Source organism: Bacillus sp. LBA3-1-1.1 (assembly GCF_040676495.1).
Classification (GTDB): domain Bacteria; phylum Bacillota; class Bacilli; order Bacillales; family Bacillaceae_G; genus Bacillus_A; species Bacillus_A nitratireducens.
Genome location: NZ_JBEGIB010000024.1, coordinates 57,672 through 115,342, shown reverse-complemented (window position 1 = coordinate 115,342; position 57,671 = coordinate 57,672). Strand labels below are relative to the sequence as shown.

Sequence of the window (57,671 nt, the reverse complement as noted above, 5' to 3'; positions counted from 1 at the left end):
GTGACGATGCAATCTTTGCTGCAACAGGTGTAACAGACGGAGAACTATTACGCGGCGTTCAATTTAAAGGTAGCGTAGGAACAACACACTCCCTTGTTATGCGTGCGAAGTCAGGTACAGTACGCTTCGTAGACGGACGTCATAGCTTAAATAAAAAACCGAATTTGGTTATTAAATAAAAAGTGCAAGCGGCTCGTTCAGAATCGCAGGACACTTCCAGCTCTCGACCTTGAAGCGTTTTTTGCTTCGAGTGAGAGAGTGAAATGACCGGAGATTCTAGCCGCTGGAACTGGATTAAGTAAAAGCAGAAATGCCTTATCTATTCTGCCTTAAAATCAGGTGAATAGAAAAAAGTAAGAAATATAAAAGGCGAAGACAAATTTTCTTGTCTTCGCTTCTTGTATTTGTGTTTCAACGTATTGATTAAAACTAGATAAAAGGGTTACAATAGTGAATATTATCCTACTTGAACTTATTGCCTTTCATTATTATTTATTTGCCTTCCGTATTTTTTCCCTTTACCCATGTGAAAAGAGAATAAAGTTAAAGTGTGGTGTCTGAATGAATTTGTCAATTGCAGCATTAGAAAACATGAAATTAAAAGAGTTATACGAGCTTGCGAAAGAATTTAAGATTTCGTATTACAGCAAGTTAACGAAAAAAGAGCTGATTTTCGCCATCTTAAAAGCTCGAGCAGAAAAAGAAGGTTTCTTTTTCATGGAAGGCGTATTAGAAATTATTCAATCAGAAGGATTTGGATTCCTACGTCCTATCAACTACTCTCCAAGCTCAGAAGATATTTATATCTCGGCTTCGCAAATTCGTCGTTTCGATTTACGTAATGGAGATAAGGTTTCTGGTAAAGTACGACCTCCGAAAGAAAATGAACGCTATTTTGGATTATTACAAGTTGAAGCTGTAAACGGAGATGATCCAGACTCAGCAAAAGAGCGTGTGCATTTCCCTGCATTAACACCGTTATACCCAGATCGCCAAATGAAATTGGAAACGGAAACGAAAAAGCTACCGACACGCATCATGGATTTAATCGCACCAGTTGGATTTGGACAACGTGGTTTAATTGTCGCGCCTCCAAAGGCTGGTAAAACAAGTCTGTTAAAAGAAATTGCGCATAGTGTCACAACAAATCATCCGGAAGCAGAATTAATTGTACTTTTAATTGATGAGCGTCCAGAGGAAGTAACAGATATTGAACGTTCTGTTAAAGGTGATGTTGTAAGTTCTACTTTTGATGAAGTACCAGAAAATCATATTAAAGTAGCTGAGCTTGTATTAGAGCGTGCAATGCGTCTTGTAGAGCATAAAAAAGACGTTGTCATTTTAATGGATAGTATTACCCGTTTAGCGCGTGCTTACAACCTTGTTATTCCGCCAAGTGGTAGAACTCTATCAGGTGGTATTGATCCAGCTGCTTTTCATAGACCGAAGCGTTTCTTTGGGGCTGCGCGTAATATCGAAGAGGGCGGTAGCTTAACGATTTTAGCAACAGCACTTGTTGATACAGGATCCCGTATGGATGATGTAATTTATGAGGAGTTTAAAGGAACTGGAAACATGGAACTTCACTTAGATCGCTCATTAGCTGAACGCCGTATCTTCCCAGCGATTGATATTCGTCGCTCTGGTACGCGTAAAGAAGACCTATTAATTCCGAAAGAACATTTAGACAAGCTGTGGGGTATTCGCAAAACAATGCGTGATACGCCAGACTTTGTTGAAGGCTTCTTACGTAAACTTCGTCAAACAAAGACAAATGAAGAGTTTTTACAAAACATTGTTGCAGACTCAAAAAGGTATGTAACAACTAAGTAAAGGGAAAAGATTGGGACTCGCTTATTTCGTAGTAAGCGAGTTTTTTATGTTTTTTAAGGGAATATTAGAGAGAGTAATATATGGAAAAATTTGTTTTTTGAGATGGAAATCATATTTTGTGTTAGAGCTGGGCGAGTCACCTCCACTTTCAAGGTAATATCCAGCTCCAGCGACTAGAATCTCCGGTCATTTCGCTCTCTCGCTCGAAGCAAAAAGCGCTTCAAGGTCGAGAGCTGGAAGTGTCCTGGATTCTGAGCGAGCCGCTTGCACTTTTAATTTTTAAAAAGACAAAAACAGGTAGTTGCAAAATGGAGTTAGCCTTGTTATAATTTCATCATATGTGTTTCATCAATATAGTTGTGTAAGCAGCTGAAGATGAAAAACTCTGTTTCGAAAATGATTCAGGGCGGAAGGAGATGAAAAGAATGAAAGCAGGAATCCATCCAAATTACAATAAAGTTGTATTTATGGACACGAACACAGGCTTCAAATTCTTAAGCGGGTCTACTAAAGGCTCTAGCGAAACTGTTGAGTGGGAAGATGGTAACACTTATCCATTACTAAAAATTGAGATCAGTTCTGATTCTCACCCATTCTACACTGGACGTCAGAAGTTTGCTACTGCAGACGGACGTGTTGACCGCTTCAATAAGAAATACGGCATCAAGTAATAAAGAACATAAAACAGGCAAGTGTATGTATTCGCTTGTCTGTTTTTTTTGCAAAAATATTAAACCTTTACCCTACTTTGGATTAGGAAAGTAGATGAAAGGAGAGCTCAATGTACTTAATGAATCAAAATGGTTGGATTGAAGTGATTTGCGGGAGTATGTTTTCTGGAAAATCAGAAGAGCTCATCCGCCGTATACGCCGTACGCAATTTGCGAAACAAAATGCGATTGTATTTAAACCATGTATTGATAATCGTTATAGTGAAGAAGATGTTGTATCACATAATGGATTAAAGGTTAAAGCAGTTCCTGTTTCAGCTTCAAAAGATATATTTAACCATGTAACAGAAGAAATGGATGTTATTGCAATCGATGAGGTACAATTTTTTGATGGGGACATTGTGGAAGTGGTGCAAGTATTGGCAAATCGTGGCTATCGTGTCATTGTAGCTGGATTAGACCAAGATTTCCGAGGTCTACCATTTGGACAAGTTCCTCAGCTGATGGCGATTGCTGAACATGTAACTAAATTGCAGGCAGTTTGTTCTGCATGTGGGTCTCCTGCAAGTCGTACGCAACGTTTAATCGATGGAGAACCAGCGGCATTTGATGATCCAATTATTTTAGTTGGGGCTTCAGAATCGTATGAACCACGTTGTCGTCATTGTCATGCAGTACCTACAAAACAAAGATAAATGAAACTCGCTATGTAGAGCGGGTTTTTTTCAAAAATAGATGAAGATTGGTGGCCAGCTCTTCGCACAGCTAAGAACCTTAGCCAGTCAGAGCTGAACGAGCCGCCTCCACTTTTAAATATATTATCTAGCTCCAGCGGCTAGAATCTCCGGCCATTTCACTCTCTCGCTCGAAGCAAAAAGCGCTTCAAGGTCGAGAGTTCCAATGTCCTGCGATTCTGAACAAGCCACCTGCGCTTTTAAATATAATTTGCGTTTTTTTGATTAAGTACCATATACTATTTGTATTAGATACTAGGATGTAGAGGTGAATGGTGTGTTAGATCGTTTGCAAGCTGTAGAAGATCGTTATGAGAAGTTAAATGAATTGTTAAGTGATCCAGAGGTTATTAGCGATACAAATAAGCTTCGTGAGTATTCAAAAGAACAATCTGATATGCAGGAAACGGTAGAGGTGTACCGTGAGTATAAAGATGTTCGTGAGCAATTACGAGATGCAAAAGCAATGTTAGAAGATAAGTTAGACGCTGAGATGCGTGAAATGGTTAAGGAAGAAGTTTCTGAATTAGAAGGACAAGAGAAAACATTATCAGAACGCCTGAAAATTTTACTTGTTCCAAAAGACCCTAATGATGATAAAAACGTTATCGTTGAGGTTCGTGGTGCTGCTGGTGGTGACGAGGCAGCTTTATTTGCTGGTGATTTATATCGTATGTATAGCCGTTATGCTGAGGTGCAAGGTTGGAAAACTGAAATTATCGAAGCTAGCTATACAGAATTAGGTGGATATAAAGAGATTATCTTTATGATCAACGGTAAAGGTGCTTTCGCGAAACTGAAATTCGAGAATGGTGCTCACCGTGTACAACGTGTTCCTGAAACGGAATCTGGTGGACGTATTCATACATCTACAGCAACGGTAGCTGTGTTACCAGAGGCGGAAGAAGTAGAAATTAATATTCATGAAAAAGATGTTCGTGTTGATACGTTCGCTTCTAGTGGTCCTGGTGGACAAAGCGTTAATACAACGATGTCAGCGGTACGTTTAACGCATTTACCGACTGGTGTAGTTGTATCTTGTCAGGATGAGAAATCACAGATTAAGAATAAAGAAAAAGCAATGAAAGTATTACGTGCACGTGTTTATGATAAATTCAGACAAGAAGCACAAGCTGAGTACGATCAAAACCGTAAACAAGCTGTTGGTACGGGAGACCGTTCAGAGCGTATTCGTACGTATAACTTCCCGCAAAACCGTGTTACTGACCATCGAATCGGTTTAACGATTCAAAAGCTAGATCAAATCCTACAAGGTAAGTTAGATGATTTCATCAATGCCTTAGTGATGGAAGATCAGGCGCAAAAGATGGAGGCAGCTGAGTAATGCGTGTCTATGAAGCCCTGAAATGGGCTTCTTCTTTTTTACAAGAAAATGGACGAGATGAGAATGCGGGAGAAATTGTCCTTTGTCATGTATTAAAGACGAACAGAACAGGAATGCTCATGAATATGCGTGAAGAAATAACTGCGGAACAAGAGACAAGCTTTACGGAGTTTATCCACAAGCATGTAGAAGGTATTCCTATTCAATATATGATGGGTTATGAAATGTTTTATGGACGATCGTTCTTTGTGAATGAAGAAGTATTAATACCAAGGCCAGAAACAGAGGAACTTATAGTTGGAGTCCTAGAGAGAATTGAGCGCCATTTCGGTAATGAGGAGCTTCATGTAGCGGATATTGGCACAGGTAGTGGAGCGATTTCTATTACGCTCGCTTTAGAAAATAAAAATCTTCATGTGTATACGGTAGATATTGCACAGGAGTCGATTGAAGTTGCAAAAGAAAATGCAAAGGCTTTAGGAGCGGAAGTAACTTTCTATCACGGTGATTTACTGTCGCCGTTTTATGAAACTGGCCAGAAGTTAGATGTTGTTGTTTCAAATCCTCCGTATATACCGGAGGAAGATTGGCGTGGTCTTTCTACTGTTGTGAAAGAGCATGAGCCAAAAAGGGCGCTTGTTGGCGGTGAAGATGGACTAGATTTCTATCGTCGTTTTATGGAGGAATTGCCGAACGTATTAAAGAAAAAGGCGATTGTGGCGTTTGAAATTGGTGTAGGGCAAGGTGAAGATGTAAAAGCATTATTACAGCAAACTTTCCCTCACGCTCACGTTGAAGTTGTCTTTGATATTAATGGAAAAGATCGCATGGTATTTGCAGAGATGGAGTAAGGTTAAAACCTTACTCTATTTTTTTTGAAAAAATTTATATAGATTTTGAATTTAATAGTTTAGAAAGAAGTAACTCTGTCCACACTGTTTCTAGAGGGGACGGTGGAGGAAATGAAAAAACAAGTTATTGCTTATCTTCTTCTATTATTAATTGGTGCACAGTTACTTGTGCAGTTTGGATATATGAAAGCTGATGCGAAAGGGCCTTCTGTTATTCCGAAAGAGGCCGTTCGATTACGAATTTTAGCAAATAGTGATTCAGATAAAGATCAGGCGTTAAAGCGTAAAGTACGCGATGAAGTAAAAGCGCAAATTGATGGATGGGTAGCTGATTTAACGTCATTTGAAGAAGCTCGAAAAGTAATTCAAAATCATATTCCTGAAATTGAAAAGACAGTGGCGAATACGCTGAAAAGGGAAGGAAGTAAAGAGACTTTTCAAGTGAAATTCGGTAAAAATGTGAAGTTTCCTACAAAGGTATATGGGAATTTTATTTATCCAGCAGGAGAATATGAAGCGGTACTTATTACAATTGGAAAAGGTGAAGGTGCAAACTGGTGGTGTGTACTATTTCCACCGATGTGTTTCTTAGATTTTTCGAGTGGTACAGCTGTAAGGAAAGAAGAACATGTTGTGAAAGCTGAATCTCCTGAAGAAGAGCAGGTGAAACAATCAGATGAGGAAGTAATGGATGTACCGGAGAAGAAAGAGGATAAGGTGGAAGAAAAGAAAGTAGTAAAGCCGGAAAAAGCTGAAAAAGTAACAGCACCTGAAAAGAAAGTAGTGAAAAATGAAACGCAAGTAGAAGAACAGTCTGTAAAAAAAGTAGAAACAAAACCTGTGGAAAAAGTGGAGAAATCTGTGGAGCAAAAACAAGAAAAGCAAAATGAGTATGTAAAAGTAGAAGAGGAAGAAGAAAAACCAGAGGTTAAATTATTTATCGTCGAAGCTTTTACATCTTTATTCTCTAAATAGTACTATTAGTAAATCCCTCCTCATATATAAAAATGAGGAGGGATTTACTATGAAGAACGTGTATTTTGCTACGAAAGCAGATGTAGAAAGATTGCATTCTTTTTTCGGACAAGCTAATAAAAAAGATGATAAAATAAATGAGTTGTACGCACAATTTATGGTTTTGGAAGAGGCGGGAGAAATACGAGCTGTAATTGGATATGAACAAAGTGAAGAAGATGCACTTATTCGTTCTTGTTTATTCACACCTAATGTGGATAAGCAGACTTTCTTATATTTTTTTGAAATGTTTTTGCAGTATATGAAAGAAAAAAATATTCGACAATTGTACTTACTCACAAATCATCCACAATCTGCGACAATCTTTCAATTTTTTGACTTTGTCATTATAGAGAAAGAGAAAGTTCCAGAGGGAATTCGACAGTTAGAACACTTTTGTAAAAATATAAAAGAGCCAAATGCAATAATACTAAATTGTCAGCTATTCACAAAGTTATCCACGGATTAACAAGGTTTATCCACATTTTGTGGATAAACCTTGTTTGTCTTTTGGATAAATCTCATAGTAAACTAAAAATAGACAAGTATTTCATGGTAGAAAAGGACGTGGAAAAAAATGCATACAAATATGTGGGTTGTGGATAATGTTGTGGAAAGGAAAAAATATTATCCACAATTAAAAGAAGCAGCGAGATTATTAAGAGAAAATGAAGCGGTGGCCTTCCCGACAGAAACGGTATATGGGTTAGGAGCAAACGCAATGGACGATGAAGCGATAGCGAAAATTTTTGCAGCGAAAGGGAGACCGAGTGATAATCCACTGATTGTCCACATAGGAACAAAATCTCAGTTAGATGGTATTGTAAGAGAAATTCCACCGGTTGCAGAAAAGTTAATGGAGCATTTTTGGCCAGGGCCATTAACAATCATTTTACCGAGGAAAGAAGGGATTTCAGAGAGGGTTACGGCGGGACTTAATACAGTCGGAGTAAGGATGCCAGATCATCCAGTAGCGCTCGCTCTTATTGAAGAAGCAAACGTGCCTGTTGCAGCACCGAGTGCGAATCGTTCTGGACGCCCAAGTCCAACATTAGCTTCGCATGTGTATGAAGATTTAAACGGGAAAATTGCTGGTATCGTTGATGGCGGGGCGACAGGAGTAGGTGTTGAATCAACTGTAATTGATTGTACGAGCGAAGTTCCGACGATTTTACGTCCTGGTGGGATTACGAAGGAACAATTGGAAGCAGTAATAGGAAATGTTTCTTTAGATCCAGCTTTAAAGGATGAGAAAGAAAAACCGAAATCGCCTGGAATGAAATATACACATTATGCACCGAAAGCACCACTTAGTATTGTTGAAGGATCCCGTGAGTTTATTCAGCGTATTGTGGATGAGAAAAAGAAAGAAGGATTTAAAGTAGGTGTATTAACGACCGAAGAGTATCAACATGTATATAGTGCTGATGTTGTATTATCTTGTGGTATGCGAAATGATTTAGCTAGCGTTGCGACTAAATTATATGATGTGCTTAGAACGTTTGATGCAAGTGAAGTAGATGTTATCTTTAGTGAATCATTCCCGAATGAAGGAATAGGGAATGCAATTATGAATCGTTTAACAAAAGCAGCGGGACATCATATTATCACTGAATGATAATGTACCTTTAGCAAACAGAATATTTCTCCTCGGATAAGCATATTGTGAAGTAGCACGTCCGAGGGGGGACATGAATGACGCTTGAACAGCTAATACCTTTAATAATTATGGCATTCGCCCTAGGGATGGATGCATTTTCAGTGAGCCTCGGTATGGGGATGGTAACATTAAAGTTAAGACAAATCCTTTATATTGGTATGACGATAGGGATATTTCATATTATTATGCCGTTTATCGGAATGGTACTAGGGCGTTTTTTATCAGAGAGGTATGGGGATGTCGCGAATTTTGCGGGAGCTATTTTATTAATTGGATTAGGGTTCTATATTGTATATTCGTCTATTTTAGAAGGTGAAGAGACTAGAACTGCTCCAATTGGAATCAGTTTATTTGTATTTGCATTTGGTGTCAGTATAGATAGTTTTTCAGTAGGTCTTAGTCTTGGGATTTACGGAGCTGAGACAATTATTACGATATTACTGTTCGGACTAATAAGTATGTTACTGGCGTGGATGGGTTTATTGCTCGGTAGGCATGCCAAAAATATGCTTGGTACATATGGTGAAATAGTAGGTGGTATCATTCTGGTTGGATTTGGATTATATCTCCTTTTTCCTATATAATTTTATATAGGAGGGAATTATGAACAAGTTATTGGAATGGTATGTTAAGTTTTTAACCTTCCTTCCTAGATGGCTAAGAAGGCTAATAATCTGGGGTATTATTTTGCAAATTTCGATGTTAGGTTGGATTAAGTTAATTTGTGAATGGTGAGATCGTTCCTTTCTGTGCATAGTTTTGTTTGTACTATATTGATCGCGCTAAAAAATTACAAATATAGAAAGGATGAGATGGATGACGAGATTGAAGCAAGTTTTTGGTATTATTATTAGTTTTTTTGTTTTTTGGTTTAGTATGCTCGGTGTACAAATGTTTGCTGAGTTTTTAGATATTGAGTCATTGAAATTTGTTGCGGGGAAAACGGAGGCAGCGCGTACTTTTTATTCTCCGTACCCGTTTTTAATTGTTTTCCTTATTACATTGCTTTCTTTATATTTCTTTGTAATAAAGCTTAGTAAATCTAAAAAAGAGAAATTACCTGCATTAGAAGAGAAGAAGGAAGAATTACAGTGAAAAAATCCCCCGCTTTTAGCGGGGGATTTTATGTTTGAGTGCAGGAGCTGAGCGAGCCGCTTGCGCTTTTAAAGTGGCCTTACTAATTCAAATTGTTCTCCTAGTTTTGCGTAGTTGTGTCCTGCTAGACGGCTTACTGGTTTTAGTTCTTCTGCGTGAATTCGGCCGTTTTCGTATAAGTGTTCTGCAACGTGGAAGCGAACGACGCGGCCTATTAGTAGGTCGCAAGCGGGTGCGTTTTCAGTTCCGCCGAGCGGGATAGCACGTTCTAATACACATTCCATTCGAATATTTGCTTCTTTCACCCCTGGTACTGAAATGGCATCACTGGCGATTGGGGTTAGTTTTGCTAGTTCAATTTCACTCTCATTTGGCGGGAGGTTAGCTGCCGTTTCGTTAATTGCTGCTACATATGATTCGTCAGAAATATGTACGACAAATTCACCCTTTTCAATTGCATTTCGGGAAGTGTCCTTTGGTTTTCCTTCTTTTCGTTGTACAGAAACCGAGATAAGTGGTGGATTGGCTGCGACGATATTGAAGTAGCTATATGGTGCGCCGTTTAATACGCCATCTTTCGTTATAGAAGTGACAAAAGCGACGGGACGAGGAATAATACTTCCTGTTAATAATTTATAGTTTTCTTTTTCTGTCTGTTCATTTGGATTAATTGATAACATAATTGCAATCCCCTTTCTTAATATGACGACTTATTGTTTGTTTACAAGATACTAGTGGGAAACTCCTGCTGAAAAAATATTTTTTTGACGTTTTTTGTATTGCTACGTAAAAAAGGCCTACTTCAAATTTTACTGAAGTAAGCCTTTTTTGAATAGGTATCTCAAATCCGAGATAAATGATTAAAGTAAAACGTAAGCGCCAGGGCCAATTAAAGCTACACCAACAGCAACAGCGATTAACATTAAATTGTACTCAAATCCGTTTTGTGTGATCCAGTAACCATTTTTTCCGTGAACAGTGAAGATTGCCATTAACATTGTTCCAACGATAAATAATGAACCAATTGTAATGAAAATACCTGATGCAAATAAGAAACCACCTAATAATTCAGTTGCGCCAGCCATAAATGCCATGAATACACCAGGGCGTAACCCGATTGATTCCATCCAGCCACCTGTTCCTTTTAAGCCATAACCGCCGAACCAACCGAATAATTTTTGAGCACCATGACCCATGAATGTAATACCTATAATAAGGCGAATAATAAGAAGACCGATATCCATCATTAAAAAAACCTCCTAAAAGTTATTAACTTATCTTATGTAAGTAATAATAAAATAGTTACTTACTTTAGTCAAGTGGGTTTCAACAAAAATTTGAAAGAAATTTTACAAATTAACAACAAAAAATAAAATGTAGTAAAGACCTCTAGACAAGTAAGTGAAAAAAGGAGAAAATATAAGTAGAAGTTAACTTCTTATTGTTATTCAGACAATCAGAATTGACTGGAATTTTGTGAGGCGCTACAATAAGAGTCTAGTAGTAATGGCATAATTTATTTCGAAAGCGTTTTTACAGTATAACATTCGAAGTATGAAGTCTTACGTGTATTTCGATCTTGAATAGAGATTGCCCTATAAACTTTTAGGTAAATTATAAGGAGGACTATCCTATGTTTAAAAAATTATTCGGTTTTGGTTCAAAAACAAATGAAGAAACAATCGTAGCTCCATTAACTGGAGCAGTGAAAAATATTGAAGAAGTACCAGATCCAGTATTCGCTGGTCGTATGATGGGTGACGGTGTTGCAATCGATCCTACTGAAGGTGTAGTTGTATCTCCAGTTGATGGTGAAATCGTACAATTATTCCACACGAAACATGCTATTGGAATTAAAGCGAAAAACGGTACAGAAATTTTAATCCACGTCGGATTAGAAACTGTAAAAATGGAAGGTGAAGGTTTCGAAGCTCACGTTTCTGAAGGACAAGCTGTAAAAGCTGGAGATAAATTAATCTCATTCGACTTAGAATTAATTCGTGAAAAAGCAAAAAGCACAATTACTCCAATCGTTATTACAAACACAGATGCAGCTGAGTCTATTAAGACAACTGTAGGTGTAACAGCTACAAAAGGTTCAACAGAAGTAATGAAAGTTACAATGAAATAATTATTGTATGAAAGGAATCTGTTTCGTATGAAATGGATTCCTTATTTTGTTTTGTAGTGTGTTCATCATGTATGGTAAAATACTTTGGGCACTTGGAAATAGGGTTTCACATATATGTGGATAAGGCGCATTTTTCTTAGAAAAAATATAAGAGAAATGCGCCTTTCGTATATTCACATTTCTTTTTTTCTATTCTAATGTACGCTATGATAAAGTGAAACTTTAATCAGTCGAGGGGGCTGTTCATCCCAGCTGATTATTAGCCTTCACCAATCGGGGATAAATGGTAGGAAACAGAAAAAAAGGGGTGGGTTTAGATGAAACGAGTGTTATTTGTTTGCACTGGCAATACATGTCGTAGTCCGATGGCTGAGGCGTTGCTTCGTCATCATGGAGGAGATAAGTTTGAAGTGCAATCTGCTGGTGTTTTCGCCTATCCTGGAAGCGATGCATCGATATATGCGAAGGAAGCTTTAGCTGAAAAAGGAATTTCAATCGATCATGCCGCGCAGCAGGTAAACGAAGCTTTGCTTGATTGGGCTGATATTGTCGTAACGATGACAGAAAATCATAAGCAAATTGTACTTGGTCACTATCCGAGTGTTGAAAAGAAGTTGAATACATTATATGGACTAACTGAAGGTATAGGTAAAGACATTTCAGATCCCTTTGGAGGATCGCTTTCTCTTTATAAAGAAACGTTAGATGAGATGGAAAAACTTGTACAAACTTTACTGAAAAAACATTCAGAGGGTTGATGTTTCGTGTATAATACGATATTGGAGATCACTTCGTCCCATTGAGGTAGCGAGTGTGAAATGAAGATAATTGATTGAAACTTTGGAGGGGTAAAAATGAAAGTAGTAATAGCATCTGATCACGGCGGTATGAATATCCGTAAAGAACTTGTAAGTTTATTAGAAGAATTAAATATTGAATATATTGATTTAGGTTGTGAATGTGAAGCTGGTTCTGTTGATTACCCTGATTTTGCGTTTCCAGCAGCAGAAATGGTCGCAAATGGGGAAGTAGATCGTGGTATTTTAGTTTGCGGGACAGGCATTGGTATGTCAATCGCGGCAAACAAAGTAAACGGTATTCGTTGTGCGTTAGTTCATGATACTTTCAGTGCGAAAGCGACGAGAGAGCATAATGACACTAACATGCTAGCGATGGGCGAGCGTGTAATTGGGGCTGGTCTAGCGCGTGATATCGCAAAAATTTGGTTAACAACTGACTATGAAGGTGGCCGTCACGAAAACCGCGTAGGGAAAATTAAAACGTACGAAACAAAGTAATGGATTCTAACTATAAGTAGTATGAAATATAATTTGGTGAACCAACCTGTGAAAGGAAGAGGCGTAATGACAGAAATCGTAAAGGTAAGAGAACAGCTACAAATTTCGCTTTCTGATTTCCAAGAACAAGCTTCATTACAAAGTGGTCAAATTTTTGTAGTGGGGTGTAGCACGAGCGAAGTGCTGGGTGAAAGAATTGGAACGTCAGGAACGATGGAAGTGGCAGAGGCGATTTTTTCTGAATTAAAGCAATTTCAAGAGCGAACAGGTATTGAATTGGCGTTTCAATGTTGCGAGCATTTAAATCGTGCTTTAGTAGTTGAGAGAGATGTAGCGATGAAATATCAATTTGAAATTGTAACAGTTACGCCTGTTAGATCAGCAGGTGGTGCATTAGCGACGTATGCGTATCACAATTTTAAAGATCCGGTAGTAATTGAGTTTATTAAAGCAGATGCAGGAATGGATATCGGCGATACATTTATCGGTATGCATTTAAAACATGTAGCTGTTCCGGTTCGCACAAGTGTGAAGGAAATAGGAAGTGCGCATGTAACGATGGCGAAAACACGTGGAAAACTAATAGGTGGAGCACGTGCTGTTTATGCGGCAAATGAAGAAGTTATTCCTTGCCGTTAAACGTGAAAAATTATAAAGTCGCATAATAGCTTTATATCGAAAGATAAAAGGTATGTAGTCTGACCTTATAATAGAAGAAAGAAAAGACCGATTTCGGTCTTTTTTTTTCTTTTATGATATAGAAAGTCATGTTAGAATGTAGTTGAAAACATGAAGGTTCGAAAGAATTACAACCTGAATTTTCGTTTTTTCTGAATAAATGAGAAAAAACTATTGGGAATCGATGTAATTCGTTCAGAAAAGGGGGATTTTGGTGGATCATTTAAAACGTCAAGATGAAAAGGTATTTGCTGCAATTGAGGCAGAACTAGGAAGACAGCGTTCAAAGATTGAGTTAATTGCTTCGGAAAACTTCGTAAGTGAAGCGGTAATGGAAGCGCAAGGTTCTGTTTTAACGAATAAGTATGCTGAAGGATATCCTGGAAAACGTTACTATGGTGGTTGTGAGCACGTAGACGTAGTAGAAGATATCGCACGTGATCGCGCGAAAGAAATTTTTGGTGCAGAGCATGTAAATGTTCAACCACATTCTGGTGCACAAGCGAACATGGCAGTATACTTCACAATTTTAGAGCAAGGCGATACAGTACTTGGTATGAATTTATCCCATGGTGGTCACTTAACACACGGAAGCCCTGTTAACTTCAGTGGAGTACAATATAATTTCGTAGAATATGGCGTGGATGCTGAATCTCACCGTATTAATTACGATGATGTATTAGCAAAAGCGAAAGAACATAAACCAAAATTAATCGTTGCAGGTGCAAGTGCATATCCTCGTGTTATCGATTTCAAACGATTCCGTGAGATTGCAGATGAAGTGGGTGCATACTTTATGGTTGATATGGCACATATCGCTGGTTTAGTAGCTGCTGGTTTACATCCAAACCCAGTACCACATGCACATTTCGTTACAACGACAACACATAAAACATTACGTGGTCCACGTGGCGGTATGATTTTATGTGAAGAGCAATTTGCAAAGCAAATTGATAAATCAATCTTCCCTGGTATCCAAGGTGGTCCACTTATGCACGTAATTGCTGCAAAAGCTGTTGCATTTGGTGAGACACTACAAGATGAGTTTAAAACATATGCACAAAATATCATTAATAATGCGAACCGCTTAGCTGAAGGTCTTCAAAAAGAAGGACTTACACTTGTTTCTGGCGGAACAGACAATCATTTAATCTTGATTGATGTTCGTAACTTAGAAATTACAGGTAAAGTAGCAGAGCACGTATTAGATGAAGTTGGTATTACAGTGAACAAAAATACAATTCCATTTGAAACAGCAAGCCCATTTGTAACAAGCGGCGTACGTATCGGTACGGCAGCTGTAACATCTCGTGGTTTCGGCTTAGAAGAAATGGATGAAATTGCATCACTTATTGCTTATACATTAAAAAATCATGAGAATGAATCTGCATTAGAAGAAGCAAGTAAGCGTGTAGAAGCGTTAACGAGCAAATTCCCAATGTATACAAATCTATAATAGATTGAAAAAGACTGCTAAAACGTAATTGTTTTAGTAGTCTTTTTTTTGGACATATATTGTTTTTAAAGTATGTATACAAATGATGAATAAATTTTGGCGATATAATGAAGGATACACCTCCCATAATTGGTAAAGATACTAGATAGATTCATCACAAAATCATGATTTTTCCAAATTTGCCCTTGAATATTAGTAGCGTTTTCTTTACAATCGTAAATAGTGTAAAAAAGCGTGTAAACGCATGAATATCATCTAAAGGAGAGATTCACATGGGAAAACTGTATGTATTTGATCACCCGTTAATTCAACATAAGATTACATATATTCGCGATAAGAATACAGGTACGAAAGATTTTCGTGAATTAGTGGACGAAGTAGCAAGCTTAATGGCTTTCGAAATTACTCGCGATCTTCCACTTAAAGACATTGAAATTGAAACGCCTGTAAGCAAAGCGACAACAAAAGTGATCGCTGGTAAAAAACTTGGTTTAATTCCGATTTTACGTGCAGGTTTAGGAATGGTTGATGGAATTCTGAAATTAATTCCAGCAGCAAAAGTAGGACACGTTGGTTTATACCGTGACCCTGAAACATTGCAACCGGTAGAATACTATGTGAAACTTCCAACGGATGTAGAAGAGCGTGACTTTATCGTACTAGATCCAATGCTAGCAACAGGTGGTTCTGCAGCTGAAGCAATTAATTCTCTGAAAAAGCGCGGTGCAAAGCAAATTAAATTAATGTGTATCGTAGCTGCTCCAGAAGGAGTAAAAGTAGTACAAGAAGAGCATCCTGATGTTGATATTTATGTAGCAGCATTAGATGAGAAGCTAAATGACCATGGTTATGTAGTTCCAGGTCTTGGTGATGCTGGTGACCGTTTATTCGGAACGAAGTAAGACAACAGACGAGAGGGGAGTCCCCTCTCGTCTTTTTTTCGCCCTGAGCGTGCGGGGGAGGGGGAGATAAATATACAGGGTGTATACAACATATGTTGTATACACATCACATATAATATAGAAGTCTTACGTCTTGGGAACACTATATTATGGAAGGAAGGCGCTATATCTTAAAAATATAATAGTGACAAACTTGTGAACATTTTCTTCTATTATAAAGAGAAAACTGTTAGAAATTGCATATCTCTAACCAGTATTTAGAAGGGGAACGTTTTCATTTTTGGGAGGAAATGACTAATACTCAAATTTTTTGATTTTTTACGATTTCTCGTTGACACTGTTAATACCCTATTGTATGCTAACAACGGGGATAGATGGTAGGGCTTTCAGTGACAAAAATACATCTATTCCGTGACGAAAATGTAAACTTTTTATTTTGTATAGAATTTATGCAGAAAAATGAGTTATTATTAACACATCGTGAATGAGGGTTACATATTGGAGGGATGAATCCTTGCAAAAAAACGATCGCAGCCATATAAAAGCATATGCTTTAATGTCAGGAATTCTTGCTCAGTTAGTCGGTTCTATTCTTATTGGAATCTTTGGTGGGCAATGGATTGATAATAAGGTTGGAACGTTTCCATTGTTTCTTATTATAGGGTTATTACTCGGTTTAGGAACAGGGATATACGCAATGATTCGACTCATTCGACATTACTATTCGGGAGAGCAATGATGATAGACGTACATGGACTTGTCCAAAGACAAAAGAAATATATGTACTACTTGCTTGCGCTTCTAGTGCTAGGATGGGGATTTACCTCTTACAAGGATGTATTTCTTGGGCTGATTATCGGAACGATTTTCAGTTTTCTTAGTTTGCGCATCATTGCACGTAGAACAGACAAGCTATTAGATCGTGTAACAAATGGAGAAAACGTGAAGTTTAAGGCGACAGCGGTAAGTACATATTCAAGATTTGCCACGATTGGGTTATTAATTTTATTTGCAGCCAAATATCAAGAGTTAATTGCGATGTGGGGCCTAGGTGTAGGATTGCTGACAGGATACCTTGTCATGATCATAGATTTTCTTTATTTAGAGTATAAGAGCAGGGAAGAGAGGTGAATTACTAGTGGAACACGGTAAATTAGTTGAATTTCTAGGTTTAACGTTCGATTTGTCATCAGTTATGATGGTTACTGTAGCAGCAGTTATTGTTTTCTTAATCGCAGTTATAGGAACTCGCGGCTTAGCTCTTCGCCCAACAGGAATGCAAAATTTCATGGAATGGGTGTTTGACTTCGTGAAAGGGATTATCAATAGTACGATGGACTGGAAAACAGGTGGACGTTTCTTAACGCTTGGCGTTACGCTTATCATGTTTATCATCGTATCGAACTTCCTTGGTTTACCATTCATGTATTCAACAGTTGAGGCTGGCGAACATATTGCATGGTGGAGATCACCAACGTCTGATCCAGCAGTTACATTAACATTAGCCGTGATGGTAGTTACCCTCACCCATTATTATGGAATTAAGATGAAGGGTACGAAAGAATACGTTAAAGGTTATTTCCAACCAATGAAATTCTTATTCCCATTAAAGGTTATTGAGGAGTTTGCTAACACATTAACGTTAGGTCTTCGTTTATTCGGTAACATTTATGCAGGTGAGATCTTATTAGGATTACTTGCTAAGTTAGGCGGGGCATCATTCCTTGGAGCATTAGGTGCGCTTGTACCAATGTTAGCATGGATGGGATTCAGCGTATTCGTTGGATCAATCCAGTCATTTATTTTTGTTATGTTAACGATGGTTTATATGGCTCATAAAGTAAGTCATGACCATTAATATAATTTAAGTAAGAAAAAATTTATTTTTTTATAATACAAAGGAGGACAAATTAAATGAGTTTAGGTGTAATCGCAGCTGCAATTGCAATTGGTTTATCAGCATTAGGTGCAGGTATTGGTAACGGTCTTATCGTATCACGTACAATCGAAGGTGTTGCTCGTCAACCAGAATTAAAAGGCGCACTTCAAACAATTATGTTCATCGGGGTTGCTTTAGTTGAGGCACTTCCAATCATCGGTGTAGTTATTGCTTTCATCGTAATGAACAAATAAGGGAGACTCCCCTTACATAGATGGCGAAGAGTGTTTTTCCGAACTTTCTTCGCCATTGCTTTATGAATGAAACGTATGTCTTTTTTTTTCATATGATCAATTTAGATATTTTGAAGGGAGTGAATCCTTGTGCCAACTTTATTATTAGGGGCTGCCATTCCATTTGGAACGATTGCTTATACATTGTTCATTTTCTTACTTCTATTAGTAATGCTACGCAAATTTGCGTGGGGTCCTTTAATGGGAATTATGAAAGAACGTGAAGAGCATGTTACTAATGAAATCGACGCTGCAGAAAGAAGTAACACTGAAGCGAAGAAATTAGTAGAAGAACAACGTGAAATGTTAAAACAATCGCGTGTTGAAGCACAAGAGTTAATCGAAAGAGCGAAAAAACAAGCTGTAGATCAAAAAGATGTTATTGTTGCTGCTGCGAAAGAAGAAGCAGAATCAATTAAAGCATCTGCTGTACAAGAAATTCAACGCGAAAAAGAGCAAGCGATTGCTGCTTTACAAGAACAAGTCGCTTCTTTATCTGTTCAAATTGCTTCTAAAGTAATTGAAAAAGAATTAAAAGAAGAAGATCAAGTGAAGTTAATTCGCGATTATATTAAAGAAGTAGGAGAAGCGCGATGAGCAATGGGATTGTAGCAAAACGTTATGCTGTCGCTCTTTTTAAAATTGCAAAAGAAAAACACGTATTAGAAATGTTTGAAGAGGAATTACGCCTTGTACAAAACGTTTATGTAAAGAACGGAGAACTACATAGCTTTTTAACGCAACCGAACATTTCAAAAGAGCAGAAGAAAACGTTTCTTGCAAACGTATTCGGATCTGTTTCTGAGTCTATTTTAAATACGTTATATATTTTAATTGATAACAAACGCATTGATATCTTACCTGAAATTGCAGATGAATATGTTGTTCTTGCTAATGAAGAACGTAACGTAGCGGACGCAACTGTATATTCTACTCGTCTTCTATCAGAAGAAGAGAAGCTTAACGTTGCAGAAGCATTTGCAAAGAGAACAGGAAAAGATGCAATTCGCGTGAAAAATGTTGTAGATGAAGATTTACTAGGCGGAATTAAAGTACGTATTGGAAATCGCATTTATGACGGAAGTTTACAAGGAAAATTAGCACGTATTCAACGTGAATTAATGAAGAATAGATAGGGGTGAAGCACATGAGCATCAGAGCTGAAGAAATTAGCGCACTGATAAAGCAACAAATCGAGAACTATCAGTCTGAAATCGAAGTTAGTGATGTTGGTACAGTTATCCAAGTCGGTGACGGTATCGCGCGTGCTCATGGTCTTGATAACGTTATGGCTGGTGAACTTGTAGAGTTCTCTAACGGCGTTATGGGGCTAGCACAAAACTTAGAAGAAAACAACGTAGGTATCATTATCTTAGGACCTTACACAGAAATCCGTGAAGGTGACGAAGTTCGTCGTACTGGTCGCATCATGCAAGTACCAGTAGGAAAAGAACTAATCGGTCGTGTTGTAAACCCATTAGGTCAACCAGTTGATGGTTTAGGCCCAATCAATACAACAAACACTCGTCCAATCGAAAGTCCAGCACCAGGTGTAATGGATCGTAAATCTGTTCATGAGCCACTTCAAACAGGTATTAAAGCGATCGATGCTCTTGTACCAATTGGCCGTGGTCAACGTGAGTTAATCATTGGTGACCGCCAAACAGGTAAAACAGCAGTTGCACTTGATACAATCATTAACCAAAAAGATGAAGATATGATTTGTATCTATGTAGCTATCGGACAAAAAGAATCAACTGTACGTAACGTAGTAGAAACACTACGTAAGCACGGTGCATTAGATTACACAATTGTTGTAACTGCATCAGCTTCTCAACCAGCTCCATTATTATACTTAGCTGCTTATGCTGGTGTAACAATGGGTGAAGAGTTCATGTACAATGGTAAACACGTATTAGTAGTATATGATGACTTATCAAAACAAGCAGCGGCTTACCGTGAGCTTTCATTACTATTACGTCGTCCTCCAGGTCGTGAAGCATATCCAGGGGATGTATTCTACCTACATTCTCGCTTATTAGAGCGTGCAGCAAAATTAAGTGATGCAAGAGGCGGCGGTTCTTTAACTGCACTACCTTTCATCGAAACACAAGCAGGGGACGTATCAGCTTACATCCCAACAAACGTAATCTCGATTACGGATGGACAAATCTTCTTACAATCTGACCTATTCTTCTCTGGCGTACGTCCAGCGATCGATGCGGGTACTTCTGTATCTCGTGTAGGTGGATCTGCTCAGATTAAAGCGATGAGTAAAGTATCAGGTACACTTCGTCTTGACCTTGCATCTTACCGTGAGTTAGAAGCGTTCGCTCAGTTCGGTTCTGACCTTGATAAAGCAACACAAGCGAAATTAAACCGTGGTGCTCGTACAGTTGAGGTATTAAAACAAGGATTACACAAACCGTTACGTGTAGAGAAACAAGTTATCATTCTTTACGCTTTAACACGTGGATTCCTAGACGATATCCCAGTAGCAGATATCACTCGTTTCGAAGAAGAATTCCATGCTTGGTTAGATTCAAATGCAGCTGACTTATTAAGCGAAATTCGCACAACTAAGAAACTTGCGGATGACGACAAATTTGCAGCAGCAATCAATGGATTTAAAAAAGTATTCGTAGCTTCTGAATAATAATAAAAAGTGAAGTCGACTGTGGCTTAGCTAGATCATATAAAGGCATCTCAGCTTTTGAGATTGCTGACGGTTATGTAAAGGAAAAGAGTAGGTGCACCTATTCTTTTCCTTCAATCATGAGCAAGAATATCTTGCAACCTAGATTAGGAAGAGGATTCTTACTAATCGTGCCAACTTCCGGAAAAAAGGTGGTGAAAACCTGTGGCATCTTTACGCGATATAAAAGCGAAGATTACCTCGACAAAGAAAACGAGTCAAATTACGAAAGCGATGGAGATGGTATCTGCATCTAAGTTAAACCGTGCAGAGCAAAATGCTAAATCTTTCGTTCCGTATATGGAAAAGATTCAAGAAGTAGTAGCGAGCATTGCGCAAGGAAGTAAAGGAATTAATCATCCAATGCTAAATGCGCGTCCTGTAAAGCGTACAGGATACATCGTTATTACATCTGATCGCGGACTAGCAGGTGGTTATAACAGTAACGTATTACGTACAGTAAGTAACGTAATTCGTGAACGTCATAATATGGATTCAAACCAATATTCAATTATTGTACTTGGACGACTAGGACGTGATTATTTAAAACGTCGCGGCTTTAACATCATTGATGAAGTAGTTGGATTATCTGACCACCCATCATTTACTGATATTAAAGATCTTGCTTCTCGAGCAATTGCGATGTTCGCAGATGGTGCTTATGATGAGCTGTATATTTACTACAACCATTACGTAAGTAAAATTTCACAAGAAGTAACGGAAAATAAAATTTTACCGCTTACTGATGTGGCGTCTGACAAACCGACGACAGCTTATGAATTCGAACCTTCTGAAGAAGAAATTTTAAAAGTATTATTGCCACAATACGCAGAAAGCTTAGTGTACGGTGCATTACTAGACGGTAAAGCAAGTGAGCACGCAGCGCGTATGACAGCAATGAAGAGTGCTACAGACAACGCAATGGAAGTTATCGATTCACTTACACTTTCATTCAACCGTGCGCGTCAGGCAGCGATTACGCAAGAAATTACGGAAATCGTTGGTGGAGCAGCAGCGTTAGAATAGTAATAAAAAGCGTAGGCGGCTCTTTTAGGAGAGTCGCGTAAGCTATAAACTAATAAAAATTAAAAGCCGACTTCTCTTAGAAAGCTGGCTAATTAAAAGAAAGCTAGGAGGGAACCCGATGAATAAAGGGCGCGTTACGCAAATCATGGGTCCGGTTGTAGACGTTAAGTTTGATGGCGGAAAGCTACCAGAAATCTACAACGCCCTTACGGTAAAACAAAGCAACGAAAACGGAGCAGGCATTAACTTAACATTTGAAGTTGCACTTCATTTAGGTGATGACACAGTTCGTACAGTTGCAATGTCTTCCACAGATGGACTTGTTCGTGGCACAGAAGTAGAAGATACTGGTAAAGCAATCTCTGTACCAGTTGGTGATGCAACACTTGGTCGTGTATTCAACGTATTAGGTGATGCAATTGACTTAGATGGTGATGTTCCTGCGGATGTACGTCGTGATCCAATTCACCGTCAAGCACCTGCATTCGAAGAACTATCTACTAAAGTAGAAATTCTTGAAACTGGTATTAAAGTAGTAGACTTACTTGCTCCTTACATTAAGGGTGGTAAGATCGGTCTATTCGGTGGTGCCGGTGTAGGTAAAACAGTATTAATTCAGGAATTAATTAACAACATCGCACAAGAACACGGTGGTATCTCTGTATTCGCTGGTGTAGGTGAGCGTACTCGTGAGGGTAACGACTTATACCATGAAATGAGCGATTCTGGCGTAATTAAGAAAACTGCGATGGTATTCGGACAAATGAATGAGCCACCTGGAGCACGTCAACGTGTTGCATTAACAGGTTTAACAATGGCTGAACATTTCCGTGATGAACAAGGACAAGACGTACTATTGTTCATCGATAACATCTTCCGTTTCACGCAAGCAGGTTCTGAAGTATCTGCCCTTCTTGGTCGTATGCCATCTGCGGTAGGTTACCAGCCAACACTTGCAACAGAAATGGGTCAATTACAAGAGCGTATTACATCTACAAATAAAGGATCTATCACGTCTATCCAAGCGGTATATGTACCAGCCGATGACTATACGGATCCAGCACCAGCTACAACGTTCGCTCACTTAGATGCAACAACAAACTTAGAGCGTCGTTTAACACAAATGGGTATTTACCCAGCCGTAGATCCATTAGCATCTACATCTCGTGCACTTTCTCCAGAAATCGTAGGAGAAGAGCATTATGAAGTAGCTCGTCAAGTACAGCAAACTTTACAGCGTTATAAAGAGCTTCAAGATATCATCGCTATCTTAGGTATGGATGAGTTATCTGAAGAAGATAAGTTAGTTGTACATCGTGCTCGTCGTATTCAATTCTTCTTATCTCAAAACTTCCACGTAGCTGAGCAGTTTACAGGTCAAAAAGGTTCTTACGTACCTGTAAAAAATACAGTTAGTGGTTTCAAAGAAATTCTAGAAGGAAAATATGATGACCTTCCAGAAGATGCATTCCGTCTTGTAGGTGGCATTGAAGAAGTTATTGAAAATGCGAAGAAAATGATGGCGTAAGGCCTTAGGAGGGACGAAGTATGAAGACATTTCCAGTCAGTATTGTAACTCCTGATGGACCGGTTTACGAAAAAGAAGTAGAAATGGTAAGTGTAAAAGCAGAGAGTGGGGAAATGGGGATCTTACCAGGTCACATTCCAACTGTTGCACCATTAAAAATTAGTGCAGTTCGTCTGAAACATGGTGGACACACTGATTATGTAGCAGTAAGCGGTGGCTTTATCGAAGTTCGTCCAGATAAAGTAACTGTATTATCATCATCTGCTGAAGAAGCAAACCATATCGATATCCATCGTGCAAATGAGTCGAAGCGTCGCGCTGAGCAACGTATGCAAGATAAACAAGCTCATGTTGACTTTAGACGTGCAGAAATGGCACTACAACGTGCTGTGAACCGTTTAAACGTTTCTGATATGAAGTAAAAAAAACCGTAAAGGCTTCGCCTTTACGGTTTTTTTTTATAAATGATGGTTCATGAATAATTTTACAAAAATGGTATAATTATATTGGTGTTTGTATAAGTAGAGAATGTACAACAATTTATATTTCATAAAGGAGATGAATCAATGATCGGTGAAATGAAACGAGAAGCATTGTACTCTTTAAAGGGAAATTGGGGACTAGGTGTTGGATCAACGATTTTATATTTTATTTTAAGTTATGTTGTTGCAATGGCTGCAATGCTTATACTTTTAATTCCAGGAATTATTATATTTTTCTTATTTGCTGGTTTAACAGGCTCACTTGAAGAGGAAACAATATCAATCGGGGCAGGTATTACATTTGGGATTTTTTATTGTATAATGATCATTTTGAGTAATGCATCTTACGGTATTACATCGTACGGTTATACGAATGTGTTGCTGCAAATTAGTAAACGAGACGGTGCAAAAGTAGATCACTTATTCGAAGGATTTCGTGGTTTTAAAAGAATGATGAAAACAATGTGGGCAATGCTTGCGATTTTGTTATATACAGGTACATGGATTCCGATGTTGTTACTAGGTTTATTTGCGTTTTTTGGTGAAGAAGGGAATACGTCGTTTGCAATTGCTTTCTTCGTATTATTAGCTATTTCAATTGTCGGCATGATTGTGATGTATTTTTCTTATGCGATGACGTATTATGTGATGATTGGAAATCCAGATTATAGCGTTTCACAGGCGATGAAAGAAAGTAAGAACCTTATGAAGGGGCATAAACTAGATTTATTTCTTTTATGGCTTAGCTTCATAGGATGGGCTATCTTAGCGATTTTTACTCTTGGAATAGGATTTCTTTGGCTTAGTCCATATGTAGGTACAACGACAGCGCATTTTTATCGCTATATTACAAAAGATGAATTGCAGTAGGAATATGCTATACTAATAGAATTGTTACGTATAGGAGGCTAGGTATGATTAGTGATTTAAAAGGAGAAGCGCTGGACTCACTAGAAGGAAAATGGGGATTAGCTGTCGGGGCAACACTACTTATTTCGATTCTTATTTCAGCTTTTAGTTTTAGTATTGATTTCGTTTTCTCTCAGGTTTGGGATTGGAAAGAAGTAAATAGCTCACTTACAGTAGACGTTATTACAATATTGGTGGTAGGTCCATTAACGATAGGTGGTTATTATTTAGCGCTACATTTAATTCGTGAAAAAGAAGCGCGTATTGGGCATATATTCAGATGGTTTACAGAAGGAAGTAAGTTTATAAAGTCATTTTTATTATATATAGTAGTAAACATTTATATTTTCTTATGGTGCTTACTATTTATTATTCCAGGTATTATTAAATCATTTTCTTATGCGATGACGTACTTTATAATAAATGATCATCCGGAGTATTCCATAAATCAAGCTATTACAGAAAGCCGTCGTATGATGGATGGACATAAAATGGAGTATTTCATTTTATGTTTAAGTTTTATTGGTTGGTTTATATTGAGTTGTATTACATTAGGGATTGGATTTTTATGGTTAATTCCATATTTTTATACTACGTCAGCAGCTTTTTACGAAGAGATTGCAGAAGAATATTACGAGAAAAAAATTCCGACACTATAAAGTGAAACTTTAATCAGTGGGGGCCATTCCCCGCAAATAGCGGGATAAAAACACCCAGTGTGAACTATTGGTTCATACTGGGTGTTTTTTGTAGAAATCTTATAAATTCTTTACTTGTTAGAGGTTTACTGAAATAGTAACCTTGCATGTATTTACAGTTATTTTTTTTCAAAAATTTAAGCTGTTTTTCTGTTTCAATTCCTTCAGCAACGACGGAGAGATTTAAAGTATTTGCAAGAGAAAGGATAGTGGAAACGATGGCTCTTTCTTCAGGTCGATGATCGGCTAATTGTGTAAATTCTTTTGGTACTTTTAATGTATCGATAGGGAAAATTGATAAATAAGCAAGAGAAGAATAACCGGTACCGAAGTCATCAATGGACGTTTGGATACCATATTCTTTTAATTGCTTTAGTCTAGATAATGTTTCTTTTTCATCAATCATCGCAATTCGTTCTGTTAGTTCAAGTGTTACATCTTTCGGGTCAATCTCAACGTCCTTTAGTATTCTTGAAATATTTTCGATTAATTGATTTTGTTGAAATTCTCTCGCTGATAAATTGACACTCATTTTTAAGTTTGTGTATCCAAAACTTTGCCATATTTTTAGTTGACGACAAGATTCTCTTAACACCCAATGTCCCAGAGGAACGACTTGTGGTGTTTCTTCTACAATTGGAATGAACTCGCATGGTGAAATGTCACCTAATAGTGGATGCTTCCAACGTATTAATGCTTCAGCACCGATAATTTTATTTGTTGTCGTATCAATTTGTGGTTGATAGACGAGATAAAATTCGTCGTTTATTAAAGCGAGTGGCAAATCTTTTTCGATTCGAGCTTTTCGTTCCATTTTCTTATATAGTTCTTTCGTGTAAAGAGAGCTACGATTTTTCCCTTTATTTTTTGCTTCGTACATGGCCATATCGGCATGTTGCAAAATAGACAGTGGGTCTTCACCTGCTTCAGGGTATATGGCAATCCCGATACTCGGTGAGATGTGTAAATGTTGATTTTCGATTTCGAATGGTTCGTTCATAGCTACTACAATCATATCAGCTATCCTTTTTACATCTGTTCTTTTTTTATAATTTTCGATAAGGATTGTGAACTCATCCCCAGCTAGTCGAGCAAGTTTCATATTCTGTGTCGATATTCGTTCGAGCCTTTTTGCTACTGCAATTAATAGGAGATCCCCTACTCGGTGACCGAGGGTATCATTAATAACTTTAAAGCGATCTAGGTCAATAAACATAACAGCAAAAGGTCTTTTCGATACTTTTGCTCGTGCAATCGCTTTTTCTAAATGTTGATGAAATGAACGGCGATTTGCAAGCTCGGTTAAAGTATCATGATATGCTAGGAAGTTAATTTGTTCTTGTTGTTGTTTACTTTCCGTAATATCTTTAATCATTAAATAGACCCCAGAAATATGCTCCTTTAAAAAGATGGGAACAGCCGTAACATGCAAATAGTAAATATCTCTATTTTTATGATATGCCCGTATTTCTAAAGAAATAGAGTTCCCTTTTTTTACGTGATGAAAGGCATTAATGATTTCTTCCAAATCTTCTTCATACATAAGTGAATAGTATGGTTGGTTTAATAATTCATTCGTTTGATAACCGAGTAAAGTAGTTCCGGCGTTGTTCACATTTAGAAAATTACCATACAAATCTAATGTGAAAATTGGATCTGGATGATGCTCGTATAAAGATTTAAACATTTGTTGGTTATGATATAACTCATTTTTTTGTTCTACTAAATCTTCTGTACGTAGTTCAATTTGTTTCTCGAGTTCCAAGTTGAATTGCATTTGTGCTAGCAATAATATTTTATTTTGTCTTCGGACTAACATATGGCGTATGAGAACGAAGGCGAAAGTTACCATCAGTCCAATTACTACGATAGGTGCAAAAACATTTTCGACCAATATAAAAACAATAAGCATCACTACAGAAATATACGATAATGATAATCGGATTGATTCACCCAATCGAGGTGTTAGTAATACTTGTTCTTGTTTTTCAGGTTCTTTTGTGTGAAGTATACAAGCGATTGCTACCAATACTAAAGTTACTTGATAGAATGGAGCAACTGTGAACATAGAGTACTCAGGCTGGAAGTATTTTATATAAGAATAAATAGCATCCGTAGTAGCATACAAAATTAAAGCACTGCCAAGAAGAGCACCAACTTGTTTTGGTAGTAAGAATAATGGTCTAAATAAAAGATTGATTCCTATTAAAAGAAAGAGTAAATCAGTCATTGGATACGTGAGTTGAACAAACATGTCGATATATGATGTTGTGAAAATATGAATGGTTCTTTCGATAAGCAAATAGTAGCTTAAAGTAAATTGAGCTGTAACAATAATACAAATATCACATATCGTAGAAAGCTGTTCCAATAAGTTTCGGCCATAAATAATTTCATATAGAAAGGCAAATGCAAAGCTAATTAAAAATAATAAGTAAAAAAAGTCGGATGGATCAACGAATGTATAGTAGTCATGCAGAATTAAGCGTTGATAAGCAACTACTATATCACCGATAAAATAAGAGAAGAATCCGATAGTTAATGGTATCCAAAACAAACGAGATAACCCTTGTTTTACATTTGAAAAATAAAATATATAACTGCAAATTGTAATATCAATTAATATGGTACTGATTCCAGTTAATATTTGAAATGGGAGTGCGTACTCATATAAAAAGGACATTGATACGTAATGAATAGCTATATACAACAATGAAATGCTTATAAGAATACTTATGTGTGCTTGTTTTGTCATTTATATCACCCGCTGTATATACATAAGAACCACCTTTTTGTAGTTTATGTTTTTTTAGGATTTCTTGAAAAATATATAGAATTTCTATATTTATTTTACACATTTATAATGAGTTGTAAAAATAGATTTGTTTAGCAAGTATTAATTGTTGTTTCTGTTCCCAATATATCGACATAGGAATTTGAAGTTTGCTATAATGATTAAAATAGTTGCATTATTTAGAAAAATTTAAAAATAATAAATGATGCAAGTAAGACATATTGTTTACTATGTGAACTTGTTCTTAATTCAGGGGGGAGGGTTTCACAATGGCAAGTGTATATGAAAATAGTTACATGATCGTTTTGATTTTCTTGCTATTAGGTATATTGCTGCCGGTAGTGGCTCTTACATTAGGGAAAATGCTGCGTCCAAATAAACCAAGTGCAGCGAAAGCGACGACGTATGAGAGTGGAATTGAGCCTTTTCATGATGCGAATATTCGATTTCATGCTCGTTATTATATTTTCGCTTTATTGTTCGTCATCTTTGATGTAGAAACTTTATTTTTATATCCATGGGCTGTTGCGTATGACAAGCTGGGTTTATTTACACTGATTGAAATGCTCATTTTTGTTGTGATGTTGTTGGTTGGATTAGCGTATGCTTGGAAAAAGAAGGTGTTACAATGGTTATAAATTTCGAGGAATTACACCCACAGGAGCGAGCGGAATTAGAAAGGAATATATTTTTTTCTACACTGGAACAGCTCAAGGGATGGGCGCGGAGCAACTCTTTATGGCCGATGACATTTGGACTGGCATGCTGTGCGATTGAAATGATGGGAGTAGGTTCATCACATTACGATTTAGATCGATTTGGCTCATTTTTTCGGACTTCACCAAGACAATCGGATGTCATGATTGTGTCAGGGACGGTAACGAAGAAAATGGCGCCTATTGTTCGACGCTTATATGATCAAATGCCTGAACCAAAGTGGGTAATTGCGATGGGATCTTGTGCAACAGCCGGTGGTCCGTATGTGAATTCGTATGCAGTTGTGAAAGGCGTAGATCAAATTGTACCAGTTGATGTATATATTCCTGGATGCCCACCAAACCCTGCTGCTTTAATTTATGGAATTAATAAATTAAAAGAAAAAATTCGTTACGAGGCGAAGACAGGGAAGCAGGTGACGAATAAATGAGTGATCCAAATAAAGACTTAGAAAGTATGAAGAGAGAAGCAGCTCGTCATGCGAAAGAGGAAGCACGAAAACGTCTTGCCGCGAAACATGAGACGGAAATGTCTAAACTTGAAGGAGAACATCGAGAAAAAGAGAAAGCGCTACCAAAAGATAAAGAAGTTAATGTAGAAGAAGCAAAACGACTTGCCGCAGCAGCCGCAAAAGCGAAAGCCGCGGCATTAGCGAAGCAAAAGCGAGAAGGAACAGAAGAAGTACCGGATGAAGAAAAAGCAAAAGCGAAGGCGAAAGCCGCAGCAGCTGCAAAGGCAAAAGCGGCGGCACTAGCGAAGCAAAAGCGAGAAGGAACAGAAGAAGTACCGGATGAAGAAAAAGCAAAAGCAGCGGCACTAGCGAAGCAAAAGCGAGAAGGGTCAGAAGAGGTAACGGACGAAGAAAAAGCGAAAGCCGCTGCTGCGGCAAGAGCAAAGGGGGCTGTAAATAAGATAGAAGATGAACCGCAGCAGGAAGAACCATCAGTTAACCAACCATATTTAAATCAGTATGTGGAGGTTGTTAAGGAGAAGTTAGGGGAATATGCATTAGTAGATTCCTATATTAATAAGCTTTCAAAAGATGTCCCAACTCTTGTGGCGGAGCCTTCAAAATATTATGAAGTGATGGAGTTAATGCGATTGCATGGGGGACTTGCTTTTGATTATATGTCAGAGCTACATGCGACGGATTTTGTGACACATATGGAAGTATATGTTCATTTATTTTCATATGGAAAGAAACAGTCAGTAGCAGTGAAGGTAAAGCTGGATAGGGAAGCGCCGCAAGTAGAATCGGTGACGCCGCTTTGGAAAGGGGCAGATTGGCCGGAGCGTGAAGCGTATGATTTGCTAGGTATTGTATTTAAAGGTCATCCTAATTTATCTCGCATTTTAATGCCGGATGATTGGGTAGGGTATCCACTTAGGAAAGATTATGAACCGTATGATGTGGAGGTGTAGCTTGTGATCCGTACGGAAGAGATGCTCTTAAATGTTGGACCGCAGCACCCGAGTACACATGGTGTGTTTCGGCTTGTAATTAAGATTGACGGGGAAATTATTAAAGAGGCTACACCAGTTATCGGGTATTTGCATCGCGGAACAGAAAAGATTGCTGAGAGCTTGCAGTATACGCAAATTATCCCGTATACAGATCGAATGGACTATTTATCAGCGATGACGAATAATTACGTCATTTGTCACGCTGTAGAGACTATGATGGATCTTGAGATTCCGGAGCGTGCTGAATACTTACGTGTGCTTGCGATGGAGCTGGGAAGGGTTGCAAGTCATCTCGTCTGGTGGGGGACGAACCTGCTTGATATAGGAGCGGTTAGTCCATTTTTATACGCGTTTCGTGAACGGGAAATGATTATTAATTTATTAAATGAATTGTGTGGTGCAAGGCTTACTTTCAACTACATGAGAGTCGGCGGTGTGAAGTGGGATGCGCCAGACGGCTGGATTGAAAAGGTGAAAGAGTTTGTTCCGTATATGAGGGAGCAGTTGGAAGGGTATCACGACCTTGTTAGCGGAAATGAAATTTTTTTAAATCGTGTGAAAGGCGTTGGCGTATATAGCGCGGAAGAGGCAATCTCGTATTCTTTAAGCGGCGCAAATTTGCGGTGCGCGGGAGTAAACTGGGATCTTCGCAAAGATGAACCGTATTCTATTTATGATCGTTTTGACTTTGATATTCCTGTTGGGAGCACGGGAGATGCCTGGGATCGCTACGTTTGCCGGATGAAAGAAATTGAGGAGTCATTAAAAATTATTGAGCAAGCAGCTGAGCAGTTCCCAAAAGATGGAGCCGTGCTGGCAAAAGTGCCGAAAATTATTAAAGCACCTAAGGGAGAAGCGTTTGTCCGTATAGAGTCACCGCGGGGAGAGATTGGTTGCTATATTGCTAGTGATGGAAAGAAAGAGCCGTACCGTTTGAAATTTCGCAGACCGTCTTTTTATAATTTGCAAATCTTACCGAAGTTATTGAAAGGTGAGAACATCGCCAATTTAATTACGATTTTAGGTGGGGTTGATATTGTACTTGGGGAGGTTGATGGCTAATGATTGAGACGCTCTTACAATCACCTTCAAGCTGGACGAATTTCTTCATTTTTTTCGGATTAGCGGTGCTTCTATTATTTGCAGTCCTTGGCTTCGTTACATACGGTATTTTGGCAGAACGGAAAGTGATGGGATTTATGCAAGGGCGGATTGGACCAAACCAAGTTGGGGGCCGGTTCGGTTTACTACAAACGGTAGCTGATGTTTTGAAATTATTATTAAAAGAAGATAGTATTCCGAAAGCTGCAGATAAACCGTTGTTCATATTAGCGCCTGTTATTGCATTTGCACCAGCATTTATGGTGCTTGCGGTTATCCCGTTTACTGATAAATTTCAGTTCGCGGATATTGGTGTAGGATTGCTGTATTACATTGCTGTTTCTGGGATTACGACGATTGGCGTTGTAACTGGGGGATGGGCATCAAATAATAAATATTCCCTTTTAGGAGGGATGCGCGCAGCAGCGCAAATGATTTCTTATGAGATTCCACTTGTGATGAGTGTAATTGGCGTCGTTTTGTTAGCAGGTAGCCTTAATTTAAATGAGATTGTAGCGGCGCAGGAGAAGGTATGGTACATTTTCGCACAGCCGATCGGTTTCGTCGTTTTCTTGATTGCGGCAGTTGCAGAGTTAAATAGGACACCGTTTGATTTACCCGAAGCGGAGTCAGAACTTGTTTCTGGATACCATACAGAATACTCAGGGTTTCGCTGGGCGTTTTTCATGCTTTCAGAGTATGTGTATTTCTTCGGGATGGCATCTTTAACTACAGTACTCTTTTTAGGAGGCTGGAATCCAGTTATGTTCCTTGGATTTATTCCAGGAGCCGTATGGTTTGCTTTGAAATTTAGCAGTGTGGTCTTTCTGTTAATTTGGTTCCGCGTTACGTTCCCGCGTATAAGAGGTGACCAGTTAATGGAGTTTGGCTGGAAAGTATTATTACCAATCGCACTTGCAAATATTTTCTTAACGGCATTGATTAAGGAGCTATTCTTCTAATCTATGAAGGGGGTGCCAGTAAGAGATGAAAGGACTATTTAAAGGGTTAAAATATACGCTTAGTAATTTGAGTAAGAAAAAGGTGACGTATGATTATCCAAATCAACCGTTACCATTACCAGACCGCTTTCGAGGTATTCAAAAGTTTTATCCAGAGAAATGTATTGTTTGTAATCAGTGTTCTAACATTTGTCCGACAGATTGCATTCAATTAACGGGAAAAAAACATCCTGATCCTACGAAAAAAGGAAAAATTATCGACACGTATGATATAAATTTTGAAATTTGTATTCTTTGCGATTTATGTACAGAAGTTTGTCCGACAGAGGCAATTGTAATGACGAATAACTTCGAACTCGCAGAGTATTCACGTGATGATTTATTTAAAAATTTGCAGTGGCTCGACGAAAACGACGAGAACGTCAGGAAGGAGAATAAAGCATGAATGGCGAGTTTGTAGCATTCTTTATCCTATCCTTGTCTGCGATTATCGGCGGAGTACTTATGCTGAACTTAACGAAAGTAATGCATATGATGCTGGCTCTTGTACTTACATTTCTTAGCATTGCAGGCTTGTACTTTCTTTTATCGGCCGAATTTATCGGAGTTGCACAAATTTTACTTTACTCTGGTGCAATCACTATTATTATGATTTTTGGCATTATGTTAACGAAACATAACGCGGAAAATGAATCGCGCCTTACTCTTCGAAAATGGATTATCTTCTTTGCGGTTGTAGCATTTGGAGCAGTTATGTATTTCGCTGTTAATAGTATCGATTTTTCAAATCAAAGCACACAAGGAAGTTTACCTCTCCATGAAAATAACACACTTCAAATCGGTACACTTCTCTATTCAAAATATATTATTCCATTCGAATTAACCTCAGTTATTTTACTTGTAGCACTTGTAGGAGCGATTATCCTTGCGAAGAAGGATGAGGGAGAGGAGGATTCCCATGAGTAGCGTTCCGGCTTCTGCGTATTTAACACTTGCGATTATTTTGTTTTGCATTGGCTTATTTGGAGCTTTAACAAAGCGAAATACAGTAATTGTATTAGTTTGTATCGAATTAATGCTTAACGCGGCCAATTTAAATTTAGTAGCGTTTAGTAAATTAGGCTTGTTTCCGAATTTAACAGGACAAATTTTTTCGCTGTTTACGATGTCTGTAGCGGCAGCGGAGGCAGCGGTAGGTCTTGCAATTTTGATTGCTTTGTACCGTAATCGCCCGACAGTTCATGTAGATGAGATGGATACGCTCAAAGGATAGCATTGTGACCGAAAAGGGGGAAGGAAACAATGATCGATTATGCATGGCTCATACCGCTTTTCCCGCTTGTTTCGTTTTTGTTACTTATTGTGTTCGGGAAGAAAATTAGAGAGGGAAGTAGTGTACTAGGTATTTTCTTTACCTTTCTCTCTTTTATATCCGCGGTAGTGGTACTAATAGAACGGTTTTCATCCGAGGCAGTGAAGCATAAGTGGGTGTGGCTTAGGGTAGGAGATATAGATATATCATTTGGTTTTGAAGTTACCGCATTAGGAGCTTTAATGTTGTTTATCGTTACGCTTGTGAGTTTTCTTGTACATGTGTACTCAAAAGGTTATATGAAAGGCGACGCCAGATTACCAACCTTTTATGCATATTTAGGGCTCTTTACATTTGCGATGCTTGGGCTTGTTATATCGACGAATTTATTACAGCTTTATATATTTTGGGAGTTAGTCGGCCTTGGTTCGTTTTTACTTATCGGTTTTTATTTCTTTAAAGAAGAAGCGAAGGCTGCTGCGAAAAAGGCTTTTATTATGACACGCATTGGGGATGTTGGGCTATTTATTGGGATGATTTTAATTTTTTGGCACGCAGGTAGTTTTGAATATGACGCGATTTTTAAAGCGATTCATACGGGCGACCTCTCTCCTTCTATGATTACAATAACGGCGATATTAATTTTTATCGGTGCAATGGGGAAATCGGGTCAGTTTCCGCTTCATACATGGTTGCCAGATGCAATGGAAGGACCGACGCCTGTTTCGGCGCTTATTCACGCGGCAACGATGGTTGCAGCCGGCGTATATTTAGTAGCGACGATGTTCCCACTATTTTCAGCAAGTGTGGTAGCGATGCAAACTGTTGCAATCGTTGGGGCTTTCACCGCAATCTTTGCGGCCTCTATTGGTCTTGTACAAACGGATATTAAGAGGGTTCTTGCTTATTCTACAGTTAGTCAGCTCGGGTATATGATGCTTGCGCTAGGCTCTGCTGGTTATGTAGCTGGTGTCTTTCACTTAACGACACACGCCTTCTTTAAAGCATTACTGTTCTTGGCGGCAGGAAGTGTAATTCATGCAGTCCATACGCAAAACATTAATAAAATGGGCGGTTTACAGAAAAAGATGAAAGTAACCGGTGCACTATTTTTAATAGGTACACTTGCAATTAGTGGTGTTCCTCTTCTTTCCGGATTTTTTAGTAAAGATGAAATTTTAGCGGCGGCTTGGATGAATGGCAATTACTTTCTATTCGTTTTAGCAGTAATTGCGGCATTTCTAACAGCATTTTATATGTTCCGTCTATACTTTCTTGTCTTTACGGGAGAAACGAAGACGGAGGAAGAAGTGCATGAATCACCTCGCACAATGACGTATCCGATGATTGTCCTTGGTGTTCTTGCGGTAGTGGCAGGCTATATAAATACACCGTGGTTCGGAACGTTTCTTGGGGATTGGCTTACGAAAGATGTAGGATTCAAAGTGCAGGAAGTACATGGACCTGTTTGGATTATGATTGTTGCGACGCTCGTTTCATTTGCGGGAATTGCCCTCGCATATTTCATATATGGTAAGAAATCTATCTCTAGAGATTGGGCAGGCGGAGAAGAGACGCCTCTTTATAACCTTTTGAAAGAAAAATATTATGTGGATGAACTTTACAATGTTACGGTGCTTCCTATTACGAAAGGAATCGCTCATGTGCTTCGCTTATTTGAAGTATACGTTGTAGAAGGAATTGCAGTTTTAATTGCGGGATTGGTTAAAGGTATGAGTGGCCTAGGATCCCGGCTTCAAAACGGGAATGTACAAGTGTACGGAACTGTAACGGCCGTTTCGCTCGCAGTGCTCATAATTATTTTGTTATATACGGGAGGGGATTTACGATGAATGGATTGCTATTAACGTTCTTCATTTTCTCCCCGCTTTTAGGGATTCTCTTGCTTGTGTTAACGCCGAAAAAAGAATCGCGTACAGTGCGAGCGCTTGGTTTATTTGGGACGGCGCTTCCATTTGGTATCGCTATCGTCCTCGCTTGTACATATGTTTCAGGAAAGAGTTTATCGATATTTGATGAGAAAGTGAAATGGATTAAATTTGGGGATTTTGCAGCGGTAGATAAAAAATGGTTTTCCATTTATTACGAGATTGGTATTGATGGTTTATCGCTTGTAATGATGGCGCTGACAGCCCTACTAGCGGTGCTTGCAGCAATTGCGGCATTTTCCATTAAAAGAAATTTAAAAGCATTCTACATGCTATTACTCATGCTAGAAATAGGGATGCTAGGTGTCTTCGCTGCTCAAAATTTAATGCTGTTCTTCATCTTCTTTGAAATTACGTTGCCACCAATGTTTTTATTAATTGGCAAGTGGGGGAAATTGTCGAGTGAAAAGGCTGCATATAGTTATTTAATATATAACGGTATCGGATCAGCTATTTTACTTATCGTTTTCTCGGTTTTATTTGCGAAAACAGGTACAACAAATATTACGGAGCTTAAAGAAATATTAACAAGTGTAGGTGCTGGGGGAGGAACGGCTGTCTCAAGTAGCTTACAGTTCGGCTTGTTTCTTGCCATAATGATTGCCTTTGCGATTAAGCTTCCTGTTTTCCCTTTGCATCGCTGGATGGTCAATGTACACATAGAAGCGCATCCTGCTGTAGTTATGCTTCATGCGGGAGTTTTACTGAAAATTGGAGCGTACGGTATTATTCGCTTCGGGAAAGGATTATTTCCAGAACATTTTCGTGATTTTGCAACGCTAATTGCGATTTTAGGAGTCCTTAATTTATTGTACGGGGCCTTTCTAGCACTCATCCAAACGGACTTTAGAAAGGTGCTTGCTTACTCTAGTATTTCGCATATGGGCATTGTATTAATGGGGCTTGCGGCGTTAAATGCACCAGGTATACAAGGGGCACTGTTCCAGGTTGTGTCTCACGGTTTAATTGCGGCATTGCTCTTCTTCTTACTTGGCATGATTGAAGAGCGTTTTGGGACTTCAGATATTACAGCGCTTGGTGGACTTGCAAAAAGTGTTCCTGTGCTTAGCGGCTTCTTCCTAGCGGGAGGTATGGCATCGCTTGGGATGCCAGGGATGTCTGGATTTATTAGCGAATTCCTTGCCTTTCTCGGTTTATTCCAAGGGCAACCTGTTATCGCTGCCGTAGGTGTACTTGGAATTATTTTAACCGCTGTATACGTATTAAGAGCGACACTTCAAGTGACATTTGGTAACAAAGAATGGGAAGCGAAATCTGATATACACGGATGGGAGTACGTTCCTGTTATATTACTTATCGTTTGTATTATCGCAATTGGAGTAATGCCAGAACTACTAGGGGATCCGCTTCAAAATACGTTGAAAACATTGGGGGTGAAGTAGGATGGATATGAATACGTTACTTAGCTTGTCGTGGCATCTGATGGTGCCGGAATTCATTATTCTTGGGGCAGCCATCCTTCTTTCCATATGTGATTTGTTTTTTAAGCTGAACCATAGGCACGTTGCGATTGGTGCAATCGCAGCCGTCGTATTAGCGGCCGTGTCATTAATTACGCTATATAGTGAACCGGCGGGAGATATTTTAAATGGATCGTTTGTGTTAGATGGATTTTCAAAAGGGTTTAAAACATTGTTATTAATCGGGGCAGCTCTCGTCTTATGTATGGCAATGAGCGATGATGAAAAGGATCCTATTCAAGATAAGGGAGAATATTATTACTTAATGTTAATGGCGCTTCTTGGAGCGATGTTCATGGCTTCGAGCGTTGATTTCATCACACTATTCGTCGGTTTAGAATTGCTGTCGCTTTCTTCCTACATTCTTGTAGGAATCCGAAAAAGAAACCGCGCATCGAATGAGGCGGCAATGAAATACGTCATTAACGGAGGAATTGGAACAGCAATTACGCTCTTTGGAATGAGTTATTTATACGGTATTACAGGATCGACCAACATAGTGGAAATGCAACAGGCATTTACGCAAGGATTGGCCGGGGGTATTCAATTATTGTTAGCTCTCGCATTTCTACTTTTACTTGTTGGACTCTCATTCAAAATTGCAACAGTTCCATTTCATATGTGGGCACCGGATGTGTATGAGGGAGCGGCTACACCTGTCACTGCTTTTCTCGGAACGATTTCTAAAATTGCTGGTTTTCTACTCATTACGCGTTTGTTTCTTATGGTGTTTGCAGGCGTGGCAATCCAAGGGGACGCACAATCTTTGTACGGGCGTATGAGTATATACATTGCTGTGCTAGCTAGTATTACGATGATTATTGGGAATGTAGTAGCATTAAAGCAATACAACGTAAAACGTCTATTTGCCTATTCAGGTATCGCGCATGCTGGGTATTTGCTCGTGCCTCTTGTGGCGCTATCACAGTTCACGATGGATAGTATGTGGTTTTATATGCTTGCATATATGCTTATGAATATAGGAGCATTTGCAATCATCCACGGATTAATCTTACAAAATGATAAGGAAAATATGACGATTTTTACAGGATTATACAAGCGATCTCCATTTACAGCTATAGTGATGACAATCTTTATTTTATCGTTAGCTGGAATACCGGGGACAGCTGGTTTCATCGGGAAAATTAACATCTTTTTAGGGGCACTCCATGTTGAACCTGCTCATTACGTATTAGCTTCTATTATGATGGGGACAACAGTTGTTTCATTCGTATATTACTTTCGGATATTACAGCAAATGTTTTTCCGCACTGGAGAGACAGAAGAGAGGCTTCGGTTACCGTTAAATATAAAGATTGTCATGAGTTTTTGTGCAATTTCGATTGTAATACTAGGGATTATGCCGATGATTGGTTACAATTTCTTTTATGAATATTTTCCATTAATGAAGGATTTCTTCTTCTTGGGTAACGTGGTACAATAGTGAAAATAAAGGGTGTAGAGTCCGTACTCTGCGCTTTTTATTTTGGAGTAACAGCAAACGGAAATGTATATAAGTATATGTTTTTTGAGAGGAACTTACGATTTGAAATGTAAGAAGCCTATTCGCGTTTGAAAAAGTGTGGCTCCTACTTATTATGGTATCGTTTTTACATTTTGCGTAAGTAGTAGCCAAGTAAAAAGGGGTCGATTTTTTGGCACAACTTTTAGGGCAACAAGCACTGATTGCCATTGTTTCGCATTTATTGTTTATTACTATTACGTGGTGGGCCTTGCAAGGTATTCACATTGAGCGTTTAATGAAGTCTGGGAAAGTGATACAGACGAGAGTATTACTCATCCTAGTTACGATTGCGATTGGGACATCTGTCAGTAACTTTTTCCTTGATTATTTAGGCTATTCAAAGAGTTTAACGTATTTAGTAAAGTAAGTGTATAGAACCTCATATCTCCGTTAACAATGGGGATAGGAGGGGATGAAATTGAAGCTTAAAGCCATTCTTATCGTTGTCTTGAGTGTTGTTTTATTTTTGGTTGGATATAGAGAGATGAAACCTATAAGCGATGAACAGAAGATGGAGAGCATGATCGCAACTTTAGAGAAGAATGATGCAAAAGTAGAGCGGTGGTCATGGTTAGCGCGAGAAACAAAAACAATTTCTAATATACATACGTTTCAAAAATTGTTAAACGATGTGAAGGAAAACGCAAATATCGAAAGTTGGGAATTAGAACAATCTCCAGATGGATATAAAGCTACATCCTATAAAAAATCTTCTTCATATGAAGAACGAGTAGTAGTAACTTGGACTAAGGAAAATACTAAAGAAAACACTTTCATTATATTTGAGGTAAGCGGGGCGAAATGGGACCCGAAGTACGTTCAGAAAATGAATAAAATTTTTAACGGAAAACCTACAATTTATACTTGTGTTCAAGGTGTATTGAATGATAAGATTGAAGGTGTTTTGCAAAATAAAACCAATCAGGTTTTGAAAGATCTTTCAGCAAGAGCGATCGAACAGACAGAAGAAAGAGCATTTGTGTCAGTCTCCGCATATAATAAAAAGTGGAATGACGCTCTTTCGATAAATAGAGAGAAAATAAATGTGCAAATAGCAATACGTTCTACAGACAACAAAGATACAATTGTGGTTGGCACACCGATCATAACTTCTGAGTATTGAGTGAATAGATACTGAAAAAAGGACACGGAGGGGAATAATTTGGAAAAGATCATCGTCCGTGGCGGAAAGCGGTTGAACGGCACAGTGCGTGTTGAGGGCGCAAAAAATGCTGTATTACCTATAATCGCTGCAGCCCTATTAGCGAGTGATGGAAAGAATGTACTATCTGAAGTACCAGTTTTGTCTGATGTATACACAATTAACGAGGTATTACGTCATTTAAATGCTGAAGTCGTATTTGAAAATAACCAAGTAACAATCGATTCTTCTAAAGAATTAAACATTGAAGCACCATTTGAGTATGTACGTAAAATGCGTGCATCTGTCCAAGTAATGGGCCCATTATTAGCACGTAACGGTCGTGCTCGTATTGCACTTCCTGGTGGATGTGCAATTGGTTCACGTCCAATCGACCAACATTTAAAAGGCTTCGAAGCAATGGGAGCAAAAGTAAAAGTTGGTAACGGTTTTGTTGAGGCGTACGTAGAGGGAGAACTAAAAGGAGCTAAAATTTATTTAGACTTCCCAAGCGTAGGCGCGACAGAAAACATTATGTCTGCAGCGACATTAGCAAAAGGGACAACAGTCCTTGAAAACGCAGCGAAAGAACCAGAAATCGTTGACTTAGCTAACTTCTTAAATGCGATGGGAGCGAAAGTACGCGGAGCTGGAACTGGAACGATTCGTATCGAAGGCGTTGATAAATTATATGGCGCAAACCACCCTATTATTCCTGACCGTATTGAAGCAGGAACATTCATGGTTGCAGCAGCAATTACTGGTGGAGACGTCTTAATTGAAAATGCTGTACCTGAACATTTACGCTCAATTACAGCGAAAATGGAAGAAATGGGTGTTAAAATTGTTGAGGAAAATGAAGGTATACGTGTTATCGGCCCAGATAAGTTAAAAGCGGTTGATATTAAAACTATGCCTCACCCAGGTTTCCCAACAGACATGCAATCACAAATGATGGCATTATTATTACAAGCTGAAGGAACAAGCATGATTACTGAAACGGTATTCGAAAACCGCTTTATGCACGTTGAAGAATTCCGTCGTATGAATGCTGATATTAAAATTGAAGGTCGTTCTGTAATTATGAACGGTCCAAACAGCTTACAAGGTGCTGAAGTAGGCGCGACTGATTTACGTGCAGCAGCAGCATTAATTTTAGCTGGTTTAGTATCAGAAGGTTATACTCGTGTAACAGAGTTAAAACATCTTGACCGTGGCTATGTAAACTTCCATAAGAAATTAGCTGCATTAGGTGCAACTATTGAACGTGTAAACGAAAAAGTAGAAGAAGTGAAAGAACAAGAAGTTTCTGATCTTCACGCTTAATTGAAATAGTCTCTATGTCTTTTGACATAGGGGCTATTTTTTTTACTATTACTGTTATAGTCAAGAAATTCTATACTTATGCACGTCTCAGTAAAAATATTTAGAAAATTTTCGTTTTATTTCGCTATTTGTGATCAGTACAACTTCACCTCATTAAAGTTTCACTTTATATCGATACCCCCAAGTATGTTCTAAAAGATTCCATAGTTCCATAAGAATGAAAGGAAGCCAACTTTATATTGGGGGAATAGGATGAAATTTTCAAAGCCACTTTTCATTACGGTAGCGCTTTTAATAGCGCTCGTCATCATTGTACCTGCTGCTCTTGTCATTCCGTTTGCGAAAGCAAAAGTAGGGGAAGAAGCAGCTTCTAAAACTCCTCCAGCGATAGAAAGCATACCAGCTCCAGGGAAAGTGGATACAGCGGTTCAGGTTGCTGTATATCGCGATCGACAGAAGAAGGTAGACACATTACCTATGGAGGAGTATGTGACCGGTGTAGTAGCTTCTGAGATGAATGCCAGCTTTGAAATAGAGGCGCTAAAGGCGCAGGCATTAGCAGCGAGAACATTTGTAGTCCAGCGTATGCTAAGCGGAGGTAAGAAAAACAATGCGGACGTGACAGATACGGTGAAAGATCAAGTGTATAAAAGCAAAGAAGAATTGAAGAAACAATGGGGTAATAACTACGAAAATAATTTGAAGAAAATCGAGGAAGCCGTTTCGAAAACCGCAGGACAAGTTTTAACATATGATGGAAAACCAATTTCAGCTTCTTTCTTCTCAACGAGTAATGGCCGGACAGAAAATGCAGCTGATTATTGGGGGAATGATTATCCGTACCTGAAAAGCGTAGATAGTCCGTGGGATCAAGCATCTCCAAAATTTACGAGCGAGCAAACATTTACAGTAGCTGACTTTCAAAAACGTCTCGGTGTGAAAGTACTAGCGGACGGAAAAGTCGGCGATATTAAAGACCTTACAGAAGGCAAACGAGTAAAAGATGTAGCGTTTCAAGGAAAAACATTAACAGGAAAAGAAGTACGTGAAAAATTAGATTTACGCTCGTCTGACTTCACGTGGAAACAACAGGGGGATAAAATCGTCGTTACAACGAAAGGATTCGGTCATGGCGTTGGCATGAGCCAATACGGAGCGAATGGCATGGCAGCGGAAGGTAAGAAATATACAGATATCGTCGCTCATTATTATAAAGGCGTTGAAATAAAGACGATGAATGATTATGAAGGAAAATTGATGGTGAAGAAGTAGGGTGAAAAAGAGGCCGTCCCAAATGGTAGTTGGGACGGTTTTCTTTTGTTGGTAGGTAGGTTATTTTTTTCGTATTTTGCAGTTAAGTCGATGTTCCTTGTCGAAACGTCGATATAATTCAATTTGCGTTGATATAAATTCGATTAGCATTGCAATCGTAACAAAGAAGAAAATAGCTTTAGTCAGAAGTTCAATTTCGGAACGTCCTTTTTGTCATTATTTGTAGAAATAAATGGAAGTTACCCTACATACTGCGTGTTATAATACAGTTATGTGAATATATAAAATATAACAACAGGGGGTAATGAAAAATGATGATGGATGTACCACTTCTCATTCCGTCCATGATGGAACGAGCGGAGAAATATTTTTCGAAAAAGGAAGTTGTTTCACGGACTGCATCGCGTATTCATACATTAACATACGGAGAAATTGCAAAGCGGACGAGAAGGCTTGCTAGTGTATTAACGAAAATGGGAATTGAACAAGGGGATAAAGTAGGGACAATTGCTTGGAACCATCATAGGCATTTGGAAGCATACTTTGCGATTCCAGGAATCGGAGCGGTGCTACATACGATTAATTTAAGGCTTTCCGCTGATCACATTTCATATATTATTAATCATGCAGAAGATAAAATCATTCTTGTCGATGAAGATATGGTACCTATATTAGAGAGTATTCAACACGAAATCCCGCATATAGAAGCCTTTATTATTATGACAGACGATCATAAACTACCTCACACAACACTATCACCAGCATATCATTATGACCAATTACTCGAAGAAGGCGATGAGACATTTCCGTTTGTAAAAGATTTAGATGAAAAAGAACCAGCCGGTATGTGCTACACATCAGCTACAACAGGAAAACCGAAAGGTGTAGTTTACACACACCGTAGTATTGCGCTCCATAGTTATACACTTGGACTTGCAGATGGCGGGAACATATCAGAAGTAGACACTTGTATGCCTGTCGTTCCAATGTTCCATGTTAATGCATGGGGATTACCGTTTGCGAGTACATGGTTTGGGACAAAACTCGTATTACCAGGACCGCATTTCACACCAAAAATTTTAGCGGAGTTAATTGAAAGTGAGAAAGTAACAATTACAGCTGGCGTGCCGACAATTTGGATTGGCTTATTACAAGAACTTGAGAAGCATCCATATGATATTAGTAGCGTAAAAACGATATGGTCAGGTGGATCAGCAGCTCCGCAAAGTATGATTCGTACGTATGAAGAGAAATATGAAATTGCATTTAGACAAATATATGGAATGACAGAAACGAGTCCTGCTGTTGTAATTAATTGTCCGAAATCATATCAACGTGATTTACCGAAAGAAGAATATTATAACTTGCGCTCTCGCCAAGGATATTTATTCCCTGGGCTAGAAATGAAAGTGATTGGACAAGACGGTGAAATTAAGTGGGACGGGGAAGAAATGGGAGAACTTTGCCTAAGAGGCCCATGGATCGCTGGTAGCTATTATAAAGATGAGCGTACAGAGGAATCGATGAAAGATGGTTGGCTCCATACAGGCGATATCGTTACAGTTGATTCGGAAGGATTTATTAAAATTGCTGATCGCACGAAAGACTTAATTAAAAGCGGCGGTGAGTGGATCTCTTCAGTAGATTTAGAAAATGCTTTAATGTCACACGATAGCGTATTAGAAGCATCTGTCGTGGCAGTTCCACATGAAAAATGGCAAGAACGTCCTGTTGCTTGCGTCGTATTAAAAGAAGGACAAGCAGTAGAAAGAGAAGAGCTGTATTCTTTGCTAGAAGCCGAATTCCCGAAATGGTGGATGCCAGATGATATTTTATTCGTAAATGAAATTCCGAAAACATCTGTAGGGAAATTTCTAAAAAGAGCACTTCGTGATCAGCTCAAGACTTATATGGTGGAGCAGAAATAGAGAAGAAGGCTATCCTGATGGATAGCCTTCTTTGTTGATACAGTATAAAAACATTGTATTAAATATCATAATTTTCCATTAATTGTTTGGTATAATAGGATAAAAAAACACTTGGGGGATACAGAATGGCGTTATTGGAGTTGAAACAATTAGGGAAGACGAACCAGTTACCGGCAGTTGAATTGAAGGTTGAAAAAGGACAATGTGTTGTTTTGCAGTGTAATAATCATACAGCTAAAGTGTTGCACCGGATTATTATCGGAGAAGAAGAGGCTTCTTCGGGCAGTGTGTTATTTGAAGAGGAGCCGATTGGAAAGAAAGTATATTCCCGCATCGGTTTTTGTTTTTTGAAAGATGAAGCATACGACCGTTTGAAGGTGAAGGAGTACTTCAAGTTTATATTAGGGCTTTATGAATCACATATGAGTATGGAAGAAGTAGTACAATATGTCGGTCTCCTAGATAAGTTGAACGTTAAAATAGAAAAATTGTCATTTTCAGAGAAACGCCGTCTTCATCTTGGGCGAGTTATGATTCATAATCCGGATTTAGTTATTTTAGAAGAGCCAGAGCAAAATGTAGATACAGAGAGTACGATTATTATTCGAAAAGCGATTATGAAAATGAAAGAACAAGGAAAGGCAATCTTCATTACGTCCTCCTTTTTATCAGATGCACTTTCGCTGACGGAAGATGTATACATATTAAACAACGATGGTGTGAAAAAGGTAGAAATAGAGCAAGAAGAAGCTGAAGAAGTCGATGAAGAAAAAGTAGTTCAAATGATTCCGCAAATGAAACTTGAAAGAATCCCAGCGAAAGTGAACGATAAAATCATTTTACTGGATCCGATGGAGATTCATTTCATTGAAACGCAAAACGGAGTGACACATATTCATGTGCGCGAAGGAGATTTCGTATGCGCATTAACATTAAGTGAACTAGAAGTGAGATTAACAGGATTCGGATTCTTTAGATGTCATCGCTCGTACCTCGTCAATTTACAAAGAGTACGAGAAGTGATTACTTGGACACGCAATAGTTTTAGTTTAATTTTGGATGACGAAAGAAAAAGTTCAATCCCGCTTTCAAAAGGACGAATGGATGAGTTAAAAGGTGTAATTGGGCTATGAAAATACTCCAATAAGCTCAAAATACGATTCATTCACCGGTAAAAATACTCCTTTTACCGGTATTTTACTGCATAAACCCTTTGTTTTTCATATGATTGAGTCAAGAAAAGCGAAACAAACAAACGAAAAGCGCTAAGGCGACTTTCATCTATAAAAAGAAAAACAAAGGGGATGACGAAATGACATTGGCAATTGAAATGAAAGATGTAATGAAAAGTTTTGATGGAAAAACGGCCCTTCGAAATGTAAATATTGAGGTGAAGCAAGGAGAAATCTTTGGATTCCTCGGACCGAGTGGATCTGGGAAAACGACAACAGTAAAAATATTAACATCTCAATTGCTTCATAGCGTTGGAACTGTAAGAGTATTAGGTAAAGACATTACAGGACCAAGCAGCATCGATTACAAACGAATCGGTATTTTAACAGACAATAGCGGCGTATATGAAAGACTTAGCATTTATGATAACTTACTACTATTTTGTGACCTATACGATTGTAAAAAAGAACGAATTGATGAAGTGCTAGCGCAAGTGAACTTATTAGATGATAAAAAAACACAGGTGAAAAAATTATCAAAGGGAATGAAGCAGCGCGTCACATTAGCAAGAGCAATTCTTCATAAACCAGATATCCTTTTCTTAGATGAACCAACATCTGCACTTGATCCAGTAAACGTACAAAACATTCATAAAATCTTAAAAGACTTAAATAAAGAAGGAACAACGATTTTCTTAACAACGCACAACATGGACGAAGCAGAAACACTTTGTAACCGCATTGCCTTTCTGTGCGGCGGAGAAATAGTAGCGCTTGATACACCGGAAAATCTTCGCTTGCAATACGCGAAAGATCAAATACAAGTTGTGTTAACAGATAAGAAGAAAGAAATTGTGAAAAAAGATGAATTAGGAGCAAAACGTATTTCAGAATGGATGAAAAAAGGAGAATTACTATCTATTCATTCACATGAACCAACGTTAGGCGATATCTTTATTGAAGTTACTGGGAGGGGACTATAATGACATTTTCAATGAGACGATTTTCAGCAATTTTTCGGAAAGAGGTACAGGATTTTAAAACGAATTCACAAACTTTAATTATGTTGGTAATGCCACTTGTCTTTTCGGTATTATTTAGTCGCTCAGATAATATGAGAGAAATTGGAGCAAGTACGTTAACTGCGATGGCGCTAGTTATGGTTGGAGGCTTTGTACAGGCGATGCTTATCGCTGAAGAAAAGGAAAAAAATACGCTTCGAGTTCTTATGCTATCACCAGCATCATCTATTGAAGTATTAATTGGTAAAAGTTCATTAACAGGTATGATTACAGTTGCAATTTGTTTTATTAATCTACTTATTTTAGGTAAATTAGAAGGTAATCTTGCATTATTATTACTTATCTTCGTTCTTGGAATGCTAATATTTAACCTCATTGGTACTTGTATTGGATTATTAGCTCAAAATGTTCCGCAAACATCAACAATTGGATTACCAATATTAATGACATTTCTTTTCGGTGATTTAATTGGAATGTTTGTGAAGAATGAAGTCGTTACAAAAATAATCGATTATTTACCAACTCGTCATATCGGTCTTGCGGTTAGTAGTGTTATAAAAGGTGAAGGTTTTAGTGCAATTACTAGTAATTTATTGAACATAACTATTTGGTTAGTTGCAGTACTTGTTATTACGCTCTTCATTTATAGAAAGAAACAAATGGACTAAAAACTGAGCTGAAACGCTCAGTTTTTTCCTTTTTCTATCATTTCCTCGGAAATTTTGCAATTCCTATACATATTTTTACAGATTTTGTCGAAAAGTAATTAGTTATAGGTTGTATAGGATGATTGAATATTGTTCAAAATGATTGCTGAGGTGATGATGGAATGCGAGGAAGAAATAATAAAAAGTCGCAAAAAGTAGTACATTTATTTCAAAGAAGATGGGTGTTTCCGGCACTATATATTGCTTGTGCAGCGGTAATCTTAATGGTTGCGCTATGGTTCCAAGGAGCTAATCCGAAGAAAGCTCCGAACCAAGATCAAGCAACACCGTATACACAAACGGAAGATCCAGCAGTACCAGTAACAAAGTCTTCAGAAGTAGTGAAAATGCCAGCTGCAGCAAATGCAGAAGTAGTAGTACAGAAGAAATTCTATGAAGATGCAGCATCAGAGGCGGAACAAGAAAAAGCACTTGTCTTTTATAACAACACATATTCCCCTAATAAAGGAATCGACATTGCTGCGAAGAACGGAAAAGAATTTGATGTGACAGCTGCTTTAAGTGGTACAGTAACGAAAGCTGAAAAAGATTCACTTCTTGGTTATGTTGTAACAGTAGATAGTGGAAATGGTGTAGCAGCATCTTATCAAAGCTTAGGCAGTGTGAAAGTAGAAAAAGGTGCAAGAGTTGCGCAAGGTGAAGTGTTAGGGAAATCAGGTCTAAGTGCAATGAATAAAGATGCAGGTTCTTACGTTCACTTTGAAGTACGTAAAGACAATGTGGCTGTGAATCCTGAGCGTTATTTAAATAAATCAGTAGCAGAAATTAAAGCTGATGCAGGTGCTGCAAAGGCGACAAATGCTTCTGGTAAAAAAGCTGATGACAAATCTCAAAAAGAAGAAAAGTCAACAAGCACGAAACCAGAAAGTAAAACAGAAGATAAGTCTCAAAAAGAAGAGAAATCAACAAGCGGTTCGACTAGTGATAAAGAAACGAATGGCAAACAAGATGAGAAGTCTCAAAAAGAAGAAAAATCAACGAATGGTTCTACAGAATCATCTAACGGTTCTTCTTCACAAGAATAATAAAGTGAAAAAATCAGTTCTCATTAGGAGAGCTGATTTTTTCACTTTCATATAAAAATAATCAATTTCGAGAAAAAAGTTGCAATAACAAGGAAAAATGACGAGATTCTCGAATATATATTACAAAAGGGAGGGGATACTGTGTCATTTTTATCTGTTCTGTCGATTGCTATTATTTTATTGTTTGTTTTATTCGCTTTATATTATTATATTGCCGGTAAGAAAGAAGTTCCCCACCATCAGTTGTTGAAAGAAGATTGTGACCGAGAAGAGTGACACCTTTTATAAAGAGGTGTCACTTTTTTTCGCTATAATTGTCATCTTTAACGTATTTCTCACAAAAAAACGTAATTTTTCTTAACTTAGTCCGCAAAAATAGTGAACATGTAGCATATATCAGTAGTGCGGGCAATACAATGGTATAAACCAATGCAAAGAGAGTGTTTGAGGTGAGAAATCGTGAATCATTTCATTATAAATCCAAGAATGTTTAACGCTTACAAACAGCACTCACATTTACTTCATAGTCGTATGCAGCGAGTCTCATTTCACACTTCTCACATCCAATTTAGGGAGGCGAGTGGTGTGCACGATTACATCAAAGAGAGAACTATCAAGATTGGCAAGTATATCGTGGAGACAAGAAAGACAGTGCGTGTAATTGCAAAGGAGTTTGGGGTATCAAAGAGTACAGTCCATAAAGATTTAACAGAACGTTTGCCAGAAATTAATCCAGAGCTCGCAAATGAAGTGAAAGAAATTCTTGATTATCATAAGTCTATTCGTCATTTAAGAGGGGGAGAAGCAACAAAGCAGAAGTATAGAAAAGAAGATATAGAAAAGCCTGTACGTCAATAAATGCAAAACAGCAAACATTCCTTACAGATTCGGTAATGTTTTTCAGAAAAATTCTTTTTGCGAATATTACGTTTCTGTTAAATTTATGATAAAATCAGAAATTAGGTGTAAAAGAATTCGGGTGTAACCTGATTTTGAATATCGAGGAGGAAAAGACGGGAATGTTTGCGCGAGATATCGGAATTGACCTAGGTACGGCTAACGTATTAATTCATGTTAAAGGTAAGGGTGTTGTATTAAATGAGCCATCTGTTGTGGCAATTGATCGTAATAGTGGAAAAGTATTAGCAGTAGGTGAAGAAGCAAGAAGTATGGTGGGACGTACACCTGGTAATATTGTGGCAATTCGTCCGCTTAAAGATGGTGTAATCGCAGATTTCGAAATTACAGAAGCAATGTTAAAGTATTTCATTAACAAATTGGACGTGAAGAGCTTCTTTTCAAAACCTCGCATTTTAATTTGCTGTCCAACAAATATCACATCTGTAGAAAAAAAAGCAATTCGTGAGGCTGCTGAACGTTCAGGTGGTAAAACAGTATTTTTAGAAGAAGAACCAAAAGTAGCCGCAGTTGGTGCTGGTATGGAAATCTTCCAGCCAAGCGGAAACATGGTTGTTGATATTGGTGGAGGTACAACAGATATTGCCGTACTTTCTATGGGTGATATTGTTACCTCTTCCTCTATCAAAATGGCTGGCGATAAGTTTGATATGGAGATCTTAAACTACGTTAAACGTAAGTATAAGCTATTGATTGGAGAACGTACTTCAGAAAATATTAAAATTAAAGTTGGTACAGTATTCCCAGGTGCACGTAGTGAAGAGCTTGAAATTCGCGGACGTGACATGGTAACTGGTTTACCACGTACAATTACAGTATGCTCTGAAGAAATTACAGAAGCACTACAAGAAGAAGCGGCTATCATTGTACAAGCTGCAAAAGGCGTACTAGAGCGCACACCACCAGAACTATCTGCGGACATTATTGACCGTGGTGTTATTCTAACAGGCGGTGGAGCTTTATTACACGGTATCGACATGCTTCTAGCAGAAGAGTTAAAATTACCAGTATTAATTGCTGAAAACCCAATGCAATGTGTTGCTGTTGGTACAGGTATCATGTTAGAAAACATCGATAAATTACCACGTCGTGCATTACGATAAGGTTCAAAAACGTATAAAAGTAGTAAAAATCAGGAAGAGGATGTTTTCTTCCTGATTTTTTTGTAGTTGAAGAAGATAAATAGAACTTTGTAGAACTAATGAAGAAAACGTTTCCCTAGAGTGCATATGACAAAAACTGCGTATTAATGGTAATAGTTTGTAAATGAAAAGTATGCGATAATCACTATTGTGAATTTTATGCGAACCTGATGTAAATTATATGTAAATTTGTTTAGGTTTACAGGGGCTTTTATGATTTCATGATGCGGGGAAATCTCTGTTTTAATTTCCTTTCTTTAATCAATTATAAAGGGAATATTTCACAGGGGACAATGAAGTATGAAAAAGGTAATTACATACGGTACATTTGATTTTATTTAAAGGAATCAATATTTAATATAACAAGTGAAATTTTTAATGTGGATTTGAGTCAATATCATGGGGAATTAGATTGTTAACTTGTTTGACAGATTCAGAAATTAATGACTATCAATTACTATTAGAAGGAACTCGGGTAAAGTTATATAAAGCAGAAAATGCTACAGCAATCCCTGAGAAAACAGCTGGATTGGATAAAAAGGTAGTGATTGCTGCAGGTAGATATGTACCTCAGAAAGATTTCGATCTTTTAGTTCCTGTTTTTTCTAAAGTTATAGAGAAATATCCGGATTGGAAGTTGGGAATGTTTGGTTCGTGAGAAGATGAACAACTTCTTCGACAACAGATTTTTGATCATAAAGCTTATAATAATATTTTTCTAATGCCAAAGACGAATGATATTATTGGTGAGATGCTTAATTCATCAATTTATGTTTTAAGTTCCAGATAGGAACCTTTTGGGGGGGTATCATTGAAGCCATGTCAGTAGGGGTTCCTTGTGTAAGTTTTGCTTGTACAGGTCCTGTTGAAATAATTAAAAATAAAGAAGACGGATTGCTTGTAGAAGAAGGAAATATTGATGATCTTGCTAATTCATTAATGACTTTAATAGGATCTGAAGAATTAAGAAAAGAATATGGTCACAAGGCTAAAAAGAATGTTGAGAGGTATACTTTTAATGTCGTTGGTGACAAGTGGGAAAATATTTTAGAAGAGCAAGTACAAAAAAATAAAACAGAATAAGAAGGCATTAACAGAGATATCGATATAATATTTTATTGATGTTGTATTAGTAATATCTTTAGTCATAGAATAATAACGTGTGAAATATGAATAGGTAGACATCATAAAATTAAAACAGAAAATATATAGATAATTTATTTTATATAGGAGTGTAATTAAATTCTCTATTTCTTTTTATTAGTGGTTAGATTTATGATTTATATAAATACGTTTTAGATTACTAGGAGGATTTTCATTGAAAAAGGTAAGAAAAGCCATTATTCCGGCTGCAGGATTAGGAACTCGTTTTTTACCGGCGACAAAGGCTATGCCGAAAGAAATGCTACCAATTGTTGATAAACCAACAATTCAGTATATTGTGGAAGAAGCAATTGAGTCTGGAATTGAAGATATTATTATTGTAACGGGAAAAGGAAAACGCGCAATTGAAGATCATTTTGATCATTCTTTTGAATTAGAACAGAACCTATTATCAAAAGGAAAGCATGAAATTCTTGAGAAGGTACAAGAGTCTTCGAAAATCAATATTCATTATATTCGTCAAAAGGAGCCTAAAGGTCTAGGACATGCTGTATGGTGTGCACGTAAATTCATTGGGAATGAACCATTTGCTGTATTACTTGGCGATGATATTGTTCAAGCTGAAACGCCATGCTTACGTCAATTAATGGATCAATATGAGGTAACAAAATCATCAGTAATCGGTGTTCAAACGGTTCCAGAAAATGAAACACACCGTTATGGCATTATTGATCCATTAGAGAAAAAGGATCGTAGTTATCAAGTGAGTAAATTTGTGGAAAAACCTGCTAAAGGAACAGCACCATCTAATTTAGCAATTATGGGACGGTACGTATTAACGCCAGAAATATTTATGTTCCTAGAAGATCAACAAACTGGAGCAGGTGGAGAAATTCAGTTAACAGATGCAATTCAGCGTTTAAATGAAATCCAACGTGTGTTTGCTTATGACTTTGAAGGGATACGCTATGATGTTGGAGAAAAGCTTGGATTTATTCAAACAACTGTTGAAATGGCACTGCAACATGAAAACCTAAGAAAAGAGCTATTAGACTATATGAAAAAGTTAGTAGAAAGCGAAATGGTTTATAATTAAGTTTTAACGACACAAAAAAGACTTCTATTTCATTAGAAATGAAGTCTTTTTTTAGAAAAGGATGCTAAATTTTTATGAATTAGAGTCAATATACTTGGTAAAAAGTTAAGGAAAATCTGTTTTGGGGATTAACCTTTTAATGATATTTCTTTTTTCGGTCATCATACTTGTAGAACATTATTTAATTCAGTTGTAAATGGTTACTTCTGATACGCCATACTTGCTGCTTAATGCTTTTACAGATTGTCCCGAATGATATAATTCAACCACCATTTTTTAAACTCTTCATTAAATTTCTTGTTTGTCACCCGGACACTGCCTCCTTGAAATCCATTGTAAGGACTTAACTAAGTTGTGTCCATATGACTATACTAACTCCGTTATTTTTGAATTTATATAAGGATAATTGAATTAAATATACTAAGGTAATCGATAGATTTGATGTATAAATTTATATTGACGGGTTCATTATCAAGAACTAAAATGAATATCGAGTATATTAAGATTAATGAAAAAAAGGTATATATTTTCTGAATAAAATATATACTCAGAAAATTCATCCTGTTTATGATTTAGTAAGTTATGTTCCGTATAATCAAAATTAACTTAGGTTATACGATTTAATTTACCTACGATTTGCTTTTTTATTAATCAAATAGACAGTAATGGAGGGGAAACATGGAAAAGGAAATAGACTTAAAAAAATTATTTAATGTTATAAAAAGAAAATTTTGGATTATTGCAGTAATTACGATATTAGCGGCATGTATTGGTGGTATATATAGCATTTTCATGAAAACGCCTTTATATGCGTCTTCTGCAAGAATCCTCATTCCAGCTAATGCCGATGCTATAGCTACACTTAAAGTGATGATAAAGGAACCTATTGTTTTAGAGAAAGTGGCCCAGCAATTAAATTCGCAAAAATCAGCAGATGCATTGAACGGACAGGTCAGTGTTGGAAAGATTGAAGAGTCACAGGTTTTTGTTATTACGGCTGTGGATACTAATCCAGCCCAGGCAGCCAAAATTGCCAATGCTACAGCAAATGTTTATAAAGAAGAAGCCAATGCTATCCTAAATTTTTCGAATGTCCGCATCTTAACAGAAGCAAAAGTACAAGAGCATCCTTTACCGATAAACTTGAATCATGCAAAAGCGATTGAGATGGCCTTGGCTGCCGGTCTTATACTGAGTATCGGAGTAGTCTTTGTATTGGATTCTCTTGATGAAACAATTAAATCGGAACGTAACATTGAAAAATTATTACCGGTTCCCGTTTTAGGAAGTGTTTCTCAAATGAAGAAAAATAATATAGTAGATAAAACAAGTAAGAGAGAAAGTGTAATAGTGGAGGGGAAAACATTTGATTCATAATAAAAAGCAAAGCCGTATCCTTGATAATAGTCATTTAATTGCTCATATCGCTCCGAAATCGAAGATGGCTGAGGAATATCGAACAATTCGTACTAACCTTCAATTTGCAATCGGCACGGACAAAACAAGAACTATAATTATTACTTCTCCTGGATATGGAGAAGGTAAAACCACCACTGTGGCAAATTTGGCGGTTTCTATGGCTCAGCGAGATGAAAAAGTCTTAGTTGTTGATGCGGATTTGCGAACTCCGGAACTACATGCGATTTTTGGGATGGAAAATAAATCTGGATTAACAAATATTTTGGAGGGAAAATCAGCATTAGAAAAAGTGGTAATGCAGACAGAAATCAAAAATGTACATATATTGACAAGTGGTCCCGAAGTTAATAATCCAGCTGAGATGCTTAGTTTACCATCTATGCAAAACTTAATTAGCAAAGCCGTAGAGCAGTATGACATTATTTTATTTGATTCTCCGCCCCTTCTTGAGGTTATAGATACAAATATACTAGCTAGTCAATGTGATGGGGTATTATTGGTGTTAAGTTGCTATCAAACTGCTAGTGAAGCAGTTGTTGAAGCGAATAGGGCCTTAGATTTAACAAAAGGAAAGCTTGTAGGGGCTATTCTAAATAAAAAAGTATAAGAGATTTATTAGAATTGATTATACATAAAATGATAATACAGCGCTTTCCTAATGGGTGACGTAAGGATGAGAAGCTTTTCATATGTTTTATAGTAGAGAATGAAAGACCACCTATAAAAAATTATAGGGTACGGTGATGTCTCCTTACCACTATCAATGGAGACACTCGATCATACTGTGGGTTGAAGAACCTTAGACGTTAGTCGTCAAGAGTGTGGTGTGAGGGAGGGTTAGATGCCCAAACTTATTTGAGGTTCTTGTCTAGAAAGTCTTTCTAAAGGATTTTGTAGATAGGAACTTTGTATTAGTTGGTTATTGATTATTTTCCTTGTCTATATGTTTAGCTAGACATATTCAATATATAAATCTTTTAATTCTAAGATAACAATTATGAGGATTTCCTTTTGTTATATATATAAAATTTAGAGAGGGGGGCCTATTATGACATATCGTCAGAGATTATCCTTATTAATTTTAATTGATTCCTTAATCGTATTAACTACGGTTTTCTTTAGTCGCTTCTTGGTAAGTGCTGATTTCAATGTCATAAAATTTCCCATCGTAGTGAGTGCAATGACGCTGCTACTTAGCCATCATATTTTTTCGTTTATTTATAAGCTTTATAAAAAAGCATGGGAGTATGCAAGTGTAGGGGAATTGCTAATTATTTTAAAAGCAATCACACTTTCTGTTATCACAACAGCAGTAGTACAACAAATATTGGTTCAAGATATTTATTTCCGTCTTCTTGTTGTAACTTGGATGATTCATATTTTACTGATTGGAGGATCACGTTTTCTATGGCGGATGTTCAGAGATGCTTATATTCAAAAAGGGGACGACAAAAAAAGAACACTAATTATTGGTGCGGGTTCTGCAGGTACAATGGTTGTAAGGCAACTTTTGAATAGTAATGATACTGAATTACTGCCTGTGGTATTTATAGATGATAATATAAAGAAACAAGGTTTGGATATTCTTGGAATACCGGTAGTTGGAGGAATTGATCGTATTGAATTTGCTGTTCAGCAATTAGATATCGATAGCATCATAATAGCAATTCCCTCACTTAGCAAGAAAGCATTAAATATGATTTTTCAAGAATGTTCCAAGACAAAAGTAAAAACACAAATTCTTCCAATGCTAGAGGATTTAGTGACTGGAAAAGTTTCAGTGAATGAATTTCGTGATGTCCAAGTAGACGATTTATTAGGACGTGATCCTGTTGAATTGGATATTGAAAGTATTTCAGAATTTATTACTAATAAAATTATTTTAGTAACTGGTGCTGGTGGTTCAATTGGATCTGAAATTTGTCGTCAAATTGCAAAATTCAACCCAAAACAATTGATTTTATTAGGTCATGGTGAAAATAGTATTTATTCTATCGAAATGGAATTGAAAGAGCTATACGGTGACACAGATATTGTCGTTACCACAGAAATTGCTGATGTACAGGATGATCTGAAAATGATGTCAGTAATGAGTCAATATCAGCCTCAAGTTGTTTATCATGCCGCTGCACATAAGCATGTACCATTGATGGAACGTAACCCCGAAGAAGCTATCAAAAACAATTTAATTGGGACAACAAACGTGGCAAAAGCGGCAAGCTGGAATGGGGTCGAGACGTTTGTAATGATTTCTACAGATAAAGCTGTGAATCCGACAAGTGTAATGGGAGCAACAAAAAGGCTTGCTGAAATGGTAATTCAAAACTTGGACAAAACAAGTAATACAAAGTTTGTGGCTGTAAGATTTGGTAATGTATTAGGAAGCCGCGGTAGTGTTATACCGTTGTTTAAAAAACAAATTAAGCAAGGTGGTCCAGTTACGGTTACACATCCAGATATGATTCGTTACTTTATGACAATTCCAGAGGCATCCAAGCTTGTAATACAGGCTGGTGCATTAGCTAAAGGAGGAGAAATATTTGTATTAGATATGGGAGATCCTGTGAAAATAGTAGATCTTGCGAAAAATTTAATTACATTATCAGGAAATTCGCTAGAAGAAATACAAATAGAGTTTACTGGAATAAGACCTGGAGAGAAGCTCTTTGAAGAACTATTGAAAAAAGAAGAAATACATGAACAACAAATTCATCCTAAAATTTATATAGGTAAAACATCGAACCTTTGTATAAACGAAATTGAATCAGTTCTCCAAACTTATAAGAATCTGGAGAAGACGGAATTAAGAAAACGTGTATTGACATTGGCAAATAGTCATATAACTCCACAAAATATGATGTAAATATGGATTTTGATCTGCATATATATGCTTAGACTTATGTTTTACTATGTAGAGAAATGAGAATGAAGTATGAACAGGTGGTTAGTTACAATATAACAATTGTAGGGTGATATATATATGGAAAATAAAGTATTATTTTGTGCGACGGTAGACTTTCACTTTAAAGCATTTCATTTGCCGTATATGAAATGGTTTAAAGAACAAGGCTGGGAAGTCCATGTTGCTGCTGCTGGCAACATAGAACTTCCATATGTGGATAAGAAGTATGACATTTCTATTCAAAGGTCACCTTTGCAATTTAAGAATATTAAGGCTTATAAAGAGCTGAAAGATATTATTGATGAAAATCAATATAAAATTATTCATTGCCATACCCCGATGGGGGGAGCCGTTGCACGTTTGGCAGCAAGAAAGTCTAGAAAGCATGGAACAAAAGTTTTATATACTGCGCATGGATTTCATTTTTGTAAAGGTGCCCCGCTTGCAAATTGGCTGTTATATTATCCAATTGAAAAAATGCTAGCAAATTATACAGATTGCCTCATTACAATTAACCAAGAAGATTATAACTTGGCTGTTCAGCGAAAGTTTAAAGTACCTAAAATTGAACAAATTCATGGGGTGGGAGTGGACACAGAATATTTTAAACCAGTTAGTGAGGCTCAAAAGAATTGTCTAAGGATTGAGATGGGTTATAAACCGGATGATTTTTTAATGTTTTATGCGGCTGAGTTTAATAAAAATAAAAATCAGCAGTTTTTGATTCGTTCATTGGCCTTAATAAAAGATCATGTTCCCAATGCGAGGCTTCTATTGGCTGGGAATGGTCTTTTGATAAATGATTGCAAAAATTTAGCTAAACAAATGGGTGTATTTGAAATGATAGATTTCCTTGGTTATAGGAATGATATTGCAAAAATTTTACCTATTTGTGATATTTCTGTTGCATCCAGTCTACGTGAGGGGTTACCAGTTAATATTATGGAAGCGATGGCTTGCGGATTGCCTGTTATAGCCAGTGAGAACAGGGGC

At 37.6% G+C, this 57,671-nt stretch carries 64 protein-coding genes and 1 pseudogene (2 of these 65 cut by a window edge); 61 read left to right on the top strand and 4 right to left on the bottom strand.

All coding sequences use genetic code 11. From position 1 onward, the window contains the following. The 12 genes from glpX to MRBLBA3_RS19270 form a co-directional block, all read left to right on the top strand. Positions 1-179, top strand: partial view of a class II fructose-bisphosphatase gene (glpX, locus tag MRBLBA3_RS19325; RefSeq protein ID WP_000442343.1) — the end only. Its footprint begins 787 nt before the window's first position; only the last 179 of its 966 coding nucleotides appear in the window; the start codon falls outside the window, past its left edge; it ends in the stop codon at positions 177-179. Between the two features lie 382 nt (positions 180-561). Continuing rightward, the gene (gene rho / locus MRBLBA3_RS19320; RefSeq protein ID WP_002123767.1) at positions 562-1,833 is read left to right on the top strand and encodes a transcription termination factor Rho; all 1,272 of its coding nucleotides are present in this window, start codon (positions 562-564) and stop codon (positions 1,831-1,833) included. A 425-nt stretch (positions 1,834-2,258) separates the two neighbouring features. After that, positions 2,259-2,504, top strand: coding sequence for a type B 50S ribosomal protein L31 (locus tag MRBLBA3_RS19315; RefSeq protein ID WP_000643447.1), 246 nt, complete (start codon positions 2,259-2,261; stop codon positions 2,502-2,504). A 110-nt stretch (positions 2,505-2,614) separates the two neighbouring features. Next, the gene (locus MRBLBA3_RS19310; protein WP_000281088.1) at positions 2,615-3,199 is read left to right on the top strand and encodes a thymidine kinase; all 585 of its coding nucleotides are present in this window, start codon (positions 2,615-2,617) and stop codon (positions 3,197-3,199) included. Positions 3,200-3,515: 316 nt separating this feature from the next. Continuing rightward, the gene (prfA, locus tag MRBLBA3_RS19305) at positions 3,516-4,583 is read left to right on the top strand and encodes a peptide chain release factor 1 (RefSeq protein ID WP_002094338.1); all 1,068 of its coding nucleotides are present in this window, start codon (positions 3,516-3,518) and stop codon (positions 4,581-4,583) included. Continuing rightward, positions 4,583-5,434, top strand: a complete 852-nt coding sequence (prmC, locus tag MRBLBA3_RS19300) for a peptide chain release factor N(5)-glutamine methyltransferase (protein WP_001267049.1) — start codon at positions 4,583-4,585, stop codon at positions 5,432-5,434. Before prfA ends, prmC begins: the two co-directional genes overlap by 1 nt. Before the next feature lie 111 nt (positions 5,435-5,545). Next, positions 5,546-6,409, top strand: coding sequence for a stage II sporulation protein R (gene spoIIR / locus MRBLBA3_RS19295; protein WP_212088661.1), 864 nt, complete (start codon positions 5,546-5,548; stop codon positions 6,407-6,409). Positions 6,410-6,458: 49 nt separating this feature from the next. After that, positions 6,459-6,917: a hypothetical protein gene (locus MRBLBA3_RS19290; protein ID WP_000800343.1), complete on the top strand. Its 459-nt coding sequence runs from the start codon at positions 6,459-6,461 to the stop codon at positions 6,915-6,917. Positions 6,918-7,025: 108 nt separating this feature from the next. Further along, a complete protein-coding gene (locus MRBLBA3_RS19285) occupies positions 7,026-8,066 on the top strand; it encodes an L-threonylcarbamoyladenylate synthase (RefSeq protein WP_000557332.1) in 1,041 nt (346 codons plus the stop codon). Between the two features lie 77 nt (positions 8,067-8,143). Next, positions 8,144-8,692: a manganese efflux pump MntP family protein gene (locus MRBLBA3_RS19280; RefSeq protein ID WP_000171553.1), complete on the top strand. Its 549-nt coding sequence runs from the start codon at positions 8,144-8,146 to the stop codon at positions 8,690-8,692. A gap of 19 nt (positions 8,693-8,711) precedes the next feature. Beyond that, positions 8,712-8,843, top strand: a complete 132-nt coding sequence (locus MRBLBA3_RS19275) for a hypothetical protein (protein ID WP_276519114.1) — start codon at positions 8,712-8,714, stop codon at positions 8,841-8,843. Between the two features lie 81 nt (positions 8,844-8,924). Further along, on the top strand, positions 8,925-9,203 hold the full coding sequence (locus MRBLBA3_RS19270) for a DUF3935 domain-containing protein (protein ID WP_000197480.1): 279 nt from the start codon (positions 8,925-8,927) through the stop codon (positions 9,201-9,203). Between the two features lie 68 nt (positions 9,204-9,271). Here the strand turns inward: MRBLBA3_RS19270 and MRBLBA3_RS19265 are convergent, their stop codons facing one another. Together MRBLBA3_RS19265 and MRBLBA3_RS19260 are read right to left on the bottom strand one after the other, a co-directional pair. Then, a complete protein-coding gene (locus MRBLBA3_RS19265) occupies positions 9,272-9,883 on the bottom strand; it encodes a flavin reductase family protein (protein WP_363383009.1) in 612 nt (203 codons plus the stop codon). 180 nt (positions 9,884-10,063) lie between these two features. Continuing rightward, positions 10,064-10,450: a DoxX family protein gene (locus MRBLBA3_RS19260; RefSeq protein ID WP_044738154.1), complete on the bottom strand. Its 387-nt coding sequence runs from the start codon at positions 10,448-10,450 to the stop codon at positions 10,064-10,066. A 386-nt stretch (positions 10,451-10,836) separates the two neighbouring features. Between MRBLBA3_RS19260 and MRBLBA3_RS19255 the strand changes: the two genes are divergently transcribed. The 19 genes from MRBLBA3_RS19255 (at position 10,837) to MRBLBA3_RS19165 (ending at position 25,139) form a co-directional block, all read left to right on the top strand. Further along, positions 10,837-11,334: a PTS sugar transporter subunit IIA gene (locus tag MRBLBA3_RS19255; protein ID WP_002016294.1), complete on the top strand. Its 498-nt coding sequence runs from the start codon at positions 10,837-10,839 to the stop codon at positions 11,332-11,334. A gap of 317 nt (positions 11,335-11,651) precedes the next feature. Then, a complete protein-coding gene (locus MRBLBA3_RS19250) occupies positions 11,652-12,092 on the top strand; it encodes a low molecular weight protein arginine phosphatase (RefSeq protein WP_328024110.1) in 441 nt (146 codons plus the stop codon). A 96-nt stretch (positions 12,093-12,188) separates the two neighbouring features. Next, positions 12,189-12,632, top strand: a complete 444-nt coding sequence (gene rpiB / locus MRBLBA3_RS19245; RefSeq protein WP_000869542.1) for a ribose 5-phosphate isomerase B — start codon at positions 12,189-12,191, stop codon at positions 12,630-12,632. Positions 12,633-12,698: 66 nt separating this feature from the next. Beyond that, the gene (locus MRBLBA3_RS19240; RefSeq protein ID WP_000136369.1) at positions 12,699-13,271 is read left to right on the top strand and encodes a TIGR01440 family protein; all 573 of its coding nucleotides are present in this window, start codon (positions 12,699-12,701) and stop codon (positions 13,269-13,271) included. A 253-nt stretch (positions 13,272-13,524) separates the two neighbouring features. Next, positions 13,525-14,766: a serine hydroxymethyltransferase gene (gene glyA, locus MRBLBA3_RS19235; RefSeq protein ID WP_000349797.1), complete on the top strand. Its 1,242-nt coding sequence runs from the start codon at positions 13,525-13,527 to the stop codon at positions 14,764-14,766. Between the two features lie 272 nt (positions 14,767-15,038). Continuing rightward, complete coding sequence (upp, locus tag MRBLBA3_RS19230) at positions 15,039-15,668, top strand: uracil phosphoribosyltransferase (protein ID WP_000517536.1); 630 nt, start codon at positions 15,039-15,041, stop codon at positions 15,666-15,668. A gap of 374 nt (positions 15,669-16,042) precedes the next feature. Beyond that, positions 16,043-16,156 carry a DUF4024 domain-containing protein gene (locus MRBLBA3_RS19225; RefSeq protein ID WP_033712414.1) on the top strand — a complete coding sequence of 38 codons (114 nt, stop codon included), beginning with the start codon at positions 16,043-16,045 and terminating at the stop codon, positions 16,154-16,156. Positions 16,157-16,182: 26 nt separating this feature from the next. After that, a complete protein-coding gene (locus tag MRBLBA3_RS19220) occupies positions 16,183-16,407 on the top strand; it encodes an AtpZ/AtpI family protein (protein WP_001171218.1) in 225 nt (74 codons plus the stop codon). Then, positions 16,407-16,799 carry an ATP synthase subunit I gene (locus tag MRBLBA3_RS19215; RefSeq protein WP_000567600.1) on the top strand — a complete coding sequence of 131 codons (393 nt, stop codon included), beginning with the start codon at positions 16,407-16,409 and terminating at the stop codon, positions 16,797-16,799. The genes MRBLBA3_RS19220 and MRBLBA3_RS19215 overlap by 1 nt, the downstream gene beginning before the upstream one ends. 7 nt (positions 16,800-16,806) lie before the next feature. Next, positions 16,807-17,526 (top strand): F0F1 ATP synthase subunit A, encoded by a 720-nt coding sequence (atpB, locus tag MRBLBA3_RS19210; RefSeq protein WP_000399868.1) that lies wholly within the window; start codon positions 16,807-16,809, stop codon positions 17,524-17,526. Positions 17,527-17,582: 56 nt separating this feature from the next. Continuing rightward, positions 17,583-17,801 (top strand): F0F1 ATP synthase subunit C, encoded by a 219-nt coding sequence (gene atpE, locus MRBLBA3_RS19205; RefSeq protein WP_000052064.1) that lies wholly within the window; start codon positions 17,583-17,585, stop codon positions 17,799-17,801. A 129-nt stretch (positions 17,802-17,930) separates the two neighbouring features. Then, positions 17,931-18,437 carry a F0F1 ATP synthase subunit B gene (atpF, locus tag MRBLBA3_RS19200; RefSeq protein ID WP_212088650.1) on the top strand — a complete coding sequence of 169 codons (507 nt, stop codon included), beginning with the start codon at positions 17,931-17,933 and terminating at the stop codon, positions 18,435-18,437. Continuing rightward, positions 18,434-18,976 carry a F0F1 ATP synthase subunit delta gene (atpH, locus tag MRBLBA3_RS19195; RefSeq protein WP_000064684.1) on the top strand — a complete coding sequence of 181 codons (543 nt, stop codon included), beginning with the start codon at positions 18,434-18,436 and terminating at the stop codon, positions 18,974-18,976. The genes atpF and atpH overlap by 4 nt, the downstream gene beginning before the upstream one ends. Before the next feature lie 11 nt (positions 18,977-18,987). Next, the gene (gene atpA / locus MRBLBA3_RS19190) at positions 18,988-20,496 is read left to right on the top strand and encodes a F0F1 ATP synthase subunit alpha (protein WP_071717958.1); all 1,509 of its coding nucleotides are present in this window, start codon (positions 18,988-18,990) and stop codon (positions 20,494-20,496) included. 204 nt (positions 20,497-20,700) lie between these two features. After that, positions 20,701-21,561 (top strand): F0F1 ATP synthase subunit gamma, encoded by an 861-nt coding sequence (atpG, locus tag MRBLBA3_RS19185; RefSeq protein ID WP_000157703.1) that lies wholly within the window; start codon positions 20,701-20,703, stop codon positions 21,559-21,561. 118 nt (positions 21,562-21,679) lie between these two features. Next, positions 21,680-23,089 (top strand): F0F1 ATP synthase subunit beta, encoded by a 1,410-nt coding sequence (gene atpD / locus MRBLBA3_RS19180; RefSeq protein ID WP_016130966.1) that lies wholly within the window; start codon positions 21,680-21,682, stop codon positions 23,087-23,089. 20 nt (positions 23,090-23,109) lie between these two features. After that, positions 23,110-23,511, top strand: coding sequence for a F0F1 ATP synthase subunit epsilon (atpC, locus tag MRBLBA3_RS19175; RefSeq protein WP_000847207.1), 402 nt, complete (start codon positions 23,110-23,112; stop codon positions 23,509-23,511). A 144-nt stretch (positions 23,512-23,655) separates the two neighbouring features. Beyond that, positions 23,656-24,441, top strand: coding sequence for a DUF975 family protein (locus MRBLBA3_RS19170; RefSeq protein WP_363383000.1), 786 nt, complete (start codon positions 23,656-23,658; stop codon positions 24,439-24,441). Positions 24,442-24,485: 44 nt separating this feature from the next. Then, positions 24,486-25,139: a DUF975 family protein gene (locus MRBLBA3_RS19165; RefSeq protein WP_090813719.1), complete on the top strand. Its 654-nt coding sequence runs from the start codon at positions 24,486-24,488 to the stop codon at positions 25,137-25,139. A gap of 64 nt (positions 25,140-25,203) precedes the next feature. Here MRBLBA3_RS19165 and MRBLBA3_RS19160 read toward each other — a convergent pair whose 3' ends face one another. Then, a complete protein-coding gene (locus MRBLBA3_RS19160; protein ID WP_363382996.1) occupies positions 25,204-27,933 on the bottom strand; it encodes a putative bifunctional diguanylate cyclase/phosphodiesterase in 2,730 nt (909 codons plus the stop codon). A 308-nt stretch (positions 27,934-28,241) separates the two neighbouring features. Between MRBLBA3_RS19160 and nuoA the strand changes: the two genes are divergently transcribed. The 26 genes from nuoA (at position 28,242) to galU (ending at position 52,357) form a co-directional block, all read left to right on the top strand. Then, the gene (gene nuoA / locus MRBLBA3_RS19155) at positions 28,242-28,610 is read left to right on the top strand and encodes an NADH-quinone oxidoreductase subunit NuoA (protein ID WP_363382994.1); all 369 of its coding nucleotides are present in this window, start codon (positions 28,242-28,244) and stop codon (positions 28,608-28,610) included. Beyond that, on the top strand, positions 28,601-29,119 hold the full coding sequence (gene nuoB, locus MRBLBA3_RS19150; RefSeq protein WP_000236333.1) for an NADH-quinone oxidoreductase subunit NuoB: 519 nt from the start codon (positions 28,601-28,603) through the stop codon (positions 29,117-29,119). The genes nuoA and nuoB overlap by 10 nt, the downstream gene beginning before the upstream one ends. Next, positions 29,116-30,111, top strand: coding sequence for an NADH-quinone oxidoreductase subunit C (locus MRBLBA3_RS19145; RefSeq protein ID WP_363382991.1), 996 nt, complete (start codon positions 29,116-29,118; stop codon positions 30,109-30,111). The genes nuoB and MRBLBA3_RS19145 overlap by 4 nt, the downstream gene beginning before the upstream one ends. 3 nt (positions 30,112-30,114) lie before the next feature. Then, positions 30,115-31,215 (top strand): NADH-quinone oxidoreductase subunit NuoD, encoded by a 1,101-nt coding sequence (nuoD, locus tag MRBLBA3_RS19140; protein WP_090813721.1) that lies wholly within the window; start codon positions 30,115-30,117, stop codon positions 31,213-31,215. Further along, complete coding sequence (gene nuoH, locus MRBLBA3_RS19135; protein WP_016130961.1) at positions 31,215-32,216, top strand: NADH-quinone oxidoreductase subunit NuoH; 1,002 nt, start codon at positions 31,215-31,217, stop codon at positions 32,214-32,216. Before nuoD ends, nuoH begins: the two co-directional genes overlap by 1 nt. A 25-nt stretch (positions 32,217-32,241) precedes the next feature. After that, positions 32,242-32,661, top strand: a complete 420-nt coding sequence (gene nuoI / locus MRBLBA3_RS19130; protein WP_000677191.1) for an NADH-quinone oxidoreductase subunit NuoI — start codon at positions 32,242-32,244, stop codon at positions 32,659-32,661. After that, complete coding sequence (locus MRBLBA3_RS19125) at positions 32,658-33,182, top strand: NADH-quinone oxidoreductase subunit J (protein WP_001012819.1); 525 nt, start codon at positions 32,658-32,660, stop codon at positions 33,180-33,182. The genes nuoI and MRBLBA3_RS19125 overlap by 4 nt, the downstream gene beginning before the upstream one ends. Next, entirely contained in the window at positions 33,175-33,489 is a 315-nt protein-coding gene (gene nuoK, locus MRBLBA3_RS19120) for an NADH-quinone oxidoreductase subunit NuoK (RefSeq protein WP_000100081.1), read from the top strand. The genes MRBLBA3_RS19125 and nuoK overlap by 8 nt, the downstream gene beginning before the upstream one ends. 29 nt (positions 33,490-33,518) lie before the next feature. Then, the gene (gene nuoL / locus MRBLBA3_RS19115) at positions 33,519-35,381 is read left to right on the top strand and encodes an NADH-quinone oxidoreductase subunit L (RefSeq protein WP_363382985.1); all 1,863 of its coding nucleotides are present in this window, start codon (positions 33,519-33,521) and stop codon (positions 35,379-35,381) included. Then, entirely contained in the window at positions 35,378-36,880 is a 1,503-nt protein-coding gene (locus MRBLBA3_RS19110; protein WP_212088640.1) for an NADH-quinone oxidoreductase subunit M, read from the top strand. Before nuoL ends, MRBLBA3_RS19110 begins: the two co-directional genes overlap by 4 nt. A gap of 7 nt (positions 36,881-36,887) precedes the next feature. Next, positions 36,888-38,402, top strand: coding sequence for an NADH-quinone oxidoreductase subunit NuoN (nuoN, locus tag MRBLBA3_RS19105; RefSeq protein ID WP_338022597.1), 1,515 nt, complete (start codon positions 36,888-36,890; stop codon positions 38,400-38,402). A gap of 211 nt (positions 38,403-38,613) precedes the next feature. Continuing rightward, positions 38,614-38,850: a DUF1146 family protein gene (locus MRBLBA3_RS19100; RefSeq protein ID WP_000057887.1), complete on the top strand. Its 237-nt coding sequence runs from the start codon at positions 38,614-38,616 to the stop codon at positions 38,848-38,850. 51 nt (positions 38,851-38,901) lie between these two features. Beyond that, positions 38,902-39,606 carry a YwmB family TATA-box binding protein gene (locus MRBLBA3_RS19095; RefSeq protein WP_412674934.1) on the top strand — a complete coding sequence of 235 codons (705 nt, stop codon included), beginning with the start codon at positions 38,902-38,904 and terminating at the stop codon, positions 39,604-39,606. A 39-nt stretch (positions 39,607-39,645) separates the two neighbouring features. Then, positions 39,646-40,950 carry a UDP-N-acetylglucosamine 1-carboxyvinyltransferase gene (murA, locus tag MRBLBA3_RS19090; protein ID WP_000411272.1) on the top strand — a complete coding sequence of 435 codons (1,305 nt, stop codon included), beginning with the start codon at positions 39,646-39,648 and terminating at the stop codon, positions 40,948-40,950. A gap of 252 nt (positions 40,951-41,202) precedes the next feature. Further along, complete coding sequence (gene spoIID, locus MRBLBA3_RS19085; protein ID WP_090813728.1) at positions 41,203-42,222, top strand: stage II sporulation protein D; 1,020 nt, start codon at positions 41,203-41,205, stop codon at positions 42,220-42,222. Positions 42,223-42,533: 311 nt separating this feature from the next. After that, the gene (locus tag MRBLBA3_RS19080) at positions 42,534-44,150 is read left to right on the top strand and encodes a long-chain fatty acid--CoA ligase (RefSeq protein ID WP_363382980.1); all 1,617 of its coding nucleotides are present in this window, start codon (positions 42,534-42,536) and stop codon (positions 44,148-44,150) included. 125 nt (positions 44,151-44,275) lie between these two features. Next, the gene (locus tag MRBLBA3_RS19075) at positions 44,276-45,283 is read left to right on the top strand and encodes a LytTR family transcriptional regulator DNA-binding domain-containing protein (protein ID WP_090813730.1); all 1,008 of its coding nucleotides are present in this window, start codon (positions 44,276-44,278) and stop codon (positions 45,281-45,283) included. 179 nt (positions 45,284-45,462) lie between these two features. Then, complete coding sequence (locus tag MRBLBA3_RS19070) at positions 45,463-46,305, top strand: ABC transporter ATP-binding protein (RefSeq protein WP_090813731.1); 843 nt, start codon at positions 45,463-45,465, stop codon at positions 46,303-46,305. After that, the gene (locus MRBLBA3_RS19065) at positions 46,305-47,012 is read left to right on the top strand and encodes an ABC transporter permease (RefSeq protein WP_363382976.1); all 708 of its coding nucleotides are present in this window, start codon (positions 46,305-46,307) and stop codon (positions 47,010-47,012) included. The genes MRBLBA3_RS19070 and MRBLBA3_RS19065 overlap by 1 nt, the downstream gene beginning before the upstream one ends. A 161-nt stretch (positions 47,013-47,173) precedes the next feature. After that, positions 47,174-48,097, top strand: a complete 924-nt coding sequence (locus tag MRBLBA3_RS19060; RefSeq protein WP_363382974.1) for a M23 family metallopeptidase — start codon at positions 47,174-47,176, stop codon at positions 48,095-48,097. Between the two features lie 141 nt (positions 48,098-48,238). Further along, positions 48,239-48,373, top strand: a complete 135-nt coding sequence (locus tag MRBLBA3_RS19055) for a hypothetical protein (RefSeq protein WP_044738197.1) — start codon at positions 48,239-48,241, stop codon at positions 48,371-48,373. Between the two features lie 309 nt (positions 48,374-48,682). Then, entirely contained in the window at positions 48,683-48,955 is a 273-nt protein-coding gene (gene spoIIID, locus MRBLBA3_RS19050; protein WP_000544010.1) for a sporulation transcriptional regulator SpoIIID, read from the top strand. Between the two features lie 161 nt (positions 48,956-49,116). Beyond that, complete coding sequence (locus tag MRBLBA3_RS19045) at positions 49,117-50,118, top strand: rod shape-determining protein (RefSeq protein WP_212088631.1); 1,002 nt, start codon at positions 49,117-49,119, stop codon at positions 50,116-50,118. A 451-nt stretch (positions 50,119-50,569) separates the two neighbouring features. Then, positions 50,570-50,815, top strand: a complete 246-nt coding sequence (locus MRBLBA3_RS19040) for a hypothetical protein (protein WP_002094341.1) — start codon at positions 50,570-50,572, stop codon at positions 50,813-50,815. A gap of 161 nt (positions 50,816-50,976) precedes the next feature. Beyond that, on the top strand, positions 50,977-51,240 hold the full coding sequence (locus MRBLBA3_RS19035; protein WP_016130951.1) for a glycosyltransferase: 264 nt from the start codon (positions 50,977-50,979) through the stop codon (positions 51,238-51,240). Positions 51,241-51,475: 235 nt separating this feature from the next. Further along, a complete protein-coding gene (gene galU / locus MRBLBA3_RS19030) occupies positions 51,476-52,357 on the top strand; it encodes a UTP--glucose-1-phosphate uridylyltransferase GalU (RefSeq protein ID WP_000757802.1) in 882 nt (293 codons plus the stop codon). A 192-nt stretch (positions 52,358-52,549) separates the two neighbouring features. On the opposite strand, the pseudogene MRBLBA3_RS19025 reads toward galU, so the two are convergent. Then, a pseudogene (locus tag MRBLBA3_RS19025) lies at positions 52,550-52,665 on the bottom strand (IS3 family transposase); the annotation flags it as partial. Between the two features lie 370 nt (positions 52,666-53,035). On the opposite strand from MRBLBA3_RS19025, the gene MRBLBA3_RS19020 reads away from it, so the two are divergent. From MRBLBA3_RS19020 to MRBLBA3_RS19005, 4 genes are all read left to right on the top strand, one after another. Next, complete coding sequence (locus MRBLBA3_RS19020) at positions 53,036-53,734, top strand: YveK family protein (protein WP_088008365.1); 699 nt, start codon at positions 53,036-53,038, stop codon at positions 53,732-53,734. Continuing rightward, the gene (locus MRBLBA3_RS19015) at positions 53,724-54,383 is read left to right on the top strand and encodes a CpsD/CapB family tyrosine-protein kinase (protein WP_000581658.1); all 660 of its coding nucleotides are present in this window, start codon (positions 53,724-53,726) and stop codon (positions 54,381-54,383) included. The genes MRBLBA3_RS19020 and MRBLBA3_RS19015 overlap by 11 nt, the downstream gene beginning before the upstream one ends. A 441-nt stretch (positions 54,384-54,824) precedes the next feature. Next, positions 54,825-56,639, top strand: coding sequence for a polysaccharide biosynthesis protein (locus MRBLBA3_RS19010; protein WP_088008367.1), 1,815 nt, complete (start codon positions 54,825-54,827; stop codon positions 56,637-56,639). Positions 56,640-56,756: 117 nt separating this feature from the next. After that, positions 56,757-57,671: the 5' portion of a glycosyltransferase family 4 protein gene (locus tag MRBLBA3_RS19005; protein WP_212088623.1), read on the top strand. It continues 228 nt past the right edge of the window; 915 of the gene's 1,143 nt are visible here — the first part of the coding sequence; it begins with the start codon at positions 56,757-56,759; its stop codon lies beyond the right edge, outside the window.

Excerpts from the sequence above, each read along its gene's own strand:
- MRBLBA3_RS19080 (WP_363382980.1), top strand. The coding sequence starts at position 42,534 with ATGATGATGGATGTACCACTTCTCATTCCGTCCATGATGGAACGAGCG.
- MRBLBA3_RS19070 (WP_090813731.1), top strand. The coding sequence starts at position 45,463 with ATGACATTGGCAATTGAAATGAAAGATGTAATGAAAAGTTTTGATGGA.
- nuoI (WP_000677191.1), top strand. The coding sequence starts at position 32,242 with ATGAAAGGACTATTTAAAGGGTTAAAATATACGCTTAGTAATTTGAGT.
- MRBLBA3_RS19240 (WP_000136369.1), top strand. The coding sequence starts at position 12,699 with ATGACAGAAATCGTAAAGGTAAGAGAACAGCTACAAATTTCGCTTTCT.
- MRBLBA3_RS19250 (WP_328024110.1), top strand. The coding sequence starts at position 11,652 with ATGAAACGAGTGTTATTTGTTTGCACTGGCAATACATGTCGTAGTCCG.
- atpD (WP_016130966.1), top strand. The coding sequence starts at position 21,680 with ATGAATAAAGGGCGCGTTACGCAAATCATGGGTCCGGTTGTAGACGTT.
- MRBLBA3_RS19270 (WP_000197480.1), top strand. The coding sequence starts at position 8,925 with ATGACGAGATTGAAGCAAGTTTTTGGTATTATTATTAGTTTTTTTGTT.
- nuoA (WP_363382994.1), top strand. The coding sequence starts at position 28,242 with ATGGCAAGTGTATATGAAAATAGTTACATGATCGTTTTGATTTTCTTG.
- rho (WP_002123767.1), top strand. The coding sequence starts at position 562 with ATGAATTTGTCAATTGCAGCATTAGAAAACATGAAATTAAAAGAGTTA.
- rpiB (WP_000869542.1), top strand. The coding sequence starts at position 12,189 with ATGAAAGTAGTAATAGCATCTGATCACGGCGGTATGAATATCCGTAAA.
- MRBLBA3_RS19010 (WP_088008367.1), top strand. The coding sequence starts at position 54,825 with ATGACATATCGTCAGAGATTATCCTTATTAATTTTAATTGATTCCTTA.
- spoIID (WP_090813728.1), top strand. The coding sequence starts at position 41,203 with ATGAAATTTTCAAAGCCACTTTTCATTACGGTAGCGCTTTTAATAGCG.
- MRBLBA3_RS19020 (WP_088008365.1), top strand. The coding sequence starts at position 53,036 with ATGGAAAAGGAAATAGACTTAAAAAAATTATTTAATGTTATAAAAAGA.
- nuoB (WP_000236333.1), top strand. The coding sequence starts at position 28,601 with ATGGTTATAAATTTCGAGGAATTACACCCACAGGAGCGAGCGGAATTA.
- MRBLBA3_RS19170 (WP_363383000.1), top strand. The coding sequence starts at position 23,656 with ATGATCGGTGAAATGAAACGAGAAGCATTGTACTCTTTAAAGGGAAAT.
- upp (WP_000517536.1), top strand. The coding sequence starts at position 15,039 with ATGGGAAAACTGTATGTATTTGATCACCCGTTAATTCAACATAAGATT.
- MRBLBA3_RS19075 (WP_090813730.1), top strand. The coding sequence starts at position 44,276 with ATGGCGTTATTGGAGTTGAAACAATTAGGGAAGACGAACCAGTTACCG.
- MRBLBA3_RS19110 (WP_212088640.1), top strand. The coding sequence starts at position 35,378 with ATGAATGGATTGCTATTAACGTTCTTCATTTTCTCCCCGCTTTTAGGG.
- nuoN (WP_338022597.1), top strand. The coding sequence starts at position 36,888 with ATGAATACGTTACTTAGCTTGTCGTGGCATCTGATGGTGCCGGAATTC.
- prmC (WP_001267049.1), top strand. The coding sequence starts at position 4,583 with ATGCGTGTCTATGAAGCCCTGAAATGGGCTTCTTCTTTTTTACAAGAA.
- MRBLBA3_RS19035 (WP_016130951.1), top strand. The coding sequence starts at position 50,977 with ATGTCAGTAGGGGTTCCTTGTGTAAGTTTTGCTTGTACAGGTCCTGTT.
- atpA (WP_071717958.1), top strand. The coding sequence starts at position 18,988 with ATGAGCATCAGAGCTGAAGAAATTAGCGCACTGATAAAGCAACAAATC.
- MRBLBA3_RS19265 (WP_363383009.1), bottom strand. The coding sequence starts at position 9,883 with ATGTTATCAATTAATCCAAATGAACAGACAGAAAAAGAAAACTATAAA.
- MRBLBA3_RS19255 (WP_002016294.1), top strand. The coding sequence starts at position 10,837 with ATGTTTAAAAAATTATTCGGTTTTGGTTCAAAAACAAATGAAGAAACA.
- MRBLBA3_RS19060 (WP_363382974.1), top strand. The coding sequence starts at position 47,174 with ATGCGAGGAAGAAATAATAAAAAGTCGCAAAAAGTAGTACATTTATTT.
- MRBLBA3_RS19125 (WP_001012819.1), top strand. The coding sequence starts at position 32,658 with ATGAATGGCGAGTTTGTAGCATTCTTTATCCTATCCTTGTCTGCGATT.
- MRBLBA3_RS19290 (WP_000800343.1), top strand. The coding sequence starts at position 6,459 with ATGAAGAACGTGTATTTTGCTACGAAAGCAGATGTAGAAAGATTGCAT.
- atpH (WP_000064684.1), top strand. The coding sequence starts at position 18,434 with ATGAGCAATGGGATTGTAGCAAAACGTTATGCTGTCGCTCTTTTTAAA.
- nuoK (WP_000100081.1), top strand. The coding sequence starts at position 33,175 with ATGAGTAGCGTTCCGGCTTCTGCGTATTTAACACTTGCGATTATTTTG.
- MRBLBA3_RS19260 (WP_044738154.1), bottom strand. The coding sequence starts at position 10,450 with ATGATGGATATCGGTCTTCTTATTATTCGCCTTATTATAGGTATTACA.
- nuoH (WP_016130961.1), top strand. The coding sequence starts at position 31,215 with ATGATTGAGACGCTCTTACAATCACCTTCAAGCTGGACGAATTTCTTC.
- MRBLBA3_RS19215 (WP_000567600.1), top strand. The coding sequence starts at position 16,407 with ATGATAGACGTACATGGACTTGTCCAAAGACAAAAGAAATATATGTAC.
- MRBLBA3_RS19045 (WP_212088631.1), top strand. The coding sequence starts at position 49,117 with ATGTTTGCGCGAGATATCGGAATTGACCTAGGTACGGCTAACGTATTA.
- atpC (WP_000847207.1), top strand. The coding sequence starts at position 23,110 with ATGAAGACATTTCCAGTCAGTATTGTAACTCCTGATGGACCGGTTTAC.
- nuoL (WP_363382985.1), top strand. The coding sequence starts at position 33,519 with ATGATCGATTATGCATGGCTCATACCGCTTTTCCCGCTTGTTTCGTTT.
- MRBLBA3_RS19275 (WP_276519114.1), top strand. The coding sequence starts at position 8,712 with ATGAACAAGTTATTGGAATGGTATGTTAAGTTTTTAACCTTCCTTCCT.
- MRBLBA3_RS19285 (WP_000557332.1), top strand. The coding sequence starts at position 7,026 with ATGCATACAAATATGTGGGTTGTGGATAATGTTGTGGAAAGGAAAAAA.
- MRBLBA3_RS19160 (WP_363382996.1), bottom strand. The coding sequence starts at position 27,933 with ATGACAAAACAAGCACACATAAGTATTCTTATAAGCATTTCATTGTTG.
- atpE (WP_000052064.1), top strand. The coding sequence starts at position 17,583 with ATGAGTTTAGGTGTAATCGCAGCTGCAATTGCAATTGGTTTATCAGCA.
- MRBLBA3_RS19225 (WP_033712414.1), top strand. The coding sequence starts at position 16,043 with ATGGTAGGGCTTTCAGTGACAAAAATACATCTATTCCGTGACGAAAAT.
- MRBLBA3_RS19310 (WP_000281088.1), top strand. The coding sequence starts at position 2,615 with ATGTACTTAATGAATCAAAATGGTTGGATTGAAGTGATTTGCGGGAGT.
- spoIIR (WP_212088661.1), top strand. The coding sequence starts at position 5,546 with ATGAAAAAACAAGTTATTGCTTATCTTCTTCTATTATTAATTGGTGCA.
- MRBLBA3_RS19280 (WP_000171553.1), top strand. The coding sequence starts at position 8,144 with ATGACGCTTGAACAGCTAATACCTTTAATAATTATGGCATTCGCCCTA.
- MRBLBA3_RS19065 (WP_363382976.1), top strand. The coding sequence starts at position 46,305 with ATGACATTTTCAATGAGACGATTTTCAGCAATTTTTCGGAAAGAGGTA.
- MRBLBA3_RS19165 (WP_090813719.1), top strand. The coding sequence starts at position 24,486 with ATGATTAGTGATTTAAAAGGAGAAGCGCTGGACTCACTAGAAGGAAAA.
- MRBLBA3_RS19315 (WP_000643447.1), top strand. The coding sequence starts at position 2,259 with ATGAAAGCAGGAATCCATCCAAATTACAATAAAGTTGTATTTATGGAC.
- MRBLBA3_RS19145 (WP_363382991.1), top strand. The coding sequence starts at position 29,116 with ATGAGTGATCCAAATAAAGACTTAGAAAGTATGAAGAGAGAAGCAGCT.